Annotated in this window: 46 protein-coding genes (2 of these 46 cut by a window edge); 17 read left to right on the top strand and 29 right to left on the bottom strand. The window is 60.1% G+C overall.

What is annotated here, in order from left to right; translation table 11 throughout:
- The 7 genes from ACZ889_RS25290 to ACZ889_RS25320 all read left to right on the top strand — a co-directional run.
- Nucleotides 1-227, top strand: the 3' end of a protein-coding gene (locus ACZ889_RS25290; RefSeq protein ID WP_054888752.1) for an ABC transporter ATP-binding protein. 1,123 nt of this gene lie to the left of the window's left edge; only the last 227 of its 1,350 coding nucleotides appear in the window; its start codon lies beyond the left edge, outside the window; the stop codon is at nucleotides 225-227.
- A gap of 6 nt (nucleotides 228-233) precedes the next feature.
- Complete coding sequence (locus tag ACZ889_RS25295) at nucleotides 234-4,763, top strand: glycosyltransferase (protein WP_476257932.1); 4,530 nt, start codon at nucleotides 234-236, stop codon at nucleotides 4,761-4,763.
- Between the two features lie 21 nt (nucleotides 4,764-4,784).
- On the top strand, nucleotides 4,785-6,911 hold the full coding sequence (locus tag ACZ889_RS25300) for a glucosyltransferase domain-containing protein (protein WP_476257933.1): 2,127 nt from the start codon (nucleotides 4,785-4,787) through the stop codon (nucleotides 6,909-6,911).
- A 132-nt stretch (nucleotides 6,912-7,043) separates the two neighbouring features.
- On the top strand, nucleotides 7,044-8,036 hold the full coding sequence (locus ACZ889_RS25305; RefSeq protein ID WP_476257934.1) for a DegT/DnrJ/EryC1/StrS family aminotransferase: 993 nt from the start codon (nucleotides 7,044-7,046) through the stop codon (nucleotides 8,034-8,036).
- A complete protein-coding gene (locus tag ACZ889_RS25310) occupies nucleotides 8,033-8,980 on the top strand; it encodes a glycosyltransferase family 2 protein (protein ID WP_041168516.1) in 948 nt (315 codons plus the stop codon). The genes ACZ889_RS25305 and ACZ889_RS25310 overlap by 4 nt, the downstream gene beginning before the upstream one ends.
- Nucleotides 8,970-9,923, top strand: a complete 954-nt coding sequence (locus ACZ889_RS25315) for a WxcM-like domain-containing protein (protein WP_012053374.1) — start codon at nucleotides 8,970-8,972, stop codon at nucleotides 9,921-9,923. Before ACZ889_RS25310 ends, ACZ889_RS25315 begins: the two co-directional genes overlap by 11 nt.
- Nucleotides 9,924-9,927: 4 nt before the next feature.
- Entirely contained in the window at nucleotides 9,928-10,317 is a 390-nt protein-coding gene (locus ACZ889_RS25320) for a GtrA family protein (RefSeq protein WP_012053375.1), read from the top strand.
- A 213-nt stretch (nucleotides 10,318-10,530) separates the two neighbouring features.
- Here the strand turns inward: ACZ889_RS25320 and ACZ889_RS25325 are convergent, their stop codons facing one another.
- From ACZ889_RS25325 to mtnA, 17 genes are all read right to left on the bottom strand, one after another.
- A complete protein-coding gene (locus ACZ889_RS25325; protein WP_476257935.1) occupies nucleotides 10,531-11,451 on the bottom strand; it encodes a glycosyltransferase in 921 nt (306 codons plus the stop codon).
- Between the two features lie 36 nt (nucleotides 11,452-11,487).
- The gene (gene rfbA / locus ACZ889_RS25330; RefSeq protein WP_476257936.1) at nucleotides 11,488-12,378 is read right to left on the bottom strand and encodes a glucose-1-phosphate thymidylyltransferase RfbA; all 891 of its coding nucleotides are present in this window, start codon (nucleotides 12,376-12,378) and stop codon (nucleotides 11,488-11,490) included.
- Nucleotides 12,375-13,280 carry a dTDP-4-dehydrorhamnose reductase gene (gene rfbD / locus ACZ889_RS25335; RefSeq protein ID WP_012053378.1) on the bottom strand — a complete coding sequence of 302 codons (906 nt, stop codon included), beginning with the start codon at nucleotides 13,278-13,280 and terminating at the stop codon, nucleotides 12,375-12,377. The genes rfbA and rfbD overlap by 4 nt, the downstream gene beginning before the upstream one ends.
- Entirely contained in the window at nucleotides 13,277-14,353 is a 1,077-nt protein-coding gene (rfbB, locus tag ACZ889_RS25340; protein WP_054888745.1) for a dTDP-glucose 4,6-dehydratase, read from the bottom strand. The genes rfbD and rfbB overlap by 4 nt, the downstream gene beginning before the upstream one ends.
- A gap of 260 nt (nucleotides 14,354-14,613) precedes the next feature.
- Nucleotides 14,614-16,626 carry a polysaccharide biosynthesis protein gene (locus tag ACZ889_RS25345; protein ID WP_180689419.1) on the bottom strand — a complete coding sequence of 671 codons (2,013 nt, stop codon included), beginning with the start codon at nucleotides 16,624-16,626 and terminating at the stop codon, nucleotides 14,614-14,616.
- Nucleotides 16,627-16,709: 83 nt separating this feature from the next.
- Complete coding sequence (locus tag ACZ889_RS25350) at nucleotides 16,710-17,735, bottom strand: MraY family glycosyltransferase (protein ID WP_041168517.1); 1,026 nt, start codon at nucleotides 17,733-17,735, stop codon at nucleotides 16,710-16,712.
- A gap of 201 nt (nucleotides 17,736-17,936) precedes the next feature.
- Nucleotides 17,937-18,881, bottom strand: a complete 945-nt coding sequence (locus tag ACZ889_RS25355) for an NAD-dependent epimerase/dehydratase family protein (protein WP_012053382.1) — start codon at nucleotides 18,879-18,881, stop codon at nucleotides 17,937-17,939.
- 134 nt (nucleotides 18,882-19,015) lie between these two features.
- On the bottom strand, nucleotides 19,016-20,446 hold the full coding sequence (locus ACZ889_RS25360) for an MBL fold metallo-hydrolase RNA specificity domain-containing protein (RefSeq protein WP_180689417.1): 1,431 nt from the start codon (nucleotides 20,444-20,446) through the stop codon (nucleotides 19,016-19,018).
- Between the two features lie 102 nt (nucleotides 20,447-20,548).
- Complete coding sequence (locus ACZ889_RS25365; protein ID WP_003252676.1) at nucleotides 20,549-20,812, bottom strand: lipopolysaccharide assembly protein LapA domain-containing protein; 264 nt, start codon at nucleotides 20,810-20,812, stop codon at nucleotides 20,549-20,551.
- 21 nt (nucleotides 20,813-20,833) lie between these two features.
- Nucleotides 20,834-21,130, bottom strand: coding sequence for an integration host factor subunit beta (gene ihfB, locus ACZ889_RS25370; RefSeq protein ID WP_003252675.1), 297 nt, complete (start codon nucleotides 21,128-21,130; stop codon nucleotides 20,834-20,836).
- A gap of 430 nt (nucleotides 21,131-21,560) precedes the next feature.
- Entirely contained in the window at nucleotides 21,561-23,237 is a 1,677-nt protein-coding gene (gene rpsA, locus ACZ889_RS25375; RefSeq protein ID WP_003252673.1) for a 30S ribosomal protein S1, read from the bottom strand.
- Between the two features lie 124 nt (nucleotides 23,238-23,361).
- Complete coding sequence (gene cmk, locus ACZ889_RS25380) at nucleotides 23,362-24,039, bottom strand: (d)CMP kinase (RefSeq protein ID WP_003252672.1); 678 nt, start codon at nucleotides 24,037-24,039, stop codon at nucleotides 23,362-23,364.
- A 5-nt stretch (nucleotides 24,040-24,044) separates the two neighbouring features.
- Nucleotides 24,045-26,252: a bifunctional prephenate dehydrogenase/3-phosphoshikimate 1-carboxyvinyltransferase gene (locus ACZ889_RS25385; RefSeq protein WP_476258038.1), complete on the bottom strand. Its 2,208-nt coding sequence runs from the start codon at nucleotides 26,250-26,252 to the stop codon at nucleotides 24,045-24,047.
- 191 nt (nucleotides 26,253-26,443) lie between these two features.
- Entirely contained in the window at nucleotides 26,444-27,538 is a 1,095-nt protein-coding gene (pheA, locus tag ACZ889_RS25390; protein ID WP_003252669.1) for a prephenate dehydratase, read from the bottom strand.
- Nucleotide 27,539: 1 nt separating this feature from the next.
- Entirely contained in the window at nucleotides 27,540-28,625 is a 1,086-nt protein-coding gene (gene serC, locus ACZ889_RS25395) for a 3-phosphoserine/phosphohydroxythreonine transaminase (protein WP_476257937.1), read from the bottom strand.
- A 147-nt stretch (nucleotides 28,626-28,772) separates the two neighbouring features.
- Nucleotides 28,773-31,544 carry a DNA gyrase subunit A gene (gyrA, locus tag ACZ889_RS25400; protein ID WP_003252665.1) on the bottom strand — a complete coding sequence of 924 codons (2,772 nt, stop codon included), beginning with the start codon at nucleotides 31,542-31,544 and terminating at the stop codon, nucleotides 28,773-28,775.
- Nucleotides 31,545-31,906: 362 nt separating this feature from the next.
- Complete coding sequence (gene mtnA / locus ACZ889_RS25405) at nucleotides 31,907-32,983, bottom strand: S-methyl-5-thioribose-1-phosphate isomerase (protein WP_012053387.1); 1,077 nt, start codon at nucleotides 32,981-32,983, stop codon at nucleotides 31,907-31,909.
- A 110-nt stretch (nucleotides 32,984-33,093) separates the two neighbouring features.
- Between mtnA and ubiG the strand changes: the two genes are divergently transcribed.
- The 3 genes from ubiG to ACZ889_RS25420 all read left to right on the top strand — a co-directional run bounded on the left by ubiG (nucleotide 33,094) and on the right by ACZ889_RS25420 (nucleotide 35,363).
- A complete protein-coding gene (gene ubiG / locus ACZ889_RS25410; RefSeq protein WP_003252662.1) occupies nucleotides 33,094-33,792 on the top strand; it encodes a bifunctional 2-polyprenyl-6-hydroxyphenol methylase/3-demethylubiquinol 3-O-methyltransferase UbiG in 699 nt (232 codons plus the stop codon).
- A 2-nt stretch (nucleotides 33,793-33,794) separates the two neighbouring features.
- Nucleotides 33,795-34,466 (top strand): N-acetylmuramic acid 6-phosphate phosphatase MupP, encoded by a 672-nt coding sequence (mupP, locus tag ACZ889_RS25415; protein ID WP_003252659.1) that lies wholly within the window; start codon nucleotides 33,795-33,797, stop codon nucleotides 34,464-34,466.
- A gap of 156 nt (nucleotides 34,467-34,622) precedes the next feature.
- Nucleotides 34,623-35,363: a YciK family oxidoreductase gene (locus ACZ889_RS25420; protein WP_012053388.1), complete on the top strand. Its 741-nt coding sequence runs from the start codon at nucleotides 34,623-34,625 to the stop codon at nucleotides 35,361-35,363.
- Between the two features lie 105 nt (nucleotides 35,364-35,468).
- Here the strand turns inward: ACZ889_RS25420 and ACZ889_RS25425 are convergent, their stop codons facing one another.
- The 7 genes from ACZ889_RS25425 to ACZ889_RS25455 all read right to left on the bottom strand — a co-directional run bounded on the left by ACZ889_RS25425 (nucleotide 35,469) and on the right by ACZ889_RS25455 (nucleotide 43,481).
- Nucleotides 35,469-36,254, bottom strand: coding sequence for a TenA family transcriptional regulator (locus ACZ889_RS25425; RefSeq protein WP_180689415.1), 786 nt, complete (start codon nucleotides 36,252-36,254; stop codon nucleotides 35,469-35,471).
- Nucleotides 36,255-36,284: 30 nt separating this feature from the next.
- Complete coding sequence (locus ACZ889_RS25430; RefSeq protein WP_180689414.1) at nucleotides 36,285-38,741, bottom strand: EAL domain-containing protein; 2,457 nt, start codon at nucleotides 38,739-38,741, stop codon at nucleotides 36,285-36,287.
- 288 nt (nucleotides 38,742-39,029) lie between these two features.
- Nucleotides 39,030-40,862 (bottom strand): ABC transporter ATP-binding protein, encoded by a 1,833-nt coding sequence (locus tag ACZ889_RS25435; protein WP_060539164.1) that lies wholly within the window; start codon nucleotides 40,860-40,862, stop codon nucleotides 39,030-39,032.
- On the bottom strand, nucleotides 40,855-41,487 hold the full coding sequence (locus ACZ889_RS25440; protein WP_003252648.1) for a DsbA family protein: 633 nt from the start codon (nucleotides 41,485-41,487) through the stop codon (nucleotides 40,855-40,857). The genes ACZ889_RS25435 and ACZ889_RS25440 overlap by 8 nt, the downstream gene beginning before the upstream one ends.
- A gap of 3 nt (nucleotides 41,488-41,490) precedes the next feature.
- Nucleotides 41,491-42,423 carry an oxygen-dependent tRNA uridine(34) hydroxylase TrhO gene (gene trhO, locus ACZ889_RS25445; protein ID WP_180689413.1) on the bottom strand — a complete coding sequence of 311 codons (933 nt, stop codon included), beginning with the start codon at nucleotides 42,421-42,423 and terminating at the stop codon, nucleotides 41,491-41,493.
- A gap of 226 nt (nucleotides 42,424-42,649) precedes the next feature.
- On the bottom strand, nucleotides 42,650-42,946 hold the full coding sequence (locus ACZ889_RS25450) for a BolA family protein (protein WP_003252644.1): 297 nt from the start codon (nucleotides 42,944-42,946) through the stop codon (nucleotides 42,650-42,652).
- Nucleotides 42,947-42,956: 10 nt separating this feature from the next.
- On the bottom strand, nucleotides 42,957-43,481 hold the full coding sequence (locus tag ACZ889_RS25455; protein ID WP_003252642.1) for a DUF2059 domain-containing protein: 525 nt from the start codon (nucleotides 43,479-43,481) through the stop codon (nucleotides 42,957-42,959).
- A gap of 154 nt (nucleotides 43,482-43,635) precedes the next feature.
- Between ACZ889_RS25455 and ACZ889_RS25460 the strand changes: the two genes are divergently transcribed.
- Nucleotides 43,636-45,030, top strand: coding sequence for a class II fumarate hydratase (locus tag ACZ889_RS25460; RefSeq protein ID WP_476257938.1), 1,395 nt, complete (start codon nucleotides 43,636-43,638; stop codon nucleotides 45,028-45,030).
- Between the two features lie 115 nt (nucleotides 45,031-45,145).
- Here the strand turns inward: ACZ889_RS25460 and ACZ889_RS25465 are convergent, their stop codons facing one another.
- Together ACZ889_RS25465 and pap are read right to left on the bottom strand one after the other, a co-directional pair.
- Nucleotides 45,146-46,099, bottom strand: coding sequence for a DMT family transporter (locus ACZ889_RS25465; RefSeq protein ID WP_180689412.1), 954 nt, complete (start codon nucleotides 46,097-46,099; stop codon nucleotides 45,146-45,148).
- A gap of 284 nt (nucleotides 46,100-46,383) precedes the next feature.
- A complete protein-coding gene (pap, locus tag ACZ889_RS25470; RefSeq protein WP_003252637.1) occupies nucleotides 46,384-47,877 on the bottom strand; it encodes a polyphosphate:AMP phosphotransferase in 1,494 nt (497 codons plus the stop codon).
- A gap of 136 nt (nucleotides 47,878-48,013) precedes the next feature.
- Here pap and mnmC point away from each other — a divergent pair, with 136 nt between their 5' ends.
- The 5 genes from mnmC to ACZ889_RS25495 all read left to right on the top strand — a co-directional run bounded on the left by mnmC (nucleotide 48,014) and on the right by ACZ889_RS25495 (nucleotide 55,311).
- Nucleotides 48,014-49,978 (top strand): bifunctional tRNA (5-methylaminomethyl-2-thiouridine)(34)-methyltransferase MnmC2/FAD-dependent 5-carboxymethylaminomethyl-2-thiouridine(34) oxidoreductase MnmC1, encoded by a 1,965-nt coding sequence (gene mnmC / locus ACZ889_RS25475; protein WP_476257939.1) that lies wholly within the window; start codon nucleotides 48,014-48,016, stop codon nucleotides 49,976-49,978.
- A gap of 130 nt (nucleotides 49,979-50,108) precedes the next feature.
- Complete coding sequence (locus tag ACZ889_RS25480) at nucleotides 50,109-51,896, top strand: N-acetylglutaminylglutamine amidotransferase (protein WP_180689410.1); 1,788 nt, start codon at nucleotides 50,109-50,111, stop codon at nucleotides 51,894-51,896.
- 3 nt (nucleotides 51,897-51,899) lie between these two features.
- On the top strand, nucleotides 51,900-53,645 hold the full coding sequence (ngg, locus tag ACZ889_RS25485; RefSeq protein ID WP_003252632.1) for an N-acetylglutaminylglutamine synthetase: 1,746 nt from the start codon (nucleotides 51,900-51,902) through the stop codon (nucleotides 53,643-53,645).
- Between the two features lie 170 nt (nucleotides 53,646-53,815).
- Nucleotides 53,816-55,000, top strand: a complete 1,185-nt coding sequence (locus ACZ889_RS25490; protein ID WP_010952789.1) for an osmoprotectant NAGGN system M42 family peptidase — start codon at nucleotides 53,816-53,818, stop codon at nucleotides 54,998-55,000.
- Between the two features lie 83 nt (nucleotides 55,001-55,083).
- Nucleotides 55,084-55,311: a YheU family protein gene (locus ACZ889_RS25495; RefSeq protein WP_004575803.1), complete on the top strand. Its 228-nt coding sequence runs from the start codon at nucleotides 55,084-55,086 to the stop codon at nucleotides 55,309-55,311.
- Nucleotides 55,312-55,325: 14 nt separating this feature from the next.
- Here the strand turns inward: ACZ889_RS25495 and csrA are convergent, their stop codons facing one another.
- Both csrA and ACZ889_RS25505 read right to left on the bottom strand, forming a co-directional pair.
- Nucleotides 55,326-55,505 carry a carbon storage regulator CsrA gene (csrA, locus tag ACZ889_RS25500; protein WP_004575804.1) on the bottom strand — a complete coding sequence of 60 codons (180 nt, stop codon included), beginning with the start codon at nucleotides 55,503-55,505 and terminating at the stop codon, nucleotides 55,326-55,328.
- Nucleotides 55,506-55,625: 120 nt separating this feature from the next.
- A complete protein-coding gene (locus tag ACZ889_RS25505; RefSeq protein ID WP_180689409.1) occupies nucleotides 55,626-56,435 on the bottom strand; it encodes an SDR family oxidoreductase in 810 nt (269 codons plus the stop codon).
- A 206-nt stretch (nucleotides 56,436-56,641) separates the two neighbouring features.
- Between ACZ889_RS25505 and ACZ889_RS25510 the strand changes: the two genes are divergently transcribed.
- Nucleotides 56,642-56,794: a DUF3309 family protein gene (locus ACZ889_RS25510; protein WP_003252624.1), complete on the top strand. Its 153-nt coding sequence runs from the start codon at nucleotides 56,642-56,644 to the stop codon at nucleotides 56,792-56,794.
- A 73-nt stretch (nucleotides 56,795-56,867) separates the two neighbouring features.
- On the opposite strand, the gene ACZ889_RS25515 is transcribed toward ACZ889_RS25510, so the two are convergent.
- Nucleotides 56,868-57,671 carry the 3' portion of a hypothetical protein gene (locus tag ACZ889_RS25515; protein WP_476257940.1) on the bottom strand. The gene runs 360 nt beyond the window's last position, so only the last 804 of its 1,164 coding nucleotides appear in the window; the start codon falls outside the window, past its right edge; the stop codon is at nucleotides 56,868-56,870.

Here is a 57,671-nt window from a genome sequence, read left to right on the forward strand (position 1 = left end):
ATGCCCGAGCCCTGGGCGAAGCTGGCGCCAGGACTACCGCGCGCCTGCAATTCAAAAACAGGCTAGCGACAGGCGATTATTTTATATCCATCGGCCTGGCATCCCGCGAAGGCGAAGAAATCGTCCCTCACGATCGTCGCTACGACTCCATTCATTTTATCGTTGAGCCAACACCCAATCTCTTGGGCCTGATTGACCTCGCTCTGACTATGGAAATAAACCGGTAAGCCCCGATGAACACACTAGAACAACATGGCTATACCAAAGACCGCGATACTGAAGTGTGGGTCCGTTCCGACTTTGGGGGCATCGCCTACAGCGACGGCGATAGCAGCGAAACCGAGTTGGCGAAGATTATTCGCGAGGCCAGCGACGTCTCTGTCCTATCCGATGAGCTCCCTCAATACTGCACGGACTGGGCGAAGCTGTACCATCTGAGCGCGGTGCGCGGCAATATCCTGCGCCCGTTCGAACATCTACTCAAAGGGCGTGTTCTCGAAATTGGCGCAGGCTGCGGTGCTATCAGCCGTTACCTGGGCGAGTGCGGCGCCGAACTGCTCTGCCTGGAAGGCAGCCCGCGCCGGGCAGCCATTGCCGCCAGCCGAACGCGCGACCTGGACAACGTGACCGTGCTGGCGGAGCGCTTCGACGATTTCAAGGTGGACGTGCAGTTCGACGCCGTGACCCTGATCGGCGTGCTCGAATACGCCAGCATGTTCAGCAACGCCGAAAACCCCGCGCTCGCCATGCTCAAACGCATTCGTCAGTTGCTAAAGCCAGACGGTCATCTGTTCATTGCCATCGAAAACCAGCTTGGTCTCAAGTATTTTGCGGGCGCCCCGGAAGATCACGTGGGCATTGCCATGTACGGCATCGAAGGCCGCTACCAACACGGCCAGCCCAAGACCTTCGGTAAGGTAGAGCTGGAAAGATTGCTCGCCTCCGCCGGCTTTGAAGCATCCGATTTTATGGCTCCAAGCCCGGACTACAAACTCCCCAACTCGATCATCACTGAAGCCGGCTTCCAGTGTGATGCGTTCGATGCTGCGGCGCTTGCCTGGCAGAACGTCAAGAAAGACCCTCAACTGCCAGAGTCGACCACCTTCAACCTGGAAAAAGCCTGGCAGGTGGTGTTCAACAATCGTCTGGGCATGGATCTTGCCAACTCCTTCCTGATCAAAGCAGCCTGCAAAAAAAACGATAGCCAGAAGGACGATATCCTCGCCTATCACTACAGCATCGGCAGAAAGACCCGCTATTGCAAAGAGTCATTGTTCGTCATGACTGACGACGGCATTCAGGTCGAATACAAACAACTGGCCTCCTCCGCTACCCCTTCCGAGAATGAAGACAGCAGCGCATTCAAGTACGTACTGCCCCGCATTGATGCATACGCCGCCGGCAAGGTGCTAAGCCTTGATTTTCTGGATAGCGCCGCTCACCACGACTGGAGCATTGACAGCTTTGCGCCCTTTATAAAGACCTACCTCGACTGCCTGGCGACATTGCTCAAGCAAGATGGGGCAGATGTCGATCTGCGCTCAGTGGGCTCGGTGCTTCCCGGCCACTACATCGATGCCGTGCCGCAGAACATCGTGCTGAGACCTGACGGCACGCCGCAGCTCATCGACGTTGAATGGGAGATGATCGGGGGTGTCGAACTTGGTCACCTGATGATGCGCGCGTTACTGCTGCTCATGGCCGCAGCGAACCCGTTCTATCCGAGCGCAGCCTCCTTCAGCCGCCAAGAGTTCACCATAGGCCTGCTGGCGAGCGCAGGGCTGGACATCAGTCGTGAAGATTGCGAGCGCTACATTGCGCTCGAGGCGGCATTTCAGGAGAAAGTCACAGGAAAGAAAGCCGACCGTTTCTTGGACTGGGCACCCGAAGCCCTGATTCACAAGCTGGGCAGCACACAATCAACGTCGAAATTCGCGACGCTGTATATCAGTGACGCGCATGGCAACTTCTCTGAACAGTCAGCACTGCGCCACGAGGTCAGTGATGGCCCGCAACGGCTCCAGTTCGCTCTCCCCAGCCCGCTCGCAGCCTCTACTGTTTTCCGCTTCGATCCCGTGGATCAGCGGCAGGGCTTCTCGATTGAAAGCATAAAGGTATATTCTGGCGCCCGATGTGCCTGGGAATGGCCAGGCGAACTCAGCCTGCCGCTAGCGGCAATGTTCGCGTGGAAGATCCCTCGCGCGGATGATTCGCTCTACCTCGCTCTGACTGACGATCCCAGCCTGACGCTTCCCGTGGACATGGAAACGTTGCAAATCGGCGAGCAGCTCGAGCTGGAAATCAGCCTTACTATATTCACGGACGCGCAGTTGGCTCGGGAGGTCAACATGCTGAATCAATCTGGACATGTAAGTCCTGTCACGGACCTGCAAAGTAAACTTGATCTGATCGTCGACTCGAACAAAGAAATCGCTCATGCCCTGGCGCATGTCAAAGCCTCTGTCAGCCAGAGCACTGTTCTTGCAGAACTCAGCGAGTCCCTGCTTGCGAAGGACAGGAAAATTCATGAGCTGTCGACTCAGCTGCAGAAGAAGGTCCAGCAACAAGAGGCCCTGGCCCAGGTGCTGCACGAGCAGCAGATGATGGGGCTGAACGCCGGCGAAGCGAAAGATCCGGAGCTGCTCGGCGTTCCAGCGCTGCAGGCATCCATCGCCAGATGGCAAGAGTCTCTTGCCCAGAAGGACGAACACATTCGTAACCTCGAAGAGCGTCTACATGCTCTGCAGGCCGATAAAGACACCCATATCCACCACCTCAATCTGCACATCATCGGCATGCAGAAGTCGACCAGCTGGAAGGCGACCGCCCCGGCCCGAAAGCTCATCACACTGACACGCAGGCTCAACAGAGGGCTCAAATTACTGCCATCGGTGATCCGACGTGGTGGCGGCTTGAAAAGCACTGTTCGCAAGACCATCAGCGTATGGCGCCAGCATGGCACAGCCGGGCTGATCGCTCGAGCTCGCTGGGTCGCGAACCCGGGCAGTTCCAGCTTCGTAAGCCCGGAAAGTGGCGAGGTCATCCATAGCCATGACTACGCGAGCTGGGTGAAGCTTTATGACACCCTGAACGATAATGATCGCTGGCGAATCAGCGAAGAAATCAGGCAGTGGAAAGACCAGCCTCTGATTTCGATCATCATGCCGGTTTACAACCCGCCAATGGATCTACTGCGCGAGGCTATCGACAGTGTCACTGCCCAGCTTTACAAGAACTGGGAGCTTTGCATTGCCGATGATGCGTCCACTGACCCTGAAGTCATTGCCTATTTGAAAGGGCTGACCAAACAGGATCAGCGGTTCAAGGTGGTGCTACGCGAAAAGAATGGCCACATTTCCAAAGCCAGCAACTCGGCACTGGAGCTTGCAAGCGGCCGATACGTGGCACTCATGGACAATGACGACCTGCTGCCGGCCCACGCCCTTTATTGGATCGCGCGAGCCGTTCATGAAAACCCCGACGCTGCCGTCATTTACTCGGACGAAGACAAGATCGACGTCGAGGGTAATCGCTCGGCCCCTTATTTCAAGACTGACTGGAACCTCTATCTCTTCCGCTCACACAACATGATCAGCCACCTTGGCGTATACCGCCGGGACCTGGTACAGCGGGTTGGCGGCTTCCGAGAAGGCATGGAAGGCTCACAAGACTACGACCTGGCGTTGCGCTGCGTCGAACAAGTCAGGCCCGATCAGATCGTTCATATTCCGCATGTTCTCTACCACTGGCGCGTTCACCCTGGCAGCACGGCTATGTCGCTGGGTGAAAAGCCATATGCACAGATTGCCGGTCAGAATGCACTGGACCAGCATCTGCAACGTACAGGTATCAAGGGCCACGCCGAGCTTCTGGATTTCGGTATGTACCGGGTCCACTACGACCTCCCGGCAGATCAGCCGCTGGTTTCCCTGATCATCCCGACTCGCAATGCTGTTGGGTTAGTGCGTCAGTGCATTGAAAGCATAACGAGCAAGACCAGCTATCAGCACTACGAAATCATTCTGGTGGATAACGGCTCTGATGATCCAGAAAGCCTCCAGTATTTCGAGTCACTCAAACTGCAGCAGAATATCAGGGTGCTCCGTGACGATGGGCCATTCAACTATTCGGCCCTGAACAATCGTGCGGTCCGTGAAGCCCGCGGTGAACTGGTCGGACTGATCAATAACGATATTGAAGTGATCAGCCCTGACTGGTTGAGCGAAATGGTGTCGCTGGCGTTGCAACCTGGCGCAGGCGCTGTCGGCGCCAGGCTGTGGTACCCAGATAACCGCTTGCAGCACGGCGGCGTCATCATGGGCCCGCTGACATTGGCCGGTCACGCCCACAAGATGCTGCCGCGTGGGCACCATGGCTATTTCGGACGTGCGTCGCTGATACAGGGGATGTCTGCGGTCACCGCCGCATGCCTGATCGTTCGCAAGTCCATTTTCGAAGAAGTCGGCGGGCTCAATGAAGTCGAGTTGAAGATTGCTTTCAATGACGTTGATTTTTGCCTGAAAGTCATGGCCGCTGGATACCAGAATATCTGGACGCCAAATGCAGACTTGTATCACCACGAATCGGCGACTCGCGGGCTGGAGGATACGCCCGAAAAGATTGAGCGGTTCAAAGGCGAAGTTAGATACGTGCAGGAAAAGTGGGCAAAAATTATTGCTAACGATCCGGCATACAATCCAAATCTGAGCTTTGAACTCGAAGACTTTTCACTGGCATTCCCTCCCAGAATTGCTCAGAAATAAAATAGCCAGGGACCGCCTTTGATGCGAAGAATCGCCAAACGCTCTGTACTAATCGCTCTCTGCGCAGCCCTAATTGTAGGGCTGCTCTTGGAGTTCACCCGCATGGGCTCGCCTGTAGTACGCTTGAACTTCTCAGCCAACACACAAGGTTTATCTCAAATCTTCTTCAATAACGGCGGAAGCTACTCAGAAGAAAACTCTAAAACCTATAGATTAGCCACAGGAATAACAAATCTATCTTTTAAGATTCAAGGTGACTCGCCTGTACGCTGGGACCCATCACAAACCGAAGCCTCCATAATCCTGGAAAGACCATATATAACGCTATTCCGCGTCAAATTGGACACTCCCGTAAAAATAAACGCCCTCAACCAGATTCAGTCAATCCAGGAAAATGGCGGGCGGATAATTATCGAAAGTACGGAGCGGGCAAATGACCCGCAAGTGCAGATTAGCTTTGATACAAGAGCCATAGCAAAAGAAAAGCTTAATCTCGTGCTGGCGATTTCTGCATTGGTTGCACTCACCACTGCACTGGTATCCCTATTCACCTCCCAACTTTCATCCATCTCAAAATATCTGGATCGAGTCCGACACCACGCCCACGAACACGTCAGAGCTGAAAGATTTACCCTGAATGAGTTCTTTATTCTTTCAGGAATGGCGATTACTGCAAACATTTATTTCATCGCAAACCTTTCACTCTCGATAGATGATGAGATGGGCGCAGCAAGAAGCAACCCGGAAGTCTGGATATCTCAAGGACGCTGGGCAGTTTATTTCATAGAGTCATTCTTATTCCCCCAACCAGCCATCCCTTTCGCCCCCTACATACTATTGAGTGTCTGCATCGCCGGATCATATATGCTTTTGATTCGATCTCACGGACACATGCCTTCTTGGAAGTCTTACTTTACATTCCCTGTGATCGCGGGCTATCCAACACTATGGCTTATATCTGAGTTTTCTTCAAATGTACCAGCTCTAGCTATAGGTTTTTTCCTAACAACTCTTTCCGCCTATTTAGTATTCATCAAGCACCCTACCCCCCAAAAAGTCTACTCCACGCACGCAAACCTACTTGTAGTACCTTTACTCCTGGCATTCTCGATCGCGTGCTACCAATCCCTTGCAATACTATTTGTAAGTATTTGCCTGGGGATCAACATGATCAAAATCGTATCAAACACGAATAATTGGAAAAGCGCGACAAACGCAATCATCACGGATGGGACGAAGGCCTTGATCTACTTGGGCCTTGGGATACTTCTTTACGCCATCATAAACATAGCTAGCCAGCACCTGGCGAACTCCTTCAGCCCTTACCTCAATAGCTTCATCAAACTAGAAACCTTAATAAACTCGCCGCTTTCCGTCATTACATCAGTAATAGCAGAAGCAAATAAATTCTATATTGGCTCAGCCAGCCGATTTGGAGCAGCAATCCCCATCTCACTCGGACTGCTGATAATTTCCGCATTGAGCATTCTAAGCCAAGTTAGAGGACGCGCTACTCCGGCGCTTTTAATTTTCACACTCTTACTTGCCTCGCCATTTGCTCTGCATTTTCTCGCAGGCCCTGACAACGTACCTCTTCGAACAATGATCGCACTCGGCTATGCAACATGGCTAATGGCGTTCATCGCACTAACAGCAAAAAATTCTATCATCACCTTATTATCAGTATTAATTATAGGCACCTACCAGATTCAAAGCGCAGGTGTAACATCCCAGTATATTGCCTCTGCCAAACTTACTCAAGGACACGATGAAGCACTGGCCTCGAGCATCTACCAGGCGATCATCCAAACTTCCGGAAACGAGACAGCATCTCAACATGCTCCAATTGTGATAGACGTTTACGGACACAAACCCTTTGAAACACTATATGCGAAAGCACTCACCTCAACTACACAGGCATCTTTTTTTGACTGGGATAACGGCAATCTATTGAGAATCACAACGTACATGAGGTTACTTGGATTCAACAATATCTTGCCAGCCGACGAGAAAACCCGTCAAACATTGACTCCTTATTTTTCAGGCATGCCTACCTGGCCACTTCCAGGCTCGATTATCAACGTTAACGGCACCTACCTTATCAAACTAAGCGAAGATGCTGACCCAGCGCATCTTCCAACCAAATAACGATAGAGATCTATATGCACAACAATCATCTCATCCCCCTTTTCTCCGCTGAAATAGTGAATACTGGTATTGATTTCCTGTCACCCTTGAAAACCGTTCTGGACAGGCCACTGGTACATCCTTGGCACTGAAGTGAAGCAATTCGAGGAAGCGTTTGCTCGTTATGTCGGTGTCGACCACTGCATAAGCGTCGCCAATGGTTCGGAGGCACTGGAGCTCGCACTTCGCGGCCTGGGCGTTGAACAAGGCAGTCGCGTGGTAGCGATCGCCAACGCCGGCTTCTATAGCAGCACCGCCATTCATGCCATTGGCGCAGAGCCCGTCTACGTCGATGTAGACGCAGAGACGCTGACCATGTGCCCCAATGCATTGGCGCAGGTTATCGAAAGCAAGCCTGCTGCGGTCATCGTGACGCACCTGTATGGGCAACTGGCCAATATCGAAGAAATCGTTCGCATCGCTCAGGCCGCTGGCGTACCGGTCCTCGAAGACTGCGCACAGTCCCACGGTGCACGACGCAATGGCCAGCAGGCCGGCAGTTTCGGTGACATCGCCTGCTTCAGCTTCTACCCCACGAAGAATCTCGGCGCCCTGGGTGACGGCGGCGCTGTGGTTACCCGCAACGACCAGCTTGCCGCCCGCATTCGCCAGCTGCGTCAATATGGCTGGTCGCAAAAATACCAGGTCGCCATTGCTGGCGGTCGCAACAGTCGCCTCGATGAAATGCAGGCCGCTATCCTGCGCGTGAAACTTCCGCTTCTCGATGGCTGGAACGAGCAACGCCGCTCTATCGCTCAGCGCTACAATGCCGCGTTCGCCTCGCTGGACCTGCAACTGCCTGCCTCTACGGGCGAGGACTATGTTGCTCACCTGTACGTTGTCCGAGTCAAAGACCGCGCAGCTTTCGCTGCAGCGCTCAAGGAAAGGCTTGTCAGCACCGATATCCACTACCCGATCGCCGACCACAAACAGCCTGCCTATAACGCCACACCGCCCCAGTCGCTCGTGGTGACCGAACAGGCCTGCAGTACTGTCATCTCCCTGCCCTGCTTCCCGGGACTCAAAGATGAAGAAGTGAATCGGGTCATCGACGCCGTCAAGGAATTCTTCACCAAGGAGCATTGATCTTGCTGACGCTGGTCATCCCCGTTTATCGCAATGAAAGCAACCTGCCCGACTTGTTGACGGCAGTGGCTGACCTCAACCTTCAGCTCGAAGGTGAGCTGGAAGTGGTGTTCGTTATTGATGGCAGCCCTGACCGTTGCTATGAAATTCTTCGCGACACGCTGCCATCCCAGCCATTCCGCTCCAAGCTCGTCCTGCTGTCGAAGAATTTTGGCTCGTTCATGGCTATCCGAACTGGTCTGCAACACGGCAGCGGCGATCGATATGCGGTGATGGCAGCAGACCTGCAGGAGCCGCCGGAGCTGGTGCTCGAAATGAACCGTGTGCTGCTGCGGCAAAATACCGATGTCGTGGTCGGTGTGCGGGAAGGCCGTGAAGATCCATGGGCGTCTCGCACAGCATCGAAAATCTTCTGGGGGCTCTACCGCCGATACGTCATCCCGGAGATTCCTCCGGGTGGGGTCGACATGTTCGCCTGCAACAAAGCGTTCAGAGACACACTACTTACGCTGGACGAACGCCACAGCTCGTTGATTGCTCAGATCTTCTGGCTCGGCTACCGCCGCGAAGTCGTGACCTACTCGCGTCGGGAGCGCATCCATGGCAAATCGGCCTGGACGCTGCGCAAGAAGGTCAATTATCTGATGGACAGCGTCTTCTCTTTCACCGATTTGCCCATCAGACTGCTTACCCGCGTCGGAGCATTCGGATCATCGCTGGCCGCACTTTTCGGCCTATTCACGGTGATCGCCAAATTGCACGGCATGATCGAAGTACCCGGATACGCGATGATCATGCTGGCAATTACCTTCCTGGGTTGCTTGAACCTTCTGGGGCTCGGCATCGTTGGCTCTTATGCCTGGCGCACATACGAAAATACAAAAAATCGGCCATTGGCAATTCCAATGCGCGTTGAGGATTTTGGAGACAGCAATGAGCGGTAACAGGAACTTTTTCGTCCACAGCCACGCGCTGTGCGAATCCGAAAACATCGGTCAGGACACCCGGGTGTGGGCCTTTGCCCATATCTTGCCAGGCGCCAGCCTGGGCCGCGAATGCAACGTCTGCGATAACGTTTTCATTGAAAACGATGTCGTCATCGGTGATCGGGTAACGCTTAAATGCGGCGTTCAGATCTGGGACGGGATCACTATCGAAGACGATGTCTTCATTGGTCCCAACGCCACCTTCACCAATGACCTCTTCCCGCGAAGCAAGGTCTATCCGCAGACTTTCTCACGCACCATCATCAGAAAGGGTGCCTCCCTTGGCGCCAACTGCACCATCCTTCCCGGCTTGACCATTGGTATCAATGCAATGGTCGGCGCTGGTGCGGTGGTTACTCGCTCCATTCCGCCAAACGCCATCGTCGTCGGCAACCCAGCGAAGATCATTGGCTACGTCGACGCCAAACCGGTATCTACAAAAGCAGAAAACGAAGTCACGCCCTACTCGGAAGGTGCAGAAGAAACGTCAGTCAAGGGCGTCAAGCTGCACACCATGAAGGAGGTGACTGATATACGCGGTAGCTTGTCAGCTGGGGAGTTTGAACGCTCCATTCCCTTCAAGACCGAACGCTATTTCCTGGTCTATGACGTTCCCACAGCCGAAACCCGGGGTGAGCATGCCCACCGTGAGTGCCATCAGTTCCTGGTAGCCGTGAAGGGTTCTGTTCACGTCGTGGCCGATGACGGCATCAACCGTGAAGAGTTTGTATTGGACAAGCCTAACAAAGGTATCCATCTGCCCCCAATGACTTGGGGCATACAGTATCGCTACTCTCCGGACGCAGTGCTCATGGTCTTCGCATCGCACTATTACGATGCGGATGACTACATTCGCAATTACGACGAGTTCAAGTCACTGATCAATAGCCACCTGTCGTGAAGCCATGAACAACTCGGTCATTTCCAAGCTTCTCAATCTGGACATTGCCCGTTTCCTGATGTCAGGCGGTTTCAACACCGCTCTGACATATGGCATGTATCTGGGTCTACTGACGTTTTTATCCTACCAACTCAGCTATACGCTCTCCTATGTAGCCGGCATCGTCCTAGCCTATCTGCTAAATCGATTTTTCGTCTTCAAGAGTCATCAAGGCGTAAAATCTGCGGTCATGTTGCCACTGATTTATCTGGTGCAGTATCTGCTCAGCGTGCTGATCCTGTGGGTATGGGTCGAGAGATTTCAACTGGATAGTCGACTGGCACCACTTGTGGCCATCGTCCTTACACTGCCTGTGACGTTCCTGCTTTCCCGATTCGCATTCAAAAAGCGATAACTATTGCTTACGTGCGGTATTACATACAACGAATGGAACAGGTCAACCACAGTTCGTGCGCACAGCTTTAAGTGAGCCTTCGGTAAGTGTGCCGGGCGAGTCCAATGAACCAAGAAAACTTTGAAAGCATTGGAAAATGATAATTAATGATCGACCAGACACCGCCCTGACAGTGCCGTCCAGGGCATAAGGTCTGATCGAGCCTCGCCTCCGTTAGTGCCTGAACAATGCGCTGAGCATGCACAGCACCACAAATGCAAACTGGTCACGCCGGCGCCGCCGACATTCTTGTGCGCGTATCATCAACCTCAGAAACAAAATCCGCCCGGAACACTTAAGGCTCTTTGGGACTGCATCCTGGCAATGGGCGTCGAGCGTTAGCTCACGTATGAGCTTGACCTGAGAAAACCACCAACCTTGTACAACCTGCCTGACTCGCGAAACCGCCGAGCGCAGACCCGCGTTCACCCCTACCTGATTTTTCAGGTGCTGGCGGTAATCCATTCTCGGAACCGGATCAATGAACCATCTGTACCCTGCACTGCGCGCGTAGGCATAGCAGAACCAGTCGTGTAGCGCGACATTTTGCACTGCCTCCCAGCGCTGGGCTATCAAACGCTTCAGCGCAGCCGCCAATTTCTGAGTCAGAACGTAAGTGCAACCTGGACCCGCGGCTTCAAACAAATAGTCCCATGCCACCTGAGGTTGCGCCTTGTCCACCAGTAAACGACGGCCGTCGGGCCAAAAAGCGACTACATTGCTTGAGTAACCATCGAAGTTGCCTGTTCGCAGTTGCGCGACAGCTCTCTCAAGCTTGTCCGGATACCAGATATCGTCTTGATCGGAAAAAGATAAGTAGTCGAACGTCGAAAAATCGACATCTCGGATCAGCCGGAAGAAGTTGGGGGCAGCGCCGCCAAATGGGCCTGCTGGTGGCAATACGAATACACTCTCGTGCCCCGCAGCGTAATCAGCGCACCAGCCTTCGGTACCATCACTGGAAGGATCAACGCTGATGAAGATGCTTACGTGAACATTGGTTTGCGAAAGGATCGAGGCGAGTTGCTCCTCGATCCAAGACATTCCGTTGTATGCAGCCAACAGCACTGCAACCTGTGGCAGATTATCAGCCATGCTGCTGGTCACCTTGCTTCATTCGCATACAGCGACTCAGTGAGCCCCGACGTCCAGCAACTTTTTCAGGTACTGGCCATAGCCGGTCTTTTTCAGCTTCTCTGCTTGGTCCTCGACTTGCTCTTTCGAAATCCAGCCGTTGGCATAGCCAATTTCCTCAAGGCACGCTACTTTCCAGCCTTGGCGCTGCTCGATTGTATGAACAAAATGGCTAGCCTCTAGCAGCGACTCATGGGTGCCTGTGTCCAGCCAAGCAAAACCGCGACCCAGCATCTGCACCGTAAGCGACTTCCTGTCCAAATAGGCACGGTTGACATCGGTGATTTCGAGCTCACCGCGCGCGGAAGGCTTGATGCTTTTGGCGATCTCGACCACGTCGTTATCGTAGAAATACAAACCGGTCACAGCATAGTTGGACTTCGGTGCTGCGGGCTTTTCCTCAATGCTAAGGGCGCGGCCATTTTTGTCGAATTCAACGACACCAAAGCGCTCGGGATCGTTCACGTGATAGCCAAATACCGTAGCACCGTCTTTTTGCTCGGCAGCGGCGCGCAAATTATCCGAAAAATGCTGACCATAGAAAATATTGTCACCGAGGATCAAGCAGCAAGGGTCATTGCCGATAAATTCTTCGCCAATAAGGAATGCTTGAGCCAAGCCATCCGGACTGGGTTGCTCCGCGTAGCTCAACTGAATGCCATATTGGCTGCCATCCCCGAGCAACTTGCGAAACGCCGGCAGATCGTCAGGCGTCGAAATGATCAGGATCTCACGCATACCCGCCAGCATGAGTACCGACAGCGGATAGAAGATCATCGGCTTGTCGTAGATTGGCAGCATTTGCTTGGAAACACCCAAGGTCAACGGGTGCAAACGCGTTCCCGAACCGCCTGCCAGGATGATTCCTTTACGATTGATTGCGTTCATTTATTCAAGATTTCCATGAGCATTCGAGTTACACCGACTTTCCAGTCCGGCAATTGCAAAGCGAAAGCATCGCGTAGCTTTGTTGTATCCAGACGTGAGTTCAACGGACGATTTGCAGGCGTCGGATATTCCGTGGTAGCAATTGGATTGATCGTTTCCACTGCTAACGGCTCGCCGTGTGCTCGCGCAGACGCAATGACATATGTCGCGTATGCGTGCCAAGACGTCTCACCCGCGGGAGCCAGGTGGTAAATCCCGCACAAGCTGGGATTGTTCAGTGTCTTCTGCACTGCATGCACCGCAACATCGGCCAATAGCTCGGCACTGGTCGGCACACCAATCTGGTCCGCAATGACATTCAGTGTCTGTCGTTCCTTAGCGAGGCGCAGCATGGTCTTGGCAAAATTGTTCCCTTTTGCCGCGTAGACCCAACTGGTCCGGAAAATCAGATAGTTGCAACCTGAGGCGACGATCAGCTGCTCGCCTTCCAACTTGGTGGCGCCGTAATAGTTTACCGGCGATACGCTATCACTTTCTTTCCAGGGGCTTGTACCCGCACCATCGAATACATAGTCCGTGGAGTAATGCACGAACAATGCATCCAGACGCTTCGCCTCTTCAGCAATCACCCCGCTAGCCAAGGCATTGACCTTACGTGCGAGTTCCTGCTCAGTCTCCGCCTTGTCGACAGCAGTGTACGCTGCGGCATTTACGATAAGATCAGGCGCAACAGCACGGATGGTCTGGCGCAACCCGTCCAGGTCCGACAAATCACCGCTGAGCGTGCCATATGAGGTAGACACCGGATTCCGGCCCAAGGCGACGATCTCACCCATGACTACCAGGGCACGTTGCAACTCCCAGCCAACCTGTCCGTCTTTACCCAGCAACAGAACCTTCATGGCTTTTCAGCACGCGCGGTGTAATTCGTGTCGATCCACTGCTGGTAGCTGCCACTCTTGACGTGCGCTACCCACTCCGCATTGCTGAGGTACCACTCAACAGTCTTGCGAATACCGGACTCGAAGGTCTCCTCCGGCACCCAACCCAGTTCACGCTGAATCTTGCTGGCGTCGATCGCATAACGTACGTCATGGCCAGGTCGGTCGGTAACGTAGGTCACCAGGTTGAAATGCGGAGCGAACGCGGAGTCAGGGCGCAGTTCATCAAGCAACTCGCAAACAGTTCGCACAACTTCAATGTTCTGCTTCTCGTTGTGGCCACCGATATTGTACGTTTCGCCGACTTCACCCTCGGTCACGACCTTATACAGCGCACGCGCATGATCTTCGACAAACAGCCAGTCGCGGATTTGATCCCCTTTGCCATAAATAGGCAGCGGCTTGCCCTCCAGTGCGTTGAGAATCACCAGCGGGATCAGTTTTTCAGGGAAGTGGAACGGCCCGTAGTTGTTCGAGCAGTTGGTCACCAGGGTCGGCAGCCCATAAGTGCGGGCCCAGGCGCGTACCAGATGGTCGGAACTGGCCTTGCTCGCCGAGTACGGGGAGCTTGGTTGGTAGGGGGTCGTTTCGGTGAAGAGATCTTCCGGCCCTTCCAGGTCACCATAGACTTCGTCAGTGGAAATATGGTGGAAACGGAATGCCGACTTACGTGCTTCGTCGAGCCCGGACCAGTAGCCACGCGCGGCTTCGAGCAGGACGTAGGTACCAATGATATTGGTTTCGATGAACGCCGACGGCCCGGTGATAGAGCGGTCGACATGGGACTCGGCAGCCAGGTGCATCACCGCATCAGGCTGATGTTCGCGGAACACCCGATCCATCTCCTCACGACTGCAGATGTCAACGTGCTCAAAGGCATACCGTGGATTCTGAGCGACGGATTGCAGAGACTCGAGGTTCCCCGCATAGGTGAGCTTGTCGACGTTGACTACAGAGTCAGCCGTATTGGAAATGATGTGCCGAATGACGGCTGAGCCAATAAAGCCTGCACCACCTGTTACTAAAATCTTCACGAGAATTTTCTACCTTGGGGCCTGACAAAAATCGAAAAGTATTCACCCTATCCATGGAAGCAACGGCACAAAATGACCACAAGCGATGCCACTTTTGCGTTCCCACGATTCAATAGAGGCAAACTTACCTAAGCGAAAACGACAAAGGATTCTACATACAAAACCGCTACCCTTGATAACATAATCACACCGACACCAACGTAAGCCCTTGAGCGCTCGAAACTTCTGACTAGCGGGCAATGACTGTGCCGGACGTTTTTTCAAGAATCGACCCTGCGTTGGGTGTGAATCCAATCAACAATCTCACCGTCAGGCGAATAACCGCTGACCGTTTCACGCAGCAACTGCCGGACACGAACATAATCATCCGTGGAAATCGCTGCGAGCAGCGCGGAAAGCTTATCTTTGAGCACATCCCAGGACAGGTGATCCTCATGCGCAGACATGATCATCGGATGGTCCGTGCTCACTACCTGATCACCAATCAGCAATTCTTCATACAGTTTTTCACCCGGCCGCAATCCCGTGAACTCGATGGCAATATCGCCCTGTTGATTGCGCTCTGAACGCACACTCAGGCCAGACAGGTGGATCATCTTTTCGGCGAGCTCAACGATGCGCACCGGTTCACCCATATCGAGCACGAACACATCCCCGCCCGTTCCCATCGACCCGGCCTGGATCACCAGTTGCGCAGCCTCGGGAATGGTCATGAAATAGCGGGTGATCTTGGGGTGCGTGACCGTGAGAGGCCCCCCTGATTTGATCTGCTTATGAAATAGCGGCACAACCGAGCCCGACGAACCCAGCACATTTCCAAAACGAACCATGGTAAAGCGCGTTTTGTTGACCCTGGATACCTTGCCACTGTCAGCGAACATGACCGGCGCCATTTCACGACTCAAAGCTTGCAGAATCATTTCTGCAAGCCTTTTGCTGCTGCCCATCACATTGGTGGGGCGTACCGCTTTGTCCGTGGAGATAAGCACGAAATTGGCGACGCCTGCCTGCAGTGCCGCCTGTGCAGTGTGGAGGGTACCGATGACATTGTTCAGCACACCCTCTGCCATATTGTGCTCGACCATTGGCACATGCTTGTAGGCCGCCGCGTGATAGACGGTGTCCACACGCCAGGCTTTCATGACATCCAGCAGGTGTGCCTGATTACGAACAGAACCGAGAATTGGCAACAAACGTATGGACAATGACTCGCGGCTGATGCGCTGCTCAAGTTCAGAGAGGATAGTGTAGAGGTTGTACTCGCTATGATCGAACAGCAGCAGCGTCTTGGGGCCCAGGCCAATGATCTGCCTGCACAGCTCGGAGCCGATCGAGCCGCCTGCCCCCGTTACCAGAACGGTCTGTTTCTCAATGCAACGCACCAGCAACTCTTTTTGCGCAGGCACTGCATCGCGCCCGAGCAAATCGGCGATGTCGACGTCTTGAATATCCCCTACCTTCACCCTGCCGCTAGCAAGATCGGCAAAAGCAGGAACACTGCGCACATGCAAAGGGAACGGCTCGAGGAAGCCAAGAATTTCTTTTCGGCGCGCCCGCGTAGCCGAAGGCAGCGCCAGTAGGATTTCCTGAGCGCCCGTTTCATTGATCAGTTGCTGAAGGTGCTTGGGCTTGTAGACCTGCAAACCGGAAATGACCCGCCCGGACAAGTCGCCATCATCGTCGAGGAAAGCCACCGGGCGCATCAGACGGCCCATGCGCAAGGCGGCCAGTAATTGGTTGCCCGCTGTTCCAGCTCCGTAGATGGCGACCTTGGTCAAGCCGTCATCTCGGCCCGCAAAAGGCATCACGTGAGCGCCGGCAAACCAGTCCCCCATAAAATAGTGGCGCATCAGCAACCGCAAACCACCGATGATGACCAGGCTCAACCACCAGTAATTGAAGACGATCGACCGCGGCACGATCGCCTGATGATTGCTGTACCAGAAAACGACCACGGAAAGTATCAACGACGAGAGACTGACTGCCTTGATGATGGCGATCAGTGCGTCATTGCCAAAATAACGCATGACCGCACGGTACATTCCAAACCGCGTGAAAAGCGGAATGGCCACGATTGGAGCGAAGGCGAACAACCATGCGTGCTCTTTGAGCGGACCGGAAAGATCATCGATGCCCAAGCGCACGAGAAATGCAAGCCAGAGGGCAAGCCAGATGAGCAAAACATCAGTTACGACCTGAATCAGCCTCTTCTGGCGCCTCGGCAACGCGACCAAGAAAACTCGCAGCCTGTCCAACAGGTTATCGCCGCTCATCGACTTCTCCCTGCATATGGCGCTTTATTGACGAACACTCGCCCATAGTACTCATTGAAGCACCTTTACAAGCGCAACGCCGCCTATCCCTCACCAACATCCGTCTCTCGCTCTCCCGCATGAAACCTGAGTGCCAGCACCACCAGTGGCGCATAGGCGATTAGCAGCCCTGCCCCGCCAAGACCAAAGATGGTGCACGCGACAGCGATTGGCAATAACCAGCACAGGTTTATCAGCACAACGGCCACGGTGACTGGCAAATGCCTGCCGAAATGACGCGCAGCGTATTGGTAAGCATGGCTTCGATGCGCCTCATACACCTTGTCCCCGCGCAATAGTCGGCGTAGAAGGGTGAACGTGGCATCGACCACGAATACGCCCATGAGAATCAGCCAGCACCAAAAGAGTTCGCTATCTAGCGAGGCCGCATGGAGCGAAAGCCCGGCCAACACAACCCCCAGAAACCCACTACCTGCATCGCCCATGAAAATTCGCGCGGGTGGGAAATTCCAACACAGGAAACCTGTGACGGAGACCGCAAGCAGCAGTGGCCCCCAGATAGCTGCCAGGTGGCCGGTCAGGCCATAAATCAGGCAAGCCCCAAGGCAGACAGTGATTGCCTGCACACTGGCGATGCCATCGATCCCATCCATGAAGTTGTAGAGGTTGAGCGTCCAGACGAGGTACAACAACCCAAAGATACTACCGACTACCCGCGGCTCGACAGACATGCCGAATGCCGAAAGCTGGGGCATACCTCCCAACCAGTACAGAGACCACGCAGCGGCCATGAAGTGCGCCAGCAGACGCCAACGGGCCGCCACGTGACCATGATCGTCCATGAAGCCGATGACGGCTACCATTGCACCAGATCCACCCAGCGCCATACAGATCCTGACGGGAACATTGCCGGATACGCCTAAAAACACCAATGCGAGCAGAAAAGTCAGAACTATTGCAACGCCACCTCCGCGCGGCGTCGGCATGCTGTGCGAGCTACGTGCATTGGGGATATCCAGCAGGCTCTGCGACAAGGCGTATCGGCGCAGGGCAGCCGTCAGGCCGAACGATAGGACAAAAGCAATAGGAAGCAGCCAGAGAAGGCTCATTGGCGATGAGTTTCCAGATAATAGGTGCAGGCGGTTTCGGGCGCTTCTAATAAGCTGGTGGCTGACACCCAGCCCTCCAGGCCCAGAGTCATCTCTACAGTGAGCTGCAGTGAACATGTCAGTCGCATGGCGAGGTCTTGGCACACGAGCATGACAACTGCATTGCGCAACTGGCAGTCATCATATTCAGGAAGGGCCGATTCATCCAGCCTTGTACCTTCTACCTGCCTCCTCGAGCCCCTGATGCGTGCTCACGCGCGGTTCCCATTGCAACAATTCACGCGCTTTGCCTGCATCAATTTGAAGCGAGCCAAAAAGCTGGATATACATGCTTTCCCTGCCGGTCAATATTGCCATCCAGTGAAGGATGGTTTTGGGAAATGGCAGCAACCAACGGCGACAACCCATACCCTTAGCCAGCCGGCGAACCATTTCCTCCGTCGAAACATCATCACCGTCACAAATCAGGAAGACCTCGTTCGCCGCGTGCGGACTTTTGACACAAAGTTCGATAAAACCAATCAGGTTCTGCAGCGAAACCAGGCTTCTCAGATTATCCATCCCGCCGAACGGCAAAGGCACAGGAAGGGATGTCAGCTTCAGTAGCCGTGCAAAATTACCCGGCGCGTGCGCTGCGAAAATCATCGGCGGCCGGATGATGACGACCTCCATAACGCCCGACTCTGCCATGTTGAGCAATCCACATTCCGCTTCGTATTTGGATTGCGCATAGGGTGAATGAGGCGATACCGCACTTCGCTCGTTAAAAGCCTGACCCTTCGTTTGCGCGCCATTCACACCAATACTGCTGATGAAGACAAATCGCCTGACCCCGGCGAAAGCCGCCTGACGCGCCAGGTTCAATGTGCCTTGGGTGTTGACCTCCCTGAACATCGCCAGTGGATCGGCGTCGCGGTGATGCAGTATGTGCGCACGAGCAGCCAGATGCACAACTACATCCACACCCGCCAGTACCGTTTGCCAATCGGTTGCACCATTTATATCGCCAACTTGAATGCACTCGGCGAACGGCACCTCGATGGCTCGCCGCTGGGCCAACCGTAGCTGTAAACCATCATCGAGCCGAAGTTGCTCGATCAAAGCTCCGCCGACAAAGCCGGAAGCCCCCGTCACCAACACTCTCACTCTTGCGACTCACTCTCTTGCCGGAATATTCACTTAGCGCACACTACGATGGCCAACCCTTCAGACACTGCATACAGCTTACAGCGAAACGCACCTCATGCTCTCATACGCTCTCGCCAGACCAAGAGCGAGCGTCAGGCGACAATGACCTCCGCACGACACCCCATTTGGCCAATCCGCCGCCTCAGAGCCTTGGCCAATCCTTCCTTGGCACTGCTGTCTCCGTGCACAAGCAATACCCTCCCCGCCGGCGTTCTGCCTCCCATGGCAAACCGTACCAAGCCCCCTTGGTCCGCATGCCCGGAGTAGCCGTGCATCGATATGACTTTCGCCCGCACATCATGCATATCTCCATCCAGGTCAATCTGTACAAAACCTTGCGCCCCTTCGCTGGCCTGTATCACCGCCCCCGGCGTCCCCTTAGCCTGGTACCCCACAAACATCACCTCATGCCGCGGATCCCCCAGCATGGCCTTGAGGTAATTGACGATGCGCCCACCCGAACACATGCCATTGCCAGCAATCACGATCGCCGGTCGCCCGGTGCTCTTGAGGTAATTGACCACCTGCTGGTGGCGGGCATGGGTGTCCACACTGATCAGTTGGCTGAAGCCAAGTGGATCGCGCCCTGCTGCAACACGCGCCCTGGCTTCTGCATTCCAGTATTCGTGCAGCTCCCGGTACACGCTGGTGATGCGCTGAGCCAAGGGCGAATCGAGGATGATGGGCAACTGTGACCAGTCGATCGGCTCCCCGTCCGGGGCCGGACCGGTAGTGTTCAGCAGGGATTTGCGGTGCAGAATGTCTTCCAGCTCGTACAACAGCTCCTGCGTGCGACCAAGACTGAATGCGGGAATCAGGAGGGTGCCCTTGTCGGCGAGGGCACGGTCGATGGCGTCTTCCAGCCGCTGACGGCGGTCGTCTGCCTGCGGATGCAGGCGGTCACCGTAGGTGCTTTCCAGCACCAGCACATCGGCGCGCTCCGGAGGCTGCACCGGGCGCAGCAGCGGGTTGCCACAAGCGCCCAGGTCACCAGAAAACACATAACGGGTGTTGGTTTGCTCATGCTGGATATCGCACTCGACATAAGCGGAACCCAGAAGATGCCCTGCGCGCTGTAGACGAATACGGCAGGCAAGACCAGGGCGCTCGACCACCGTGTGCCACTGCTCGAAGGGCAGCGGCACGATCAGGTCACGGATGAAGTCGAGATAGCGCGCCACCTGCGCAGGCTCGCTGCTGATGCTCAGCTTGTAGGCGTCTTCCAGTACCAGCGGCAGCAGCCGGGCCGAGGGCTCGCTGCACAGGATAGGGCCACGGTAACCCGCTGCCAGCAGCGCAGGGATGCGCCCAACATGGTCGAGATGGACATGGGTGATGACCAGGGCCTGAATACCCTGGATATCAAAAGCGAGGGGGGCGGATTCTGCGCCGGGCGGCGCATCACTTCCCTGTTCCAGCCCGCAGTCGACCAGCAAACTGGTGGATGGGCCGAGGTGCAGCTGGTGACAGGACCCGGTGACACCCCGGGTACCACCGTGATGGGAAAGGCTGGGATATTCCATGCTGCGCACACTCGCCTGGACCGAAAATGAAGTGGGCTATTACTCCATGACAGCCGACGCATGCATAGGCGAACCTTTCTTTAATAGGTGTAGGAAATTTCCTTAGTTGCCGTTCAGTGCCGCCTGACGGGCAGAAGCCCTGATCTTGCGCTTGCTACGCTGCACGCCGTAAGCCCCCAGCAATGGCCCGACCGCCAGGCCAATGACCAAGGCAGCCAATACCAGAACAGCAACCGGCATGGCTGGCGTAGCCCAACCGAACAGGACCAATGACACGGCTTGCTGGTTCTCCAGCACGAAGAACAGCACCACAGCCGCCAACAGCAGCACGAACACTGCCGCCAGGGCGCGCTTGAGGTTACGCATCAGAATTCTCTCCTTGGTAGATCAGGCTTCAGCCTCGTCTTCTTCATTGACCCGATCACGCAGCTCTTTGCCGGGTTTGAAGTGCGGCACGAACTTGCCTTCGAGGCTGACCGACTGGCCGGTCTTCGGGTTACGGCCCACGCGGGGGGCGCGATAGTGCAGCGAGAAGCTGCCAAAACCGCGGATCTCGATGCGATCGCCGGTAGCCAGGCATTGCGACATCTGCTCAAGCATGGTCTTGATGGCCAGCTCCACATCCTTGGACGAGAGCAGCCCCTGATGGGTGACAATACGTTCGATCAGCTCCGACTTCGTCATATTTTTCCCTTCGTTATCAAGCAGCTAGATCATTGCTTAACCAGTTTGTAGCACGCTGGGAAGGATTTGAACAGGGTGGATCTTGACTTAATAAAAAAATTCAAGATTGAAGTAATTCAAGAATGGTCTACCACTCAGGCAGGCCAGCGCTGCCTTATTCGCGGGCAAGCCCGCTCCTACAATAGGGGCGCGTCAGCCTGAAGCGAGCGTGGTCCACTGCCCTCGGTGTAGGAGCGGGTTTACCCGCGAACACCGGCGAAGCCGGTGCCATCCACCGCGCTGCCTGATTCGCGGGTGAACCCGCTCCTACAAAGGGCTTCGCCAGCCTGAAGCTGGCGTGATCCAGCAGTGCCATCCGCCGCGCCGCCTGGTTGCGGAGCATAAAAAAAGGGCGACCCGAGGGTCGCCCTTTTTACCGATCAAACAGAACTCAGTTCTGCTTGGCCATTGCTTCGCGCAGCAGCGCAGCCATGGTGGTGTCGGCAGCAGCTTCCGGAGCGTTTTTCAGGCTCTGGATAGCTTCGCGCTCTTCAGCGTCGTCTTTCGATTTGATCGACAGGCTGATAACGCGGGACTTGCGGTCAACGCTGATGATCTTGGCTTCGATCTCTTCGCCTTCCTTCAGAACGTTACGCGCGTCTTCAACGCGGTCACGGCTGATTTCGGAAGCTTTCAGAGTGGCTTCGATGTCGTCGGCCAGAGTGACGATGGCGCCTTTGGCGTCAACTTCTTTCACGATGCCCTTGACGATAGCGCCCTTGTCATTGACAGCAACGAAGTTGGAGAACGGATCGTCTTCCAGCTGCTTGATGCCCAGGGAGATGCGCTCGCGCTCTGGGTCAACCGACAGGATGACGGTTTCCAGCTCGTCGCCCTTCTTGAAACGACGTACGGCTTCTTCGCCGGTTTCGTTCCAGGAGATGTCGGACAGGTGAACCAGGCCGTCGATGCCGCCGTCCAGACCAATGAAGATACCGAAGTCGGTGATCGACTTGATGGTACCGGTGATCTTGTCACCCTTGTTGAACTGGCCGGAGAAGTCTTCCCATGGGTTGGACTTGCACTGCTTGATGCCCAGGGAGATACGACGACGCTCTTCGTCGATGTCCAGAACCATGACTTCCACTTCGTCGCCAACCTGAACGACTTTCGACGGGTGGATGTTCTTGTTGGTCCAGTCCATTTCGGAAACGTGTACCAGACCTTCAACGCCTTCTTCCAGCTCAGCGAAGCAGCCGTAGTCGGTCAGGTTGGTAACGCGAGCCTGTACGCGAGTACCTTCTGGGTAACGGGCAGTGATAGCTACCCACGGATCTTCGCCCATCTGCTTCAGACCCAGCGAAACGCGGTTGCGCTCACGGTCGAACTTCAGAACGCGTACGTCGACTTCGTCGCCAACGTTAACGATTTCCGATGGGTGCTTGATGCGCTTCCAAGCCATGTCGGTGATGTGCAGCAGGCCGTCGATACCGCCCAGGTCCACGAATGCGCCGTAGTCGGTGAGGTTCTTGACGATACCTTTGACTTGCTGGCCTTCCTGCAGGGTTTCCAGCAGGGCTTCGCGCTCGGCGCTGTTCTCGGCTTCCAGCACGCTGCGACGGGAAACGACAACGTTGTTGCGCTTCTGGTCCAGCTTGATGACCTTGAATTCCAGCTCTTTGCCTTCCAGGTGGGTGGTGTCGCGCACTGGGCGGACATCAACCAGGGAGCCCGGCAGGAACGCACGGATGCCGTTAACGTCGACAGTGAAGCCGCCCTTAACCTTACCGTTGATAACGCCCTTGACCACTTCTTCGGCGGCGAAAGCTGCTTCCAGAACAATCCAGCACTCGGCGCGCTTGGCTTTTTCACGGGACAGCTTGGTTTCGCCAAAGCCGTCTTCGACCGCGTCCAGCGCAACGTGAACTTCGTCACCGACCTTGATGGTCAGCTCGCCAGCTTCGTTGTAGAACTGCTCGAGCGGGATGACGCCCTCGGACTTCAGGCCAGCGTGTACGGTAACCCAGTCGCCGTCGATGTCGACAACGATACCGGTGATGATCGCACCCGGCTGAAGATTGAGGGTTTTCAGGCTTTCTTCAAAGAGTTCTGCAAAGCTTTCGCTCATTTTAATTCCTGTAGATTCGGGCGAAACAGACGCCCATAACCACATTCCAGACAATGTGGGTTCGTTTTAAGTAAAGGAAAGCCGGCAGGACGTTGACTGGTGCCCCTGCCTGCTTTCCTGGCTATCAGATAAGGTCGCGCTGGGCGATCTCGCTTCTGATACGTTGCAACACCTGCTCGATGGACAACTCGGTAGAGTCCAACTGAATGGCATCGGCCGCTGGCTTCAGCGGGGCCACTGCACGTTGGGTGTCACGTTCATCACGCGCACGAATCTCATCCAGCAGACTCGACAGACTAACATCTTCACCCTTGCCCTTCAACTGCAGGTAGCGGCGACGTGCACGCTCCTCCGCGCTGGCGGTGAGGAAGACCTTCAAGGGCGCATCCGGGAACACCACGGTACCCATGTCGCGACCGTCAGCAATCAGCCCCGGCACTTCGCGGAACTCACGCTGACGCACCAGCAGCGCATCACGCACTGCCGGCAGCGAGGCCACCATCGATGCACCAGCACCGACGGTTTCGGTACGGATGACGTTGCTGACGTCCTCACCCTCAAGGATGATCTGCTGTAGCTTACCGGGCTCGGCAGCGATGAACTGCACATCCAGATGGGCGGCAAGCTTGGTCAGCAGCTCTTCGTTGGTCAGGTCGACGCCGTGGTTACTGGCATTGAATGCCAGCAAGCGATACAGCGCGCCGGAGTCCAGCAGCTTCCAGCCCAGCTCGCGGGCAATCAGCCCGGCGACCGTGCCCTTGCCCGAGCCGCTTGGCCCGTCGATGGTGATAACCGGTGCCATTGAATTCACGACTTGCCCTCTTCTGCCACGCGAATCCCCACTTCGGCGCACAGCGCCAGGAAGTTGGGGAACGAGGTGGCGACGTTGGCGCAGTCGTGAATGCGAATCGGCGCACTGGCGCGCAGCGAAGCCACACTGAAGGCCATGGCGATGCGGTGGTCACCATGCCCATGCACTTCGCCGCCGCCCATCTGGCCGCCGTCGATGATGATGCCGTCCGGGGTCGGCTCGCACTTGATGCCCAAGGTAGTGAGGCCATCGGCCATCACCTGGATGCGGTCGGACTCCTTCACCCGCAGCTCTTCGGCACCACGCAGCACGGTACGCCCTTCAGCGCAGGCAGCGGCCACGAACAATACCGGGAATTCGTCGATGGCCAGCGGCACCAACGCTTCAGGAATGTCGATACCCTTCAGCTTGGCACCGCGCACACGCAGGTCGGCCACAGGTTCGCCGCCCACTTCACGCTGGTTTTCCAGGGTGATGTCGCCGCCCATCAGGCGCAGGATGTCGATCACGCCGGTACGGGTCGGGTTGATGCCGACATGCTCCAGCACCAGCTCGGAGCCTTCAGCGATAGAGGCTGCGACCAGGAAGAACGCGGCCGAGGAAATGTCAGCCGGCACTTCGATCCGGGTAGCGGTCAGCTTGCCACCAGACTGCAGCGAGGCCACCGGGCCATTGCTGTCGACCGAATAGCCAAAACCGCGCAACATGCGCTCGGTGTGGTCACGGGTAGGCGCAGGTTCGGTGACAGTGGTCTTGCCTTCGGCGTACAGGCCGGCCAGCAGCAGGCAGGATTTGACCTGGGCGCTAGCCATCGGCAGCGTGTAGGTCAGCCCTTTGAGCTTGTGGCCACCGCGGATGGTCAGCGGCGGACGGCCGTCCGGGCCGGTCTCGACCACAGCACCCATTTCGCGCAGCGGGTTGGCCACACGGTTCATCGGGCGCTTGGACAGCGAGGCGTCGCCGGTCATGGTGACATCGAACGACTGACCGGCCAACAGGCCCGACAGCAGGCGCATCGAAGTACCGGAGTTACCTACGTACAGCGGCCCAGGTGGCGGCTTGAGGCCATGCAGGCCCACGCCGTGAATGGTCACACGACCGTGGTTGGGGCCTTCGATGACCACACCCATGTCACGGAATGCCTGCAGGGTCGCCAGCGCATCTTCGCCTTCGAGGAAGCCTTCGACCTCGGTAGTACCTTCGGCCAGCGAGCCGAGCATGATCGAGCGATGGGAAATCGACTTGTCGCCCGGTACACGGATCCGCCCGTTCAGGCGGCCACCCGGTTGGGCCTGGAAAATCAGATCGTTGGCGTTCATAGCGTCCACATAGGCCCGGCGGGCCAGGATTTTACTGAAATGCTCGCGGGCAACCCGTGCGCGGGTGAATACACCCAGCAGTTGGTGCCCATCCCCTTCAGCGATCGCGTCGCGCAGGGCGTCGAGATCGCTGCGATATGTATCAAGCGTGCGCAGGACAGCGTCGCGGTTGGCGAGGAAGATGTCATGCCACATGGTCGGATCGCTGCCGGCGATTCTTGTGAAATCGCGGAATCCACCCGCAGCGTACCGGAAGATCTCGAGGTTTTCATTGCGTTTGGCCAGTGAGTCGACCAGGCCAAAGGCCAGCAGATGTGGCAGATGGCTGGTGGCGGCCAGTACTTCGTCATGGCGCTCGACCGACATGTGCTCCACGTCGGCATCCAGCGCACGCCACAAGCGGTCAACCAGGGCCAGCGCGGCGGGGTCGGTTTCGGCCAGCGGCGTGAGGATGACCTTGTGCCGGCGGAACAAGGTGGCATTGGAGGCTTCTACCCCGCTCTGCTCGGAACCGGCAATGGGGTGGCCCGGGACGAAGCGCGGCAGGCGATCACCGAAGACGGCACGCGCTTCCCGCACGACGTTGCCCTTGGCGCTGCCGACGTCGGTGATGATTGCATTACCCAGGTCGAGCTGGGCCAGTCGGGCCAGGACTTTCTCCATGGCCAGGATCGGTACGGCCAGCTGAATGACATCGGCGCCCACGCAAGCGGCGGCGAGGTCTTCTTCGCAGCGGTCGACCACGCCCAGGGCCACGGCCTGCTTGCGCGAGGGGGCATCCAGGTCGACACCGACCACTTCGCGGCACAGGCCGCTTTCACGCAGGCCCTTGGCGAACGAGCCGCCGATCAGGCCCAGGCCGACCACGACCAGGCGGTTGATGATTGGCGCGGGTTTGGTTTTTGCTGCATTTACCACTGGTGCGAACCCTGTTCTGAAATCTGGACAGCCGGTAAGAGCCATTGGGGCTGCTTTGCAGCCCATCGCGACACAAGGCCGCTCCCACAATGCGCTACACCTGTGTGGGAGCGGCCTTGTGTCGCGATGGGGCGCGAAGCGGCCCCAACAACCTCAGATCAAAGCACCGCCTTCGGATACGAGCCCAGCACCTTCAGCGCCACAGCCTCCTGGCTGATCTGCTCGAGCACCGCCTTGATCAGCGGGTCGCGATGGTGGCCGACGAAATCGATGAAGAACACGTAGGTCCACTTGCCGCTGCGCGACGGGCGGGTCTCGATGCGGGTCAGGTCGATGCCGTTCTGATAGAACGGCACCAGCAACTCATGCAACGCACCTGGCTTGTTGCTCATCGAAACGATGATCGAGGTCTTGTCGTCGCCGGTCGGCGGTACTTCCTGGTTACCGATCATCAGGAAGCGCGTGGAGTTGTCCGGGCGGTCTTCGATCTTCTCGGCCAGACGGGTCAGGCCATACAGGTTGGCCGCCATATCGCCGGCGATCGCCGCCGAATTCCACTCACCCTTGACCCGCTTGGCCGCTTCGGCATTGCTCGATACGGCCACGCGCTCCACGTTCGGGTAGTGCGCGTCCAGCCACTTTCGGCACTGGGCCAGCGACTGGGCGTGGGAGTAGATGCGGGTGATGCTGTCGGTCTTGGTGTTCTCGCCCACCAGCAGGTGGTGGTGGATACGCAGCTCGACTTCACCGCAAATCACCATGTCATGCTCGAGGAAGCTGTCCAGGGTGTGGCTGACCGCACCTTCAGTGGAGTTTTCCACCGGCACCACACCGAAGTTGACGGCACCGGCCGCCACTTCACGGAACACTTCGTCGATGGCCGCCATCGGCCGACTGATCACCGCGTGGCCGAAGTGCTTCATGGCCGCCGCCTGGGTGAAGGTGCCTTCAGGGCCGAGGTAGGCGATTTTCAGCGGCTCTTCCAGGGCCAGGCACGACGACATGATTTCGCGGAACAGCCGCGCCATCTCTTCGTTGCCCAGCGGGCCCTTGTTGCGCTCCATCACGCGCTTGAGCACCGCAGCTTCACGCTCGGGACGGTAGAACACCGGCTTCTCGCCTTCCTTCAGCGAGGCCGTCTTGACCCGGGCTACTTCTTCGGCGCAGCGGGCGCGGTCGCTGATCAGCTCGAGGATTTTCTCGTCGAGGCTGTCGATGCGCACGCGCAGCGCCTTGAGCTCCTGTTCGGACATGTCAGCCATGCTCCTTCTCGAATTCAGCCATGTAGCCTACCAGCGCTTCTACCGCTTCCAGGCCCAGGGCGTTGTAGATGGAGGCGCGCATGCCGCCCACCGAACGGTGGCCCTTGAGGTTGAGCAGGCCACGCGCATCGGCGCCAGCGAGGAAGGCCTTGTCCAGGCGCTCGTCAGCCAGGCGGAACGGCACGTTCATCCACGAACGGGCGTTGACGCTGATCGGGTTGGTGTAGAACTCGCTGCGGTCGATGAACCCGTAAAGGCGCTCTTTCTTGGCACGGTTGCGCTGCTCCATGGCCTCAACACCGCCCTGCTCTTTCAGCCACTCGAAGACCAGGCCCGAGAGGTACCAGGAGTAGGTGGCCGGGGTGTTGTACATCGACCCGTTGTCAGCCGAAACCTTGTAGTCGAGCATGGTCGGGCAGCTGCTGCGGGCATGGCCCAACAGGTCTTCGCGCACGATCACCACCACCAGGCCGCTTGGGCCGATATTCTTCTGCGCGCCGGCGTAGATCAGGCCGAACTGCGACACATCGATCGGGCGCGAGAGGATGTCGGACGACATATCGACCACCAGCGGTACGTCACCGGTTTGCGGCACCCAGTCAAACTGCAGGCCACCGATGGTCTCGTTGGACGCGTAGTGCACGTAGGCAGCGTTTTTGGTCAGGTTCCACTCGTTCTGGCCGGGGATGGCCAGGTAGTCGTAAGGCTTGGCAGTGGCGGCGACGTTGACGTTGCCGAAACGGCGCGCTTCCTCGACGGCCTTTTTCGACCAGATACCGGTTTCGATGTAATCGGCCGTGCCGTTTTCCGGCAGCAGGTTCAGCGGGATTTCAGCGAACTGCTGGCTGGCGCCCCCTTGCAGGAACAGCACCTTGTAGTTGGAGGGGACGGACAGCAGGTCACGCAGGTCCTGCTCGGCCTTTTCGGCGATGGCCACGTAATCGTCGCTGCGATGGCTCATTTCCATCACCGACAACCCCTTGCCACGCCAGTCCAGCATCTCGGCCTGTGCGCGCTGCAGGACAGCGTCAGGAAGCGCGGCAGGGCCTGCGCAGAAGTTAAAGGCTCGTTTGCTCACATCCACTCTCGCTCTGCCAAATAGAACAAAATCGTAATTCGGTGGCCACATTCCATGCAGGATCGGTGGCGCCTGCATCGCGGGCAAGCCCGCTCCTACACAGTCAAACGGGGCGACCTTGGTCGCCCCGCTCGGGTTTACGCTCGCTTACTCTTGCGGGGCCTCGTCGGCACCCGCAGCTTCTTCATTTTCATTGTCTGGCGCTGCAGCCTCGACACCCTCCTCGTCCGTCTCGATCACTTCATCGAGCTCGTCCTCGGATGGCTCCTGGATACGCTCCAGGCCCACCAGTGTCTCATCGGCCGCCAGCTTGATCAGCGTAACACCCTGGGTGTTGCGGCTCAGGCTGGACACCTCGCCAACCCGGGTGCGAACCAGCGTGCCCTGGTCGGAAATCAGCATGATCTCCTCGCCTTCCTGCACCTGGATAGCCCCAATCAGCAGGCCGTTGCGCCCTTTGGTACCCATGGCGATCACACCCTGGCCACCACGGCCGCGACGCGGGAACTTGGACAGCGGGGTGCGCTTGCCAAAGCCACGCTCGGAGGCGGTGAGGATCTGCGAGCCGGACTCCGGGATCAGCATCGAGATGATCCGCTGGCCTTTGCCCAGTTTCATGCCGCGTACACCACGGGCGTTGCGACCCATTTCACGCACGACGCTCTCGGCAAAGCGAATGACCTTGCCAGCGTCGGAGAACATCATGACTTCCTTGGCGCCATCGGTGATGGCCGCGGCAATCAGAGTGTCGCCTTCCTTCAGCTTCAGGGCGATCAGGCCGTTGGAGCGCGGACGGGCGAACTGCACCAGCGGGGTCTTCTTGACGGTACCGGAAGCGGTCGCCATGAAGATGTACGCGCCGGTCGGCTCTGCAACCCACTCCGGGGTGTCGCCGTCTTCTTCGTCGACTTCCTCGGCCTCCACCAGCTCACCCTCGAGCACGGTGTCATCAGCCTCGTCCAGTTCTTCGTCGAGGTCGGCGTTCTGCTGCAGCGCTTCGAGGTCGATCTGCAGCATGGCGGTGATGCGCTCACCCTCCTCCAGCGGCAGCAGGTTGACCAGCGGACGACCGCGGGCAGCGCGGGACGCTTCGGGGATTTCGTAGGTCTTCTTCCAGTACACCTTGCCCTTGCTGGAGAACAGCAACAGGGTGGCATGGCTGTTGGCGACCAGCAGGTGCTCGATGTAGTCCTCGTCCTTCACGCCGGTCGCCGACTTGCCTTTGCCGCCGCGGCGCTGGGCCTGGTAGGCGGACAATGGCTGGGTCTTGGCATAACCACCATGGGAGATGGTGACCACGCGCTCTTCTTCCGGGATCATGTCGCCGTAGTTGAGGTCGTGGCTGGCATTGAGGATTTCGGTGCGGCGCACATCGCCGTACTCGGCACGGATGGCCTCCAGCTCCTCGCGAATCACTTCCATCAGGCGCTCGGCGCTGCTGAGGATGCGGATCAACTCGCCGATCTGCTCGAGGATTTCCTGGTACTCGGCCAGCAGCTTCTCGTGCTCCAGGCCGGTCAGGCGGTGCAGGCGCAGGTCGAGAATGGCCTGGGCCTGCTCCGGCGACAGGAAGTACTTGCCGTCATGCAGGCCGTACTGCTCCGGCAGGTCCTCAGGGCGGCAGGCGTCGGCGCCGGCGCGCTCGACCATGACCTGCACGGCACTGGATTCCCACGGTGTGGAAACCAGGGCTTCCTTGGCTTCGGACGGCGTCGGCGAGGCCTTGATCAGGGCAATGACCGGGTCGATGTTGGACAGCGCGACCGCCTGGCCTTCAAGGATATGGCCACGTTCACGGGCCTTGCGCAGCTCGAATACGGTACGGCGGGTCACCACTTCACGGCGGTGGCGGACGAACGCTTCGAGCAGGTCCTTGAGGTTGAGCAGGCGCGGACGGCCGTCGACCAGGGCCACCACGTTGATGCCGAATACGCTCTGCAGCTGGGTTTGCTGGTAGAGGTTGTTGAGCACTACCTCCGGCACCTCGCCGCGACGCAGCTCGATGACGATGCGCATGCCGTCCTTGTCGGACTCGTCGCGCAGCTCGGTGATGCCTTCGATCTTCTTCTCTTTGACCAGCTCGGCGATCTTTTCGATCAGGCGCGCCTTGTTCAGCTGGTACGGCAGCTCGGTGATCACGATCTGCTGGCGGCCGCCAACCTTGTCGATGTCTTCGATCTCGGAGCGGGCGCGCATGTAGATGCGGCCACGGCCGGTGCGATAGGCCTCGATGATGCCCTGGCGACCGTTGATGATGCCGGCAGTCGGGAAGTCCGGGCCAGGGATGAACTGCATCAGTTCATCGATGGTGACTTCCGGGTTGTCGATGAGCGCCAGGCAGCCATCGATGACCTCACCGAGGTTGTGCGGCGGAATATTGGTCGCCATGCCCACGGCAATACCGCTGGAGCCGTTGACCAGCAGGTTGGGAATACGCGTCGGCATGACCGCCGGGATCTGCTCGGTGCCGTCGTAGTTGGGCACCCAGTCGACGGTTTCCTTGTGCAGGTCGGCCAGCAGCTCGTGGGCCAGCTTGGTCATGCGCACTTCGGTGTATCGCATGGCGGCAGCGTTGTCGCCGTCCACCGAACCGAAGTTGCCCTGGCCGTCGACCAGCAGGTAGCGCAACGAGAACGGCTGGGCCATACGCACGATGGTGTCGTAGACCGCAGTGTCGCCGTGCGGGTGGTACTTACCGATCACGTCACCGACCACACGGGCGGATTTCTTGTACGGCTTGTTCCAGTCGTTGCCCAGTTCGCTCATCGCATAGAGAACGCGGCGATGCACGGGCTTCAAGCCGTCACGCGCATCGGGCAGCGCTCGCCCGACAATCACGCTCATCGCGTAGTCGAGGTAAGACTGTCTCAGTTCGTCTTCGATATTGACCGGGAGGATTTCTTTGGCCAGTTCGCCCATGAGAAGCCTGATTCCTTTTTCTGGTGAAACTTCGCAGCTCCATCAAGGGCCGAACGAAGCTCGCCGCCGCAGCGCATAAGGGTGCGACGACTTACGACAAATCAATGAGTTGTGCCATGGATCTGCGCAATGAAGGCCGCCACTTTGGGCGGTCTTGGAAACTGCCGGATATTATCACAAAGGCGGGGGCGGTGGGGAGATCTGTACGGCAGTGCACGGTCATTGTGGGAGCGGCCTTGTGTCGCGATAGGGCTGCACAGCAGCCCCGGCAATTTTTGCTTCTTCGCCGACATCCCGGGGCCGCTTTGCGGCCCTATCGCGACGCAAGGCCGCTCCCACAAAGTACGCGTTCTACCGGGGTATCAGTGCAGGCGCTTGCGGCAAATCAACTGGGCCAGTTTGGCGGTATCCGGGCGCTCGACAACACCCCGTTCGGTCACGATAACGTCAATCAGGTCGGCCGGGGTCACGTCGAACACCGGATTGAATACCTGCACATCCCGTACCGCCGGGGCACCGCCAAAGTCCAGCCACTCGTCGGCGTCACGCTCTTCCAGGGGAATATCCTCGCCGGTTGCCAGGTTCAGGTCGATGCTGGTGCTCGGCGCCACCACCATGAAGCGCACACCATGGTGCATGGCGCTGACCGCCAACTGGTAGGTGCCGATCTTGCTGGCCACGTCGCCATTGGCAGCGATGCAGTCCGCGCCCACCACCACCCAGGTGATGCCCTTGGTCTTCATCAGATGCGCCAGCGCCGAGTCGGCGCACAGGGTCACCGGAATTCCCTCGTTGGCCAGCTCCCAGGCCGTCAGGCGCGAGCCCTGCAGCCAAGGGCGAGTCTCACCGGCATAAACCCGCTCGACCATGCCTTCCAGGTAGCCGGCACGGATCACCCCCAGTGCGGTGCCAAAGCCGCCACTGGCAAGGGCGCCGGCGTTGCCGAAGGTGAGCAGGGCCTGGGCATTGCCCTGATGACGACGGATCAGCTCGATACCCTGCTGGGCCATGGTCAGGTTGGCCTCACGGTCGCTTTCGTGAATGGCCACCGCTTCGGCCTCCAGCGCCGCCAGAACGTCTTCTTCCGGACGCAGGCGCAGCAGACGCTCGCGCATGCGGTTCAGCGCCCAGAACAAGTTGGCGGCGGTAGGGCGCGCTTCGGCGAGGGTGAGAAAGTCGTCTTCCAGGTCCATTTCCCAATCGCCGCCTTCGGCCAGCCGCTCTTCAAGGGCCAGTACCAGGCCGTAAGCTGCGGCAATACCGATCGCCGAGGCGCCGCGCACTGCCATGTCACGGATGGCTGCGGCTACCTGCGCAACATTGTCGCAGGCCAGCCAACGCTCCTCCGACGGCAGCAGGCGCTGGTCGAGCAGGTGCAAGGCGCCGCCCTGCCAGCGGATCGCGGTCACCTTCTCCGCCGCCAAAAGTCGCTCGCGCATCGCCTCTCCCCGTCATTCGGATATCAAAAACCGGCGATTATAGCGACCCTCGCGGCCAAGCGCTCGGGTATACTCCGGCGCAATTTTGCGAAGTTTCAGAGGACTGTTCAATGAGCAACGTCGACCGCGCCGAAATCGCCAAGTTCGAAGCGCTGGCCCACCGCTGGTGGGACCGCGAAAGCGAGTTCAAGCCGCTGCACGAAATCAACCCGCTGCGCGTCAACTGGATCGACGAGCGCGTCAGCCTGGCCGGCAAGAAAGTGCTGGACGTGGGTTGCGGTGGCGGCATCCTCAGCGAAGCCATGGCCCTGCGCGGCGCCACGGTCACCGGTATCGACATGGGCGAGGCGCCACTGGCGGTGGCTCAGCTGCACCAGCTGGAGTCCGGCGTGCAGGTGGAATACCGGCAGATCACCGCCGAAGCCCTGGCCGAGGAAATGCCCGAACAGTTCGACGTGGTCACCTGCCTGGAAATGCTCGAGCACGTGCCCGACCCGTCTTCGGTGATCCGCGCCTGCTACCGCATGGTCAAGCCGGGCGGCCAGGTGTTCTTCTCCACCATCAACCGCAACCCCAAGGCCTACCTGCTGGCCATCGTCGGCGCCGAGTACATCCTGAAGATGCTGCCGCGCGGCACCCATGACTTCAAGAAATTCATCCGCCCGTCCGAGCTGGGCGCCTGGAGCCGCGATGCAGGCCTGCAGGTGAAGGACATCATCGGCCTCACCTACAACCCGCTGACCAAGCACTACAAGCTCAACAGCGACGTCGACGTCAACTACATGATCCAGACCCTGCGCGAGGAATAAGCATGCGTTTGCGAGCAGTACTCTTCGACATGGACGGCACCTTGCTGGACACGGCGCCGGACTTCATCGCCATTTGCCAGGCCATGCTCGCCGACCGCGGGCTGCCGGCCGTTGACGACAACCTGATCCGTGGCGTGATCTCGGGTGGCGCCCGCGCCATGGTCGCCACTGCGTTCGCCATGGACCCGGAGGCTGACGGCTTCGAGGCCCTGCGCCTGGAATTCCTCGAGCGTTACCAGCGCGACTGCGCGGTGCACAGCAAGCTGTTCGAGGGCATGGCCGAGCTGCTGGCCGACATCGAGAAAGGCAACCTGCTGTGGGGCGTCGTCACCAACAAGCCGGTGCGCTTCGCCGAGCCGATCATGCAGCAGCTGGGCCTGGCCGAGCGTTCGGCGTTGCTGATCTGCCCGGACCACGTGAAAAACAGCAAACCCGACCCCGAGCCGCTGATCCTGGCCTGCAAGACGCTGAACCTGGACCCGGCCAGTGTGCTGTTCGTCGGCGACGACCTGCGCGACATCGAGTCTGGCCGCGACGCAGGTACCCGCACGGCGGCGGTGCGCTACGGCTATATTCATCCAGAGGACAACCCCAACAACTGGGGTGCCGACGTGGTGGTGGACCACCCACTGGAACTGCGCAAAGTGATCGACAGCGCGCTGTGCGGCTGCTGAACCCAGACCGATGACCGGGCACCGCCTCTTTGTAGGAGCGGGTTCACCCGCGAATGCGCCAGCCCAGACAACACTGGCGCCTGATCGGACGCATTCGCGGGTGAACCCGCTCCTACAATAGGCCCGGCCGCCCACACGAACTCGAAGGACAGAACCATGTTCGACTACACCGCCCGCCCCGACCTGCTGCAAGGCCGGGTCATCCTGGTTACCGGTGCCGGCCGTGGCATTGGTGCCGCGGCTGCCAGGGCCTATGCCGCACTGGGTGCCACCGTGCTGCTGCTGGGCAAGACCGAGGCCAACCTGAACGAGGTCTACGACCAGATCGAAGCCGCCGGCCACCCGCAGCCGGTGGTCATCCCGTTCAACCTGGAAACCGCCCTGCCACACCAGTACGACGAGCTGGCGGCCATGATCGAAGGCCAGTTCGGCCGCCTCGATGGCCTGCTCAACAATGCGTCGATCATCGGCCCGCGCACGCCGCTGGAACAGCTGTCGGGCGACAACTTCATGCGCGTGATGCACATCAACGTCAATGCCACCTTCATGCTCACCAGCACCCTGCTGCCGCTGCTGAAGCTGTCAGAAGACGCTTCGGTGGTGTTCACCAGCAGCAGCGTGGGGCGCAAGGGCCGGGCTTACTGGGGCGCCTATGGCGTGTCGAAGTTCGCCACCGAAGGCCTGATGCAGACCTTGGCCGATGAACTGGAAGGCGTGGCGCCGGTGCGCGCCAACAGTATCAACCCAGGCGCCACGCGCACGGCGATGCGGGCCCAGGCCTACCCCGGCGAGAACCCGCAGAACAACCCGCTGCCCGAAGAGATCATGCCGGTGTACCTGTACCTGATGGGGCCGGACAGCACAGGGGTGAACGGGCAGGCGTTCAACGCCCAATGATGTTTTGCCTGTACCGGCCCTTTCGCGGGTGAACCCGCGCCTACAGGGGATCGCATAACCCCGCAGGAGCGGGTTCACCCGCGAAGAGGCCGGTGCAAGCGAAGATCAGCCCGCAGCCAACACCGGCCGCATACGGCCTTGCTGGCGCCCTTCCAGCTGCATGCAGCGTTCCAGGAACAGGAACATGCAGTCGTAGCTCTTGCAAATGGCCCTGCGCAGTTCGTTGCGCAACCCCAGGGTGGGGTTCTCACCGGCCAGGGTACAGATGATTTCCAGCGCCTCCCACGGGTGCGCATCGTCATACTGGGCATGCATCTTCAGCCACTTCATCGCCCGCTTGCGCCCTTCTTCAGGGAACCCCTGCGCATAGGTGTCGGTCGAGCACACCACCGCCGACCACTCACCGGTCGCCCCTTCGATGGCGTAGTTGGTCGCCGCCATGGAAATGGCCAGGTTTTCGGTGGCGCACACCCGCCAGCACCAGTCGTTCAGGCCGTTCAGCTCGGGCGGCACTTCTTGCGCCTGCAACTCGTGCAGGTGCACACCGTGCGCCTGGCACCAGTTCACCCAGTAATCGGCATGGTTGAGCTCGACGCGGATGTTGCGCATCAGCCAGCGCCGCGCCATGTCCTCGCCCTGATGCCGGCCGTAGCGGGTCTTGGTCAGGTTATGCGCCATGTACAACGAAAACTGCTCCACCACCGGCCAGCCACCGATCAGGTACTGACGGATGGTCGATTGCTTCAGCTGGCCATCGCGTAGACGTGCATAAAACTCATGCTCAACCACCCGGCGCTTGCTCTCGCGGCAGTCTTCAATCAGTTGCTGGGCCCATTGGGGGTAACTGGCGGGGTCCATCAAAGGCCCGATACGAACGAATGCGTCAATCACTTTCAGCTCCTTGATCCTTGTGATTTCCAACTAGCGAAACGTGCCAGGTGCTCGCTGCAACAGAGGCCGGGCGGCGATCCGTTGGCGCTGCAGACTGTCACAGGTGAACACCTGGGGGCGTTCGATCAGGTAGCCCTGGGCGTAATCCACGCCTATTTCCTGCAAGGCCTGCTCAATCAAGGGTGTTTCGACGAACTCGGCGATCGTGCGCTTACCCATCACATGGCCGATATGGTTGATGACCTCGACCATGGCCCGGTTGACCGGGTCGTCGAGCATGTCCTTGACGAAACTCCCGTCAATCTTCAGGTAGTCCACGGGCAAATGCTTGAGATAGGCGAACGAGGACATGCCGGCGCAAAAATCATCCAGCGAGAAACGGCAACCCAGCCCTTTCAACTCATTGATGAAGCGAATGGCGCTGCCCAGGTTGGCAATGGCGCTGGTTTCGGTAATTTCGAAACAGATCATTCGCGGCGGAATGGCGTATTCGACGAACAACCGCTGGAGGTATTCAAGGAACTTGTCGTCGCCAATGCTGGACCCTGACAGGTTGATGGCACAAGTCGACAACGGCCCTTCACGCCCTTCTTCCAGGCACTGGCGTATGACCATGAACACATTGCGCACCACCCAGCGGTCCAGCGCGGTCATCAGGCCGTAGCGCTCGGCCGCCGGGATGAAGCTGCTGGGCAGGATGGTGCGGCCGCTTTCGTCGTGCAGGCGCAACAGAATTTCGATATGGCCCGGGCCCTCGAAGGTTTTGAGCGGGGCGATTTCCTGGGCATAGAGGCAAAAGCGGTTTTCTTCCAGGGCCACATGCAAGCGCTGGATCCAGGCCATTTCGCCAAAACGCATGGACAGCTCGCTGTCGTCGGCGTGGTACACCTGCACCCGGTTTCGGCCCTTTTCCTTGGCCATGTAGCAGGCCATGTCGGCGGCGCGCAGCGAGGCCTCCAGGGTACCGGGGGCCTGGGCCATATGCACCAGGCCAATACTGACCGTGGTCACGAACGGCCGCCCTTTCCATACGAAGTGCAGGCTCTGCACCATCTGGCGCAATTGTTCGCCAATGCGCTCGGCCTGGTCGGGCGGGCAGTTTTCCAGCAGCACGCCAAATTCATCGCCGCCCAGCCGCGCCAGCGTATCGCCCTCACGCAGGCCAGATTGCAGCACCGCGCAGATGTGCCGCAGCAACTCATCGCCAGCAGCGTGGCCACAGGTGTCGTTGACCAGCTTGAACTGGTCGAGGTCGAGGAACATCAGCGAATGCCGCCCGGCCTGGCGCGCCAGGTCGTTGAGCGCCTGCTCCAGGCGGTATTCGAACTCGCGGCGGTTGGCCAGCCCGGTCAGGGCATCGTGGGTTGCCTGCCAGGACAGGTTGGCGATGTACTGGCGTTCCTGGGTCATGTCGTGCAGCACCAGCACGATGCCACTGACCTGGCCATCATTGACGATCGGCGAGCCTACCAGGTTGATCGACACCGTACTGCCGTCCAGGCGCTGGATCAGCCGGGCATGCTCGGAGCCGCCCTTGAGGCTGCCGCTGAGCACCTGCTCGACCAAGCTGCGACCGTCCTCCTCGGCGTGCTCATCCACCAGGCTGAACAGTGCCGACAGCGGCAGGCCCTGGGCCTGGCCGGATTGCCAGTGGGTCAATTGCTCGGCGGCCGGGTTCATGTAGCCGATACTGCCCTCGACATCGGTGGTGATCACCGCATCACCGATGGCCTGCAGGGTAATCTGGGCACGCTCTTTTTCTTCCTGCAGGGCGCTGGCAAAGGCCTGGCGCTGGGCCAACAGCTTGCTGGAGCGGCGCCAGGCAATGGCGATCAGGAACATTGCGGTCAGCAGGTTGGTGATCAGCAGCACCCGCAGCAACATGCGCGAGCCTTCGCCCAAGGCATCACTGAAGGCCTTGGCCGCCGGGGTCACGCCTTCGTTGATGGCGACAATGCGGGCCTTCCAATCGCTGACAGTGTCTGGATCCGCCGGGCCATTGGCAAAACGCTGGCGCATTTCACCGGCCAGTACATCCAGCTTGGCCAGATAGTCGTCACCGATGTCCCAGTAATCGATGGCTGTCTGCATATAGCTGACATGGCGAAAATTGCGGTAGAACCAGATGATCCGATCGACATCGTCAGGGTGGTTGCCACCTTGCAGAACCGCCTGTCGCGCGGCGTCCAGATCAGGGCTGGGGTCGTCGAGCACCTCGCGCAGACGATGGTCACCCTGGGGCACGGTAATGGCCTGGCGATAGCGTTGGTAGGTGCTGTCGTCCTGCGTCTCGCCGTACAGACTGAGGTAGTAGATGGCATCTTTCTGCGCCTTGGACCACAGGCTTTCGCCCGCGACATAGGCGCGCACGGCCGAGAGCGTATAAAGGCTGAGGCTGCCCAACGCCACCTGAAGGACCACGACGGCGATGAAAGGCCATGTGATGCCGAGCAACTTTGGCGCTTCGAGTGTGCGATGTCCCTTCATGGAGTCCCTGTCACAGAGCAGATAAGGCGTAAATCGACCCAGACAAGCACAGCGTAGGCCATTTGCCATCGCTGTGAAGGGGATTTTTATGACAAGGAATCGGGGAATTTGTACAGCGTATGCGCTGGCCATTGTAGGAGCGGGTTTACCCGCGAAGAAGACACCGCGGTGGATGGCACGGGCTTCGCCCGTGTTCGCGGGCAAGCCCGCTCCCACAGGGATCGCACCAGCTTTTAGAAATTGAGCAAGACAGTTGCTCCCATAAGCCCGGTGAAGGCAGCCAGATAGTCAGCTCTGCTGCAGGTGCCCATAAAGCTTGGCGTATAACCCACCCTCGGCAATCAGCTGCTGATGGTCGCCGTCTTCGGCCACGTGCCCGCCATCGAACACCAGCACCCGGTCGGCCTGTTTCACCGCCGACAAGCGATGGGCGATGATCAGCGTGGTGCGGCCGCTGAGGAAGCACGCCAAGGCCTGATGCAGGTTGTACTCGGTGGCGGCATCCAGGGCTGAGGTGGCCTCGTCGAGGATCACCACCTTGGGCTCAGCCAGTACCATGCGGGCAATGGCCAGGCGCTGGCGCTGGCCACCGGACAAGCGCACGCCTGAACGCCCTACCACACTGTCCAGGCCCTGCGGCAAGGCGGCGATGGTGGCATCCAGCTGGGCGATGCGCAGCGCCTGCCAGCACGCATCATCGCTGCAGTCGCGGCCCATGGTCAGGTTGGCACGCACGCTGTCGTTGAACAGCGACGGGTGCTGCAACACCACCGCGACATTCTCGCGCAGGGTTTCCAGGCCGATTTCCTGCAGGCTGGCCCCGCCAAAGCGGATGGTCCCGGCCTGGGCGCTGTAAAGGCCCAGCAGTAGCTGCACCAGCGTGCTCTTGCCGCCGCCGCTGGCACCGACAATCGCCACCTTCTCACCCGCGGCGATAGACAGGTCGAGGTGCTCGAGCACCGGCTCGTCGGCATAGGCAAAGCGCAGGTCGCGCACGTCAATGCCCACCGTTTCGCGCCCGGCGAACGGGTCGCTGGCGGCCGGGTATTGCGGCTCGTCGGCACGCGCCAGCAGCTCGTTGAGGCGGCTCAGCGCACCGCCTGCGGCGTAGTACGCATATTGCAGATTAAGCAGTTGCTCCACCGGACCGATCATGAACCACAGGTAGCTGAACACTGCCAGCATCTGGCCGATCGACAGATCGGAAAACAGCACGGTCAGCATGGCCGCCGCGCGGAAGATGTCGATGCCGAACTGGAACAGCAGGCCACTGGCACGGCCACTGGCATCGCTTTTCCATTGTGAGTCCACGGCGTAATCGCGCACTTCGCGGGCACGCAGGCCCAGGCGGCCAAGGAAGTAGCCCTGGCGGTTGCCAGCGCGGATTTCCTGAATGGCATCGAGGGTTTCCGCCAGCGCCTGGGTAAAGCGCGCGGTGCTGTCGTTTTCAAGCTTTTTCAGGTGTTTGACGCGCTTGCCCAACTGCACGGTGAAGTAGATCACCAGCGGGTTGAACAGCAAGATCAGCAAGGCCAGCTGCCAGTGCATCCAGATCAGGATCGCCGCCGTGCCGGTCAGTGTCAGCATGGCCACCAGGAAGCGGCTGAGGGTTTCGCCAACGAACTTGTCGAGGGTGTCCAGGTCGGTGACCAGGTGGGTGGTTACCGTGCCGCTGCCCAGGCTTTCGTACTCTTTCAGCGAAATACGCTTGAGGCGCTCGATCAGGCGGATGCGCAGGCGGTAGACGATGTCCTTGGCCAGCCCGGCGAACAGCTTGGACTGGATCACGTTGAACGCCAGTGCAGCCAGGCGCAGGCACAGGGTGAGCGCCAGCATCAGGCCGATGTAGCCGGCTGCTACCTGCCAGCTGGACGGCAGCAGATGGTTCATCCACTTCAGCGCGGCATCGCCATGGCCGAGCAGTACTTCGTCCACCAACAGCGGCAGCAGCAGCGGAATGGGCACACTGCAACACGCCGCCAGTAACGCAATGAGGTTGGCGGACCAGAGGTTTTTCTTGTGATGCAGGGCCAGGCGGCGGATTTCCGCCCAGCTCAGTCGATCGCCCGCAGTGTATGGCTTGCCCGGTACCGGGTCGGGTGACCCTGGTACATCAAGCACAGGCGGCCTGCTGCAGCCAGCGGCCGAGCAAGGGTTGCAGGCGCTCCAGCGGCTGGTAGCCGTTGGTCAGCAAGGCCAGTTGGCCATTGCGCTCGGCCAGCAAGGTCGGGAAACCGGCAATACCCAGGTCCTGGGCCCAGGCGAAGTCGGCCGCGGTGGCGGCGCGGGTATCGGCACGGGCGAAGGTTTCGGCGAACGCGGCACGGTCGAAGCCACTCTGGGAGGCCAACTCGACCAGCTGCGGCGCGGTGGTCACATCGGTACCCTGCTCGTAGAACGAACGCTGGATCAACGCCAGCAGCGGCCAGACGCGCTCGGCATCCAGCTCGCGGGCCGCGACCAGGGCGCGACAGGCCGGCTCGGTGTCGTAGACGAAGCCGTCAGGCATGGCCCCCTCGAAGCGGAACGGCTGGCCGGTAGCATCAGCCACCGCCTGCCAGTGCTCCAGGATGTACTTGCGAGTGGAGCTGTCCAGGGCGCTGCCGCCCGTACGCAGCCCGCCCGTTACCAAGCGGGCAGGCACGCCTGCCTCACGCGCCTGGGCGATCAGGGCCGCGGCCACTGGCGCAAACCCCCAGCACCAGGAGCACATCGGGTCCATCACATAGATCAGGCGTGCAGACATGCTTCAAGCCTCGGCTTTGTAGTTGTAACCGATCGGGTGCGGCAGGTTGCGGGCCTTGGCCAGCTCGATCTGCTTCTGCCGGTCGATGGCACTGCGCCGGGTCTTCTCGCTCAGGCTGTCCCAGCAATGCGGGCAGCTGACACCTGGCGAATAGTGCTCGGACGCGCGTTCCTCTGCATTGATCGGATGGCGGCAGGCGTGGCACTGGTCGTACTCGCCTTCGCTCAGGTCATGGCGCACCGTAACCCGGTTGTCGAAGACGAAGCAGTCGCCGTCCCACAGGCTTTCTTCCTGAGGCACTTCCTCGAAGTATTTCAGGATGCCGCCCTTAAGATGATAGACCGACTCGAAGCCTTCACCGAGCATGTAGCTGGAGGCTTTTTCGCAACGGATGCCGCCGGTGCAGAACATGGCGACCTTCTTGTGCTTGCTCGGGTCGAAATTGGCCTTGATGTACTCCGGGAACTCACGGAAGGTTTCGGTCTTCGGGTCGATGGCGCCCTTGAACGTACCGATGGCCACTTCGTAGTCGTTGCGGGTGTCGATCAACAGCACTTCCGGGTCGCTGATCAGGGCGTTCCAGTCCTTGGGCTCGACATAGGTACCAACGGCCTGGTTGGGGTCTACGCCCGGCACGCCGAGGGTGACGATCTCTTTCTTGAGCTTGACCTTGGTGCGGTAGAACGGCTGTTCGTCGCAGTACGACTCTTTATGGTCGACATCGACCAGGCGCGGGTCGCTGCGCAGCCAGGCCAGCAGGCCATCAATGCCTTCGCGGGTGCCCGACACGGTGCCGTTGATGCCCTCCTGGGCCAGCAGCAGGGTGCCTTTGACGTTGTTGTCGAGCATGGTCTTGAGCAGCGGCTCGCGCAGCTCGACGTAGTCTTCCAGGGTGACGAACTTGTACAGCGCCGCGACGACGATGGCTTGAGACATGTAACGGAATCTCCAGGTGGTTGCCCTCGTAAGGGGCGGACCGGGTTTGACGGTATAGAAAAGCATGGGGGCGCTTTGCGCCCCTTTCGCGACACAAGGCCGCTCCCACAGGGGACCGCGTAACCTGATGGCTAGTGCGGTTTTTGTGGGAGCGGCCTTGTGTCGCGAAAGGGCCGCAAAGCGGCCCCCGGATTTTGCAGGATTCTACCAGAACAACAGAAAGGTTTCAGTGCCCGCCGCCGGCGCACACCGGCGAGGCCGGTGCAACGCCGACCTTGGCCCACTCTTCGGCGGTGTAGGTGTGGATGGCCAGGGCGTGGATCTCGCCCATCAGCTCACCCATGGTGGCGTACACCTTCTGATGGCGCTTGACGCTGTTCAACCCGGCGAACTGCTCGCTGACGATCACGGCCTTGTAGTGGGTCTCCTGACCACGACTGTGCATGTGACTTTCGTTGAGCACTTGCAGGTGTTGCGGCGCCAGCGCGGCCAGTTGCTGTTCGATACGTTGTTGCATGGTCATTGCGGCGTACTCACTTCTTCGCGGGTGCGGCGGCCTTGCCTGCGTTCGGGTCCAGCTCTTTGGTCATGTCTTCCAGCAGCTTGTTCACCACCGGTACTGCTGGCTCCAGGCTCTGCTGGGTCAGCTGTGCCGACTGCTGAGTGACCTTGGGCATTTCACGCAGCACTTTCTTGCCCAGCGGCGATTCGTAGAACTTGACCAGGTCTTTCAGCTCCTGCTCGGTGAAGGTCTGGGTGTACAGGTCGACCATCTTCGGCTTCAGCTTGTTCCAGCCGATGGCGTTGTCCAGGGCGGCATTGGCCTTGGCCTGGTAGCTTTCCAGCACCGGTTGCTTGGCGGCCGGGGCCTTGGTCTGGGCGAAACGCTGGGCGAACATCTGCTGCACTTGCATGTACACCGGGGTGCCCAGCTTGTCGGCGTTGGCCAGGGTCAGGAATTTCTCGGCAGCAGCGTTGTGGCTGGCGGTGGCAGCGAGTACCTGGCCACTGGCGCAAACCAGGGCAACGGCGGCACAAAGGACACGGAGACGGGTCATTGCATTTCCTTCAAAGAGAGGGAGGCGGGCACCTCAGAGTAGAGCATTCTGCGCCGTGGTGGCGATGTGCTCAAGTGGCACGACGAGCGACGGAACCGCTCGGTCGAATCAGGGCCTAAACTGCGATTTCGAACTACACAGGAGTGAGTACAGAATGAGCCGTATCGAGACAGACAGCCTGGGCCCGGTCGAAGTTCCGGAGAACGCCTACTGGGGTGCGCAAACCCAGCGTTCGCTGATCAACTTCGCCATCGGCAAGGAACGCATGCCCCTCGCGGTGTTGCACGCCCTGGCACTGATCAAGAAGGCCGCCGCACGCGTCAACGACCGCAATGGCGACCTGCCGGCCGACATCGCCCGGCTGATCGAACAGGCCGCCGATGAAGTGCTGGCTGGCCAGCACGACGATCAGTTCCCGCTCGTCGTCTGGCAGACGGGCAGTGGCACCCAGAGCAACATGAACGTCAACGAGGTGATTGCCGGACGCGCCAACGAACTGGCCGGCAAAGGCCGTGGCGGCAAGGCGCCGGTGCACCCCAATGACCACGTCAACCGCTCGCAGAGCTCCAACGACTGCTTCCCCACCGCCATGCACATTGCGGCAGCCCAGGCGGTGCATGAAAAGCTGCTGCCGGCCGTCACCGAACTGTCTTCAGGGCTGGCCGAGCTGTCGATGCGTCACCACCAGCTGGTGAAAACCGGTCGCACACACATGATGGACGCCACGCCGATCACCTTCGGCCAGGAAGTGTCGGCCTTCGTCGCCCAGCTCGATTACGCCCAGCGCGCCATCCGCGCCACCCTGCCGGCGGTGTGCGAACTGGCCCAGGGCGGCACTGCCGTGGGTACCGGGCTGAACGCCCCGCAGGGGTTTGCCGAGGCCATCGCTGCCGAACTGGCGGCGCTGTCCGGCCTGCCGTTCATCACCGCGCCGAACAAGTTCGCCGCCCTCGCCGGCCACGAGCCGCTGACCAGCCTGGCGGGCGCCCTGAAAACCCTGGCCGTGGCCTTGATGAAAATTGCCAACGACCTGCGCCTGCTGGGTTCCGGCCCGCGCGCCGGCCTGGCCGAGGTGCGCCTGCCGGCCAACGAGCCCGGCAGCTCGATCATGCCGGGCAAGGTCAACCCCACCCAGTGCGAGGCGCTGTCGATGCTGGCCTGCCAGGTGCTGGGCAACGACGCGGCCATCGGCTTTGCCGCCAGCCAGGGGCATTTGCAGCTGAATGTGTTCAAGCCGGTGATCATCCATAACCTGCTGCAATCCATCGAGTTGCTGGCCGATGGTTGCCGCAACTTCCAGCAGCATTGCGTGGCGGGTATCGAGCCGGATGCCGAGCAGATGGCCGCGCACCTGGAGCGCGGGTTGATGCTGGTGACGGCGCTGAACCCGCATATTGGCTATGACAAGGCGGCAGAAATTGCCAAGAAGGCTTACAGCGAGGGCAAGACCTTGCGCGAGGCGGCCTTGGCGTTGAAGTACCTGACCAATGAGCAGTTCGACCAGTGGGTGCGGCCGGAGAATATGCTGGCGCCAGGCGGCAAGGGCTGACTGCTCTAGTAGCCTGTACCGGCCCTTTCGCGGGTAAACCCGCTCCTACGCCGAGAGGCGATCCATTGTAGGAGCGGGTTCACCCGCGAAAGGGCCGTACAGGCAATCGACAGACCTAGGCCAACCGCGCCCTGCGGGCCCGCCAACCCGCCACCAGCGAGGGCCCCAGCGCCACCAGCGCCGAACCGAACACCACCGTGACCGCCCCCAAATAGCCAAGGGCATTGATGTCCTCGGCATGCACATACTCAGGCCACACCCATGCTGCCAGCGCTACCGCAACAAAGGTCACCAGCGGGGTCAGCGCCAACGTGGCACTTACCCGCGACGCCTCCCAGTGCGCCAGCGCTTCGGCGAACGCGCCGTAAGCCACCAGGGTGTTCAGGCAACAGGCCAGCAGCAGCCAGCCTTGCACCGGGGTCAGTTGCAAGGCCTCCAGCGGGTGCACCCAAGGTGTCAGCAACGCAGCGCAGCTGAGGTAGATCACCATCATCACCTGCTGCGAGTGCCACACGGTCAGCAACTGCTTTTGGCTCAGGGCGTAGAACACCCAGATGCTGGTCGCCAGCAAGATGGTCAACACGCCGGTGGTGTAGGTACCCAGCGAAGTCAGTAGCTCTTCCAGGCGCTGGTTGAAGAACAGGCCAAACCCTGCCAGCAGCACCAACAGGCCCATGCCCTGCCCCACACTGAAGCGCTCGCGGAACACGAACACGCTGGCCACCAGCAACAGCACCGGGCCGATCTGTACCACCAGTTGTGCAGTGCCCGGGCTAAGCAGTTTGAGACCGATCAGGTAGAGCACGTAGTTGCCCATCAGGCCGAGCACCGCAACCAGCACCAGGCCCCTGCCCCTGGGCGCCAGCTTGCGTATGGACGGCAAACGCCGGTTAGCCGCCAGCCAGGCGAACAACAGGCTGCCGGAGACCAGCAGGCGGTACCAGGTGACAGTGATCGGGTCGACCACTTGCAATACCTGCTTGAGCTTGATCGGCAAGATGCCCCAGAGCAGCGCCGTCAGAAGTGCCAGGAACAGCCCATAGCCCCAGCGGCCAGAAGTGGTGTGCATAAAATCCTCGATCAAGCCCGTGGTGGGGGTTGTTGAATTCTACGGGGTTGGAGGACGGGGACGGTGGAGAGTGCCGAGAAAAGAATTCATCAGGTCATTCTTTTGGGGCATGGCTGGGGGGAGGTGTTGCCTGTGCTGACCCTTTCGCGGGTAAACCCGCTCCTACAGGAGCGTGAGCTGCGCCCCGGTGTTGGATTTTTTGTCCAACATCCGGGGTGCAGTCCAATCCGTCGTAGGAGCGGGTTTACCCGCGAAAGGGCCGAAACAGGCAACATCACATTCAGCTATTTCTTGTGCTTGGCAAACGCCGCTTCCAGCGCTTGGTTGATGGTGCGCACCACCTTCACCCGCGCCCAGCGCTTGTCATTGGCCTCCACCAGCGTCCAAGGGGCGATCTCGCTGCTGGTGCGGTCGACCATGTCACCCACCGCCTGGGAGTATTCGTCCCACTTGTCGCGGTTGCGCCAGTCATCCTCGGTGATCTTGTAGCGTTTGAACGGAATTTGCTCACGCTCTTCGAAGCGCTCCAGTTGGGTCTGCTGGTCGATCGCCAGCCAGAACTTGACCACCACCACGCCGGCATCCACCAACTGCTCTTCAAAGTCGTTGATCTCGCTGTAGGCACGCATCCAGTCAGCGGGGCTGCAGAAGCCTTCCACCCGCTCCACCAGCACCCGGCCATACCAGGAACGGTCGAAGATGGTGAACTTGCCCCGTGCCGGGATGTGCCGCCAGAACCGCCACAGGTACGGCTGGGCGCGCTCTTCTTCGGTCGGCGCGGCAATCGGCACGATACGGTACTGCCGCGGGTCCAGCGCTGCCGCCACGCGGCGGATGGCGCCCCCCTTGCCGGCGGCGTCATTACCTTCGAACACCGCCACCAGGGCGTGCCGGCGCATGCGCTTGTCACGCAGCAGGCCGGCCAGACGGGCCTGTTCGGTGATCAACTGTTCCTGATAGTCGGCCTTGTCCAGGCGCAAGGTCATGTCCAGGGCGCCAAGCAGGCTGCGGTCGTCGATGCTGTGGCCCAGCGGGGCCACGTTGCCCTGGTGCTTGCCCTTGGGATTATTGGCCAGCGCGGCTTGCAGGCTTTCCAGCAGAATGCGCCCCACCGCCAGGCTGCGGTAATTCGGGTCTACCCCTTCGATGATGTGCCATGGCGCATAGTCGCGGCTGGTGCGGCGCAGCACGCGCTCACCAAAGCGCACGAAGCGGTCGTAGGTTTGCGACTGCTGCCAATCCAGCGGGCTGATCTTCCAGCTGTGCAGCGGGTCGTCCTTGAGCGATTTCAGCCGTGCCTTCATCTGCTTCTTGGACAGGTGGAACCAGAACTTGATGATCAGCGCACCTTCATCGCAAAGCATCTGCTCCAGGCGCTCGGCACCGGTAATGGCCTGATCGAGCACGGCATCCTTGAACACCCCGTGCACCCGCCCCTGCAGCATCTGGCTGTACCAGTTGCCAAAGAACACACCCATCCGCCCCTTGGGTGGCAAGGCCCGCCAATAGCGCCAGGCGGGTGGGCGGGCCAGCTCTTCGTCGGTCTGCTGGTCGAAGGTGAGCACATCGATCATGCGCGGGTCCATCCACTCGTTGAGCAGTTTTACCGTCTCACCCTTGCCGGCGCCTTCAATGCCGTTGATCAGCACGATCACCGGAAACCGCGCCTGCTGCTTGAGTTCGTACTGGGCTTCGAGCAGGGCCTCGCGTAAAGCGGGTACCTCGGCGTCGTAAGCCTCCTTGTCGATGCTGTGGCCGATTTCGGCAGATTCGAACATGCATTGGCTCCTTCAATGGATAAGCAAGACTAGCGGATTTCATTTCGGCCTGTATTGACCCCTTCACCAATGAACGCGCTCCCACAGCTCAGCCGGATGGCATAAAATCCCGCCATCCGCTGCAACCGAGCCCACCATGCCCACCCTCCTCCAGCACGCCCAGATCGACTGGGACGACCAGGGCCGCCCCCATTCGCGGCACTATGACGACGTCTATTTCGCAGTCAACGAAGGCATCGAAGAAACCAAGCACGTGTTCCTCGGCCAGACCCGCCTGGCCGAACGTTTTGCCAACCTGGCGCCGCACGCCTGCGCGGTGATCGGCGAAACCGGTTTTGGCACCGGCATGAATTTTTTCTGCGCCTGGCAGCTGTTCGACCAGCACGCACACAGCGACGCACGCCTGCACTTCGTCAGCGTCGAGAAGTACCCCCTCGACCACGCCGACATGGCCCGCGCAGTGCGCCTGTGGCCTGAACTGGCCGCCTATACCGAGCCGCTGCTGGAGCAATACGTGGCGGTGCACCCGGGCTTTCAGCAGTTCACCTTCGCCGGTGGCAGGGTCACCCTGACCCTGTTGATAGGCGATGTGCTGGAACAGCTGCCGCAACTCGATGCGCAGATCGATGTGTGGTTCCTCGACGGCTTCGCCCCCGCCAAGAACCCCGACATGTGGACCCCGGAGCTGTTTGCGCAACTGGCGCGGCTATCGCATCCGGGCACGGTGCTGGGCACCTTCACCACCACCGGCTGGGTACGCCGCAGCCTGGTCGAAGCCGGCTTCGCCATGAAGAAGGTGCCAGGCATCGGCAAGAAGTGGGAGGTGATGAGCGGCGCCTACGTCGGCCCCCTGCCCGTCCCATGCGCGCCTTGGTACGCGCGCCCCGCTGTGACACAGGGGCCGCGCGAGGCGCTGGTGATCGGTGCCGGACTTGCCGGTAGCAGCAGCGCCGCCAGCCTGGCCCGGCGCGGCTGGCAGGTTACCGTGCTGGAGCGCCACGAAGCCCCCGCCCAGGAGGCTTCAGGCAACCCGCAAGGGGTGCTGTACCTCAAGCTGTCTGCCCATGGCACCGCGCTCTCGCAGATGATCCTGTCCGGGTTCGGCTACACCCGGCGCCAGCTGCAGCGCTTGCAGCGTGGCCGTGACTGGGATGCCTGCGGGGTGCTGCAACTGGCTTTCGACAGCAAGGAGGCCGAACGCCAGGGCAAGCTGGCTGCCGCCTTCGACCACGGCTTGTTGCACTGCCTGGCGCGCGCCGAGGCCGAAGCCATCGCTGGCGTGGCGTTGCCTGGCGGCGGGTTGTTCTACCCCGAAGGTGGCTGGGTGCACCCGCCAGCGCTGTGCCAACAGCAGTTGCAGCACCCTGGTATTCGCGTGGTGACCCACCAGGAAGTGCTCGAACTGCGCAAAGTGGATGAACAGTGGCAAGCCTGGGCTGGCGACCAGCTGTTAGCCCGCGCTCCAGTGGTGGTCCTGGCCGGTGCGGCGGATGTGCTGCGCTTCGAACCTTGCGCGCAGTTACCACTCAAGCGCATCCGCGGGCAGATCACCCGCTTGCCGGCCACCGCCAGCAGCCTGGCACTGCGCACCGTGGTGTGCGCGGAAGGCTATGTGGCACCGCCGCGCGAGGGTGAACATACACTGGGCGCCAGTTTTGACTTCCATAGCGAAGACCTTGCGCCGACGGTGGCCGAGCACCAGGGCAACCTGGCGCTGCTGGACGAAATTTCCGTCGATCTGGCGCAACGGCTGGCTGTGGCTGAACTGGACCCCGAGCAATTGCAGGGACGTGCTGCGTTCCGTTGCACCAGCCCGGATTACCTGCCGATCGTCGGCCCCATCGCCGACGGGCAGGCGTTTGCCGAAGCCTATGCAGTACTGGGCCGGGATGCGCGGCAAGTACCGGATGTGCCCTGCCCTTGGCTGGGCGGGTTGTATGTGAACAGCGGGCATGGCTCACGCGGGTTGATCACGGCACCGTTGAGTGGCGAGCTGGTGGCGGCCTGGGTATGTGGGGAACCGCTGCCATTGCCACGGGCGGTGGCGGAGGCTTGCCATCCGAACCGGTTTGGATTGCGCCGGTTGATCCGGGGGAAATGATTGCAGCGGGTTGCCTGCCCGGCGTCATATAACCAAACATTCTAAAACTCTCGAAAAGCACATAGGTCAGTTCCTTAAGGTGCCCTAATCCGGGGCATCACCTCCCCAACGGAAAAACCGGTAAGGACTTATGTGCGGATTAGCAGGAGAGTTACGTTTCACCCCCATCGACCAAGCCCCTCGCCCAGCCGACCTGGCTGCGGTAGAGCGCATTACCCATCACCTGGCCCCGCGTGGCCCGGATGCCTGGGGCTTCCATAGCCAAGGCCCGATCGCCCTGGGCCACCGGCGCCTGAAGATCATGGACCTGTCCGACGGCTCGGCGCAGCCGATGGTCGACAATACGCTGGGCCTGTCGCTGGCCTTCAACGGTGCCATCTACAACTTCCCCGAACTGCGCGAGGAATTGCAGGCGCTGGGCTACAGCTTCTGGTCCGACGGCGACACCGAGGTGCTGCTCAAGGGCTACCACGCCTGGGGCGCGGCGCTGCTGCCCAAGCTCAACGGCATGTTTGCCCTGGCCATCTGGGAGCGCGACAACCAACGCCTGTTCCTGGCCCGCGACCGCCTGGGCGTCAAACCCCTGTACCTGTCGCGCAACGGCGAGCGCCTGCGCTTTGCCTCGACCCTGCCGGCACTGCTCAAGGGCGGCGACATCGACCCGATGCTCGACCCCGTGGCCCTCAACCACTACCTGAACTTCCACGCCGTGGTACCGGCACCACGCACCCTGCTGGCCAATGTGCAGAAGCTGGAGCCCGGCACCTGGATGCGCATCGACCGCCATGGCGAAGTGGAACGCCAGACCTGGTGGCAGCTGAAGTACGGCCCCAACCCGGACGAGCGTGAACTTGATCTGGAAGGCTGGACCACCCGCGTACTCGACGCCACCCGCGACGCCGTGGCAATCCGCCAACGGGCAGCCGTCGATGTGGGTGTGTTGCTGTCCGGCGGCGTCGACTCCAGCCTGCTGGTCGGCTTGCTGCGCGAAGTGGGCGTTGACGACCTGTCGACCTTCTCCATCGGCTTTGAAGATGCCGGCGGCGAGCGCGGCGACGAGTTCCAGTATTCGGACCTGATCGCCAAACACTACGGCACCCGTCACCACCAGTTGCGCATTGCCGAACACGAAATCATCGACCAGTTGCCGGCCGCCTTCCGCGCCATGAGCGAACCGATGGTCAGCCACGACTGCATCGCCTTCTACCTGCTGTCGCGGGAAGTGGCCAAGCACTGCAAGGGCGTACAGAGCGGCCAGGGTGCCGATGAGCTGTTCGCCGGTTACCACTGGTACCCGCAGGTGGACGGCGCCGACGATGCCTATGCGGCCTACCGTGAGGCGTTCTTCGACCGCAGCCACGCCGAATACCGCGACACCGTGCAGGCCCCCTGGCTGCTGGAAACCGACGCTGCCGGCGACTTCGTGCGCGAACACTTCGCGCGTCCCGGCGCACCGGCTGCCGTGGACAAGGCGCTGCGCCTGGACAGCACCGTGATGCTGGTCGACGACCCGGTCAAGCGGGTGGACAACATGACCATGGCCTGGGGCCTGGAGGCGCGGACGCCGTTCCTCGATTACCGCCTGGTGGAACTGTCGGCACGCATTCCCGCCCGCTTCAAGCTGCCCGACGGCGGCAAGCAGGTGCTCAAGCAGGCGGCGCGACGGGTGATCCCGCATGAGGTGATCGACCGCAAGAAGGGTTACTTCCCGGTACCGGGCCTGAAGCATCTGGAAGGTGCCACCCTGGGCTGGGTACGCGAACTGTTGACCGACCCCAGCCAGGACCGAGGGTTGTTCAACCCGACCATGCTCGACCGCCTGCTGAGCAACCCGCACGGCCAGCTGACGCCATTGCGCGGTTCCAAGCTGTGGCAACTGGCGGCGCTGAACCTGTGGCTGAGCGAACAAGGAATCTGACCGATGAAAGCCCATGAAATCGCTTATGGTCAGCGCCTGCTGCGCGGCCAGGCGCCGTCCTACGAGCGCCTGCAGGCGCGCCTGGCCGGCGACGGCAGCCAGCCCCACGACCAACCGCGTGCCGTGCACTGCGGCTGGGGCCGGCTGTTGATAGGCCACACCTACCCCGACCCGGCTTCCCTGGCCGAGGATCTGCTCGACGAGCACCCGGGCGAACGCGACATCGCCCTGTACGTGGCCGCACCGCAGCAGGTGCTGGCCCAGGCCCCCCAGCAGCTGTTCCTCGACCCGTCCGACACCCTACGCCTGTGGTTCACCGACTACCGCCCGGCGCAGCGGGTATTTCGCGGCTTCCGCGTTCGCCGGGCACAGAACCCCGCCGACTGGCAGGCGATCAACACGCTGTACCAGGCGCGCGGGATGCTCCCCGTCGACGCCGAGCTGCTTACCCCCCGGCACTTGGGTGGCCCGGTGTATTGGCTGGCAGAGGACGAAGACAGCGGCGCGATTATCGGCAGCGTCATGGGCCTGAACCACACCAAGGCGTTCGATGACCCCGAGCATGGCAGCAGCCTGTGGTGCCTGGCGGTGGACCCACACTGCACCCGTCCCGGCGTGGGTGAAGTGCTGGTGCGCCACCTGATCGAACATTTCATGAGCCGTGGCCTGGCCTACCTGGACCTGTCGGTGCTGCACGACAACCGCCAGGCCAAGCGCCTGTACCAGAAACTGGGTTTTCGCAACCTGCCCACCTTCGCAGTCAAGCGCAAGAACGGTATCAACGAGCAACTGTTCCTCGGGCCTGGCCCGCAAGCCGACCTCAACCCCTACGCACGCATCATCGTCGACGAGGCCCTGCGCCGGGGCATCGAAGTGCAGGTGGACGACGCCGCTGGCGGCCTGTTCACCCTGAGCCTGGGCGGGCGGCGCATTCGCTGCCGGGAATCGCTCAGCGACCTGACCAGTGCCGTGACCATGACCCTGTGCCAGGACAAACGCCTGACCCAGCACGCCCTGCACAACGCCGGGCTGCAGGTGCCCGCGCAACAGCTGGCGGGCAATGCCGATGACAACCTGGCGTTTCTCGAAGAGCATGGCGCGGTGGTGGTCAAGCCGGTCGATGGCGAGCAAGGCCAGGGCGTGGCGGTGAACCTGACCTGCATCGACGACATCACCCGCGCCGTGGCGCATGCCCGCCAGTTCGACAGCCGCGTGCTGCTGGAAAGCTTCCATGCCGGGTTCGACCTGCGCATCGTGGTGATCGGCTACGAGGTGGTGGCCGCGGCCATCCGCCACCCGGCGCAGGTGCTGGGCGACGGTAAGCACAGCGTGCGCCAGTTGATCGAAGCCCAGAGCCGTCGCCGCCAGGCCGCCACCGGTGGCGAAAGCCGCATTCCGCTGGACGACGAAACCGAGCGCACCTTGCGCGCAGCGGGCGTTGGCTATGACGACGTGTTGCCGGCCGGCCAGCGCCTGGCCGTGCGGCGCACGGCCAACCTGCACACCGGCGGCACCCTGGAAGACGTCACCGAACGCCTGCACCCGGTGCTGGCCGATGCTGCCGTGCGGGCGGCACGGGCACTGGAAATTCCGGTGGTTGGGCTGGACTTCATGGTGCGCGATGCCGGGCAGCCGGAGTACGTGATCATCGAGGCCAACGAACGTGCTGGCCTGGCCAACCATGAACCGCAGCCCACGGCCGAGCGTTTTATCGACCTGCTGTTTCCCCATAGCCGGCCTTTGGCCTGACAACTGCTCGGCTTTTTGTGGGAGCGGCCTTGTGTCGCGAATGGGGTGCGAAGCGCCCCTAGGATCTCAGCTTCGCTGCCGATATTGCCGGGGCCGCTTTGCGGCCCTTTCGCGACACAAGGCCGCTCCCACAAGGACTGCGAAATTTTAACCCGACCGGAGGCCTGGACATGTCCGAACGACTCCCCGAACCCGATCTCGACTACCTCAAACGCGTGCTGCTGGAAATGCTCGCCATCCCCAGCCCCACCGGCTTCACCGACACCATCGTGCGCTACGTGGCCGAGCGCCTTGACGAACTGGGCATCCCCTTCGAGCTGACCCGCCGCGGCACCATTCGCGCCACCCTCAAAGGCCGGCAGGCCACCCCCGACCGCGCCGTTTCTGCCCACCTGGATACCATCGGCGCCAGCGTGCGTCAGTTGCAGGACAATGGCCGCCTGGCCCTGGCGCCCGTCGGCTGCTGGTCCAGCCGTTTTGCCGAGGGCAGCCGGGTTAGCGTGTTTACCGATACCGGGGTATTCCGTGGCAGCGTGCTGCCGCTGATGGCCAGCGGGCATGCCTTCAACACGGCGATCGACCAGATGCCGATCAGCTGGGACCACGTGGAAGTGCGCCTGGATGCCTACTGCGCCACGCGCGCCGACTGTGAGGCACTGGGCGTGAGCATTGGTGATTTCGTGGCCTTCGACCCCTTGCCCGAGTTCACCGAAAGCGGCCACATCAGCGCCCGTCACCTGGACGACAAGGCTGGCGTAGCGGCATTGCTGGCGGCATTGAAGGCCGTGGTGGAAAGCGGTCGCCAGCCGCTGATCGACTGCCACCCGCTGTTCACCATCACCGAGGAGACCGGCTCGGGTGCAGCCGGCGCCCTGCCCTGGGACGTCAGCGAGTTCGTCGGCATCGACATCGCCCCGGTGGCGCCTGGGCAAGCTTCCAGCGAGCATGCGGTCAGTGTGGCCATGCAGGACTCGTCGGGGCCTTACGACTACCACCTGTCCCGGCACCTGCTGAAACTGGCCGGCGACCATGACTTGCCGGTGCGGCGCGACCTGTTCCGCTATTACTTCAGCGATGCCCATTCGGCGGTAACTGCCGGGCACGATATTCGTACCGCGCTGGTGGCGTTCGGTTGCGATGCCACCCATGGTTACGAGCGCACCCATATCGACAGCCTGGCAGCGCTGAGCCGGTTGTTGTCAGCCTACCTGCTGAGCCCGCCAGTGTTTGCCAGCGACTCGCAGCCGGCCAATACGTCACTCGAGCGCTTCAGCCACCAGCTGGAGCATGATGCGCAGATGGAGAGCGACACGCGGGTACCGGCCGTGGACAGCCTGGTCGGAAACAAAGGCTAAACGCCCTTGGGGCTGCAAAGCGGCCCCAACACCTCGAATGTTTCGCGTAGCATGCCCATACCTATTTCAGACACCGCCCGACCATGCTGATCCCCTACGACCAATTGCAAGCCGAAACCCTGACCCGCCTGATCGAGGACTTCGTCACCCGCGACGGCACTGACAACGGCGACGACACCCCGCTGGAAACCCGCGTGCTGCGGGTACGCCAGGCATTGGCCAAAGGCCAGGCTTTCATCCTGTTCGACCTGGAAAGCCAGCAATGCCAGTTGCTGGCCAAGCATGATGTGCCCCGCGAGCTGCTCGAATAGCAGGTCAGGCCTCTTCAGGCCTTGCTCTGCTTGGACGCCTTGATGCGCTTGTAAACTTCGGCTCGATGCACCGGCACCTCACGCGGAGCAGCCACACCAAAGCGCACCACGCCGTCCCGGGTCTCTACCACCATGATCCGGATGTCATCGCCAATCACGATGACCTCCCCTACTTCGCGCCCTATTACCAGCATGTTCCGATCCTCCTGCGAAAGGGAAAACCGGAGCCTGCCCCGTAGGCATTCAGCTACTCAATAGTTCCACTGCGATTCAGAAGTCTCTTACACTTTTGAGTAACTTCTCCTACAGACCAATCATCGCGACGGGGCTTTTGCCCGCATTTTCACCGCCATTTCGGCCATCTCGTCATACAGCCGCTCAGGGGCCTGGCGTTTCAGTTGCCAGGCCTGGCGTCCTGTCTCATGAGGCAGGATGAGGAACTCGCCTGCAGCGACCTGCTGATGGATATAGTCGGCAATGTCCGCCGCACTGATCGGCGAACCTTCGAGCAGCTTGCCCACCTGCGCCTTCATCGCCGGGTTCGGCCCGCGGAACGAGTCCAGCAGGTTGGTCTGGAAGAACGACGGGCACACCACGTGCACCGCCACCTCCACCTGACGCAACTCCACCAGCAGGCTTTCCGACAAGGCCAGCACACCGGCCTTGGCCACGTTGTAGTTGCTCATGCCCGGGCCCTGCATCAGTGCGGCCATCGAGGCGACGTTGATAATGCGCCCCTTGCTGCGCTCCAGCAGCGGCAGGAAGGCCTTGCAACCCTTGACCACGCCCATCAGATTGACCGCGATCTGCCAGTCCCAGTCTTCCAGCGTCAGTTCGGCGAAGAACCCGCCCGAAGCGACGCCGGCGTTGTTGACGATCACATCGACCCCACCGAACTTCTCTTCGCAGGCTTGGGCCAGGGCCGTCAGCTGGCTATAGTCGCGCACATCGCAGCGCTGGACGAAGCCGTCGCCACCGGCCTGGCGAACCTGCTCCAGCGTTTCGCGCAGGCCGGTTTCGTTGACATCGGCCAATGCCAGGCGCCAGCCCTCACGGGCCCAGCGCAGGGCGATCTCGCGGCCGAGGCCAGACCCGGCGCCGGTGATCATGATGCGTTTTTGCATGGTCGCAGGCCTTGTTTTGACAGGGAGTACGGTGAGTCTAATCAAGGCGTCGCCATCCGGGAGGATTCATCAGGGCAGTGAATGGGCGGGCATGATTGGGTAGACGGCTGCACGGGGATGGAATCTTTACCAACCCGCACCGGTCCGAATTATCGAGAGGCCAGCATTCTCAGGCTCTTGCCCCCTAATCACGCAAGGACTTTGACATGACCACGATCCTTATCATCATCCTGATTCTGCTGCTGATCGGTGGCTTACCGGTCTTCCCCCACTCGCGCAGCTGGGGCTATGGCCCTTCCGGCATAATCGGCGTGGTGTTGGTGATTCTGTTGGTATTACTGTTGCTTGGGATGATATGACGCGCTGCGGATAGCCACTTCAAACAGTCACGTGAGGTGAATGGCAAGCGGGTCACACCACCCGGTTGCCATTCTACAGGTTCGCATCAAACACCATTGTCACGACGGCCTGATACTCGATACCAGGCAACATGTCCTGCTTCTGGGTGTGGCCGCGAGGGTATACATGAAAATGCAATTGCCCTTGGCTGCCGGTCACACCCTCTGGCGGGACTTCCAGGCTCATGGCGTTCTCAGCTCCGCCAAAGGACATTGCCTGCCGATAGAGCGAACGGCCATTGTAGGAAACCCCTGGCAAGGTCATGGCCAGGTACAGCGGTATGCCATGGCCCTTGGCCGACCGTAGATTGCACGTGCTATCCAGCCCGGTGCTGCACTGCGCCCAGACGTTGAATGGCCCACTGGCAGTCAGGCTGAAACCCACGTCTTTTTCCAGTTTCTCTGCCACACCCCGCCCGCGGTTCCCATGCCCGTGCGCCTGCTGCGGCACCAGTACCACCTGCTCGGAACCCGGCTCAAAACGCACCTCAAGGTCATGCACCACCTCCAGTTCGACGTTGATCGCCACTGAATCGGCCGTGAGCCCGGCGACCGTTCGGCTCGAACCCAGGCCAATATCCCTGTCGGGGCCTATCGAATAGACCACGCGCCCTCGGTACAGGCCCGACTTCAAGCTCGCTGGCAAAGGCGTCTTCAGCCTGTAGCCCAGCGTAAGGTGACTCACATGGTAAGTGCTCGCATTCGCCGCGTTGAGGTTGGCCCAGCACCCGTTGCTGGCTGGCGACCACAGAAACAGGCGATGGGCCGCGCTCGCCAACGCAACCTGGCAACCACTCGAGTCCAGGCCCGTGCGCGCCGCAAGCGTAGGTGCCCCATC

The sequence above is a fragment of the Pseudomonas sp. TE3895 genome, assembly GCF_056278855.1.

Coding starts and splice junctions, on each gene's coding strand:
- ACZ889_RS25295 (WP_476257932.1), top strand. CDS start 234: ATGAACACACTAGAACAACATGGCTATACCAAAGACCGCGATACTGAA.
- ACZ889_RS25300 (WP_476257933.1), top strand. CDS start 4,785: ATGCGAAGAATCGCCAAACGCTCTGTACTAATCGCTCTCTGCGCAGCC.
- ACZ889_RS25315 (WP_012053374.1), top strand. CDS start 8,970: ATGAGCGGTAACAGGAACTTTTTCGTCCACAGCCACGCGCTGTGCGAA.
- ACZ889_RS25320 (WP_012053375.1), top strand. CDS start 9,928: ATGAACAACTCGGTCATTTCCAAGCTTCTCAATCTGGACATTGCCCGT.
- ACZ889_RS25325 (WP_476257935.1), bottom strand. CDS start 11,451: ATGGCTGATAATCTGCCACAGGTTGCAGTGCTGTTGGCTGCATACAAC.
- rfbA (WP_476257936.1), bottom strand. CDS start 12,378: ATGAACGCAATCAATCGTAAAGGAATCATCCTGGCAGGCGGTTCGGGA.
- rfbD (WP_012053378.1), bottom strand. CDS start 13,280: ATGAAGGTTCTGTTGCTGGGTAAAGACGGACAGGTTGGCTGGGAGTTG.
- ACZ889_RS25345 (WP_180689419.1), bottom strand. CDS start 16,626: ATGAGCGGCGATAACCTGTTGGACAGGCTGCGAGTTTTCTTGGTCGCG.
- ACZ889_RS25350 (WP_041168517.1), bottom strand. CDS start 17,735: ATGAGCCTTCTCTGGCTGCTTCCTATTGCTTTTGTCCTATCGTTCGGC.
- ACZ889_RS25360 (WP_180689417.1), bottom strand. CDS start 20,446: ATGGAATATCCCAGCCTTTCCCATCACGGTGGTACCCGGGGTGTCACC.
- ACZ889_RS25365 (WP_003252676.1), bottom strand. CDS start 20,812: ATGCGTAACCTCAAGCGCGCCCTGGCGGCAGTGTTCGTGCTGCTGTTG.
- ihfB (WP_003252675.1), bottom strand. CDS start 21,130: ATGACGAAGTCGGAGCTGATCGAACGTATTGTCACCCATCAGGGGCTG.
- rpsA (WP_003252673.1), bottom strand. CDS start 23,237: ATGAGCGAAAGCTTTGCAGAACTCTTTGAAGAAAGCCTGAAAACCCTC.
- cmk (WP_003252672.1), bottom strand. CDS start 24,039: ATGGCACCGGTTATCACCATCGACGGGCCAAGCGGCTCGGGCAAGGGC.
- pheA (WP_003252669.1), bottom strand. CDS start 27,538: ATGTCCGAACAGGAGCTCAAGGCGCTGCGCGTGCGCATCGACAGCCTC.
- gyrA (WP_003252665.1), bottom strand. CDS start 31,544: ATGGGCGAACTGGCCAAAGAAATCCTCCCGGTCAATATCGAAGACGAA.
- mtnA (WP_012053387.1), bottom strand. CDS start 32,983: ATGCGCGAGCGACTTTTGGCGGCGGAGAAGGTGACCGCGATCCGCTGG.
- ubiG (WP_003252662.1), top strand. CDS start 33,094: ATGAGCAACGTCGACCGCGCCGAAATCGCCAAGTTCGAAGCGCTGGCC.
- mupP (WP_003252659.1), top strand. CDS start 33,795: ATGCGTTTGCGAGCAGTACTCTTCGACATGGACGGCACCTTGCTGGAC.
- ACZ889_RS25420 (WP_012053388.1), top strand. CDS start 34,623: ATGTTCGACTACACCGCCCGCCCCGACCTGCTGCAAGGCCGGGTCATC.
- ACZ889_RS25430 (WP_180689414.1), bottom strand. CDS start 38,741: ATGAAGGGACATCGCACACTCGAAGCGCCAAAGTTGCTCGGCATCACA.
- ACZ889_RS25440 (WP_003252648.1), bottom strand. CDS start 41,487: ATGTCTGCACGCCTGATCTATGTGATGGACCCGATGTGCTCCTGGTGC.
- trhO (WP_180689413.1), bottom strand. CDS start 42,423: ATGTCTCAAGCCATCGTCGTCGCGGCGCTGTACAAGTTCGTCACCCTG.
- ACZ889_RS25450 (WP_003252644.1), bottom strand. CDS start 42,946: ATGACCATGCAACAACGTATCGAACAGCAACTGGCCGCGCTGGCGCCG.
- ACZ889_RS25455 (WP_003252642.1), bottom strand. CDS start 43,481: ATGACCCGTCTCCGTGTCCTTTGTGCCGCCGTTGCCCTGGTTTGCGCC.
- ACZ889_RS25460 (WP_476257938.1), top strand. CDS start 43,636: ATGAGCCGTATCGAGACAGACAGCCTGGGCCCGGTCGAAGTTCCGGAG.
- ACZ889_RS25465 (WP_180689412.1), bottom strand. CDS start 46,099: ATGCACACCACTTCTGGCCGCTGGGGCTATGGGCTGTTCCTGGCACTT.
- pap (WP_003252637.1), bottom strand. CDS start 47,877: ATGTTCGAATCTGCCGAAATCGGCCACAGCATCGACAAGGAGGCTTAC.
- mnmC (WP_476257939.1), top strand. CDS start 48,014: ATGCCCACCCTCCTCCAGCACGCCCAGATCGACTGGGACGACCAGGGC.
- ACZ889_RS25480 (WP_180689410.1), top strand. CDS start 50,109: ATGTGCGGATTAGCAGGAGAGTTACGTTTCACCCCCATCGACCAAGCC.
- ngg (WP_003252632.1), top strand. CDS start 51,900: ATGAAAGCCCATGAAATCGCTTATGGTCAGCGCCTGCTGCGCGGCCAG.
- ACZ889_RS25490 (WP_010952789.1), top strand. CDS start 53,816: ATGTCCGAACGACTCCCCGAACCCGATCTCGACTACCTCAAACGCGTG.
- ACZ889_RS25495 (WP_004575803.1), top strand. CDS start 55,084: ATGCTGATCCCCTACGACCAATTGCAAGCCGAAACCCTGACCCGCCTG.
- csrA (WP_004575804.1), bottom strand. CDS start 55,505: ATGCTGGTAATAGGGCGCGAAGTAGGGGAGGTCATCGTGATTGGCGAT.
- ACZ889_RS25505 (WP_180689409.1), bottom strand. CDS start 56,435: ATGCAAAAACGCATCATGATCACCGGCGCCGGGTCTGGCCTCGGCCGC.
- ACZ889_RS25510 (WP_003252624.1), top strand. CDS start 56,642: ATGACCACGATCCTTATCATCATCCTGATTCTGCTGCTGATCGGTGGC.